At 65.2% G+C, this 57,671-nt stretch carries 44 protein-coding genes (2 of these 44 cut by a window edge); 16 read left to right on the forward strand and 28 right to left on the reverse strand.

Features of this window, described 5'->3' with window-relative positions; translation table 11 throughout:
• From ACE10Z_RS32040 to ACE10Z_RS32060, 5 genes are all read right to left on the reverse strand, one after another.
• A protein-coding gene (locus ACE10Z_RS32040; RefSeq protein ID WP_375784343.1) for an ABC transporter permease crosses the window boundary here: on the reverse strand, positions 1-661 show its 5' end (the start). It extends 1,229 nt beyond the left edge of the window; 661 of the gene's 1,890 nt are visible here — the first part of the coding sequence; the start codon lies at positions 659-661; its stop codon lies off the left edge, out of view.
• A 190-nt stretch (positions 662-851) separates the two neighbouring features.
• Positions 852-2,066, reverse strand: coding sequence for an ABC transporter substrate-binding protein (locus ACE10Z_RS32045; RefSeq protein WP_375784344.1), 1,215 nt, complete (start codon positions 2,064-2,066; stop codon positions 852-854).
• A 28-nt stretch (positions 2,067-2,094) separates the two neighbouring features.
• A complete protein-coding gene (locus ACE10Z_RS32050) occupies positions 2,095-2,679 on the reverse strand; it encodes an amino acid synthesis family protein (RefSeq protein WP_375784345.1) in 585 nt (194 codons plus the stop codon).
• Positions 2,680-2,695: 16 nt separating this feature from the next.
• Positions 2,696-3,604 (reverse strand): UPF0280 family protein, encoded by a 909-nt coding sequence (locus ACE10Z_RS32055; protein ID WP_375784346.1) that lies wholly within the window; start codon positions 3,602-3,604, stop codon positions 2,696-2,698.
• Positions 3,601-5,049 (reverse strand): 6-hydroxynicotinate reductase, encoded by a 1,449-nt coding sequence (locus ACE10Z_RS32060; RefSeq protein ID WP_375784347.1) that lies wholly within the window; start codon positions 5,047-5,049, stop codon positions 3,601-3,603. The genes ACE10Z_RS32055 and ACE10Z_RS32060 overlap by 4 nt, the downstream gene beginning before the upstream one ends.
• A 277-nt stretch (positions 5,050-5,326) precedes the next feature.
• Here ACE10Z_RS32060 and ACE10Z_RS32065 point away from each other — a divergent pair, with 277 nt between their 5' ends.
• The 6 genes from ACE10Z_RS32065 (at position 5,327) to ACE10Z_RS32090 (ending at position 13,855) form a co-directional block, all read left to right on the forward strand.
• Positions 5,327-5,794 carry a (2Fe-2S)-binding protein gene (locus ACE10Z_RS32065; protein WP_375784348.1) on the forward strand — a complete coding sequence of 156 codons (468 nt, stop codon included), beginning with the start codon at positions 5,327-5,329 and terminating at the stop codon, positions 5,792-5,794.
• Entirely contained in the window at positions 5,794-9,336 is a 3,543-nt protein-coding gene (locus tag ACE10Z_RS32070; RefSeq protein WP_375784349.1) for a molybdopterin cofactor-binding domain-containing protein, read from the forward strand. Before ACE10Z_RS32065 ends, ACE10Z_RS32070 begins: the two co-directional genes overlap by 1 nt.
• A gap of 61 nt (positions 9,337-9,397) precedes the next feature.
• The gene (gene pncB, locus ACE10Z_RS32075; RefSeq protein ID WP_375784350.1) at positions 9,398-10,702 is read left to right on the forward strand and encodes a nicotinate phosphoribosyltransferase; all 1,305 of its coding nucleotides are present in this window, start codon (positions 9,398-9,400) and stop codon (positions 10,700-10,702) included.
• Between the two features lie 45 nt (positions 10,703-10,747).
• Positions 10,748-12,043, forward strand: coding sequence for an O-acetylhomoserine aminocarboxypropyltransferase (locus ACE10Z_RS32080; RefSeq protein WP_375784351.1), 1,296 nt, complete (start codon positions 10,748-10,750; stop codon positions 12,041-12,043).
• Positions 12,044-12,047: 4 nt separating this feature from the next.
• Positions 12,048-12,827, forward strand: coding sequence for an alpha/beta fold hydrolase (locus tag ACE10Z_RS32085; protein ID WP_375784352.1), 780 nt, complete (start codon positions 12,048-12,050; stop codon positions 12,825-12,827).
• A gap of 296 nt (positions 12,828-13,123) precedes the next feature.
• Positions 13,124-13,855, forward strand: a complete 732-nt coding sequence (locus ACE10Z_RS32090) for an RloB family protein (RefSeq protein WP_375789970.1) — start codon at positions 13,124-13,126, stop codon at positions 13,853-13,855.
• Between the two features lie 1,149 nt (positions 13,856-15,004).
• Here the strand turns inward: ACE10Z_RS32090 and ACE10Z_RS32095 are convergent.
• The 4 genes from ACE10Z_RS32095 to ACE10Z_RS32110 form a co-directional block, all read right to left on the reverse strand.
• Complete coding sequence (locus ACE10Z_RS32095; protein ID WP_375784353.1) at positions 15,005-16,039, reverse strand: S1C family serine protease; 1,035 nt, start codon at positions 16,037-16,039, stop codon at positions 15,005-15,007.
• Between the two features lie 294 nt (positions 16,040-16,333).
• Positions 16,334-16,783: a hypothetical protein gene (locus tag ACE10Z_RS32100; RefSeq protein ID WP_375784354.1), complete on the reverse strand. Its 450-nt coding sequence runs from the start codon at positions 16,781-16,783 to the stop codon at positions 16,334-16,336.
• A 17-nt stretch (positions 16,784-16,800) separates the two neighbouring features.
• Positions 16,801-18,402, reverse strand: a complete 1,602-nt coding sequence (locus tag ACE10Z_RS32105) for a GMC family oxidoreductase (protein ID WP_375784355.1) — start codon at positions 18,400-18,402, stop codon at positions 16,801-16,803.
• A gap of 117 nt (positions 18,403-18,519) precedes the next feature.
• Positions 18,520-19,743, reverse strand: a complete 1,224-nt coding sequence (locus tag ACE10Z_RS32110; RefSeq protein WP_375784356.1) for a cytochrome P450 — start codon at positions 19,741-19,743, stop codon at positions 18,520-18,522.
• A gap of 233 nt (positions 19,744-19,976) precedes the next feature.
• Between ACE10Z_RS32110 and ACE10Z_RS32115 the strand changes: the two genes are divergently transcribed.
• On the forward strand, positions 19,977-21,611 hold the full coding sequence (locus ACE10Z_RS32115; RefSeq protein WP_375784357.1) for a flavin-containing monooxygenase: 1,635 nt from the start codon (positions 19,977-19,979) through the stop codon (positions 21,609-21,611).
• A gap of 334 nt (positions 21,612-21,945) precedes the next feature.
• On the opposite strand, the gene ACE10Z_RS32120 is transcribed toward ACE10Z_RS32115, so the two are convergent.
• From ACE10Z_RS32120 to ACE10Z_RS32150, 7 genes are read right to left on the reverse strand one after another with little or no spacing between them, the layout of a single operon-like run.
• The gene (locus ACE10Z_RS32120) at positions 21,946-25,248 is read right to left on the reverse strand and encodes a carboxyl transferase domain-containing protein (RefSeq protein ID WP_375784358.1); all 3,303 of its coding nucleotides are present in this window, start codon (positions 25,246-25,248) and stop codon (positions 21,946-21,948) included.
• A gap of 17 nt (positions 25,249-25,265) precedes the next feature.
• Positions 25,266-26,150, reverse strand: coding sequence for an ABC transporter permease (locus ACE10Z_RS32125; RefSeq protein ID WP_375784359.1), 885 nt, complete (start codon positions 26,148-26,150; stop codon positions 25,266-25,268).
• Entirely contained in the window at positions 26,147-27,103 is a 957-nt protein-coding gene (locus ACE10Z_RS32130) for an ABC transporter permease (RefSeq protein WP_375784360.1), read from the reverse strand. The genes ACE10Z_RS32125 and ACE10Z_RS32130 overlap by 4 nt, the downstream gene beginning before the upstream one ends.
• Before the next feature lie 3 nt (positions 27,104-27,106).
• Positions 27,107-28,654, reverse strand: coding sequence for an ABC transporter substrate-binding protein (locus ACE10Z_RS32135; RefSeq protein WP_375784361.1), 1,548 nt, complete (start codon positions 28,652-28,654; stop codon positions 27,107-27,109).
• Positions 28,651-29,673 carry an ABC transporter ATP-binding protein gene (locus tag ACE10Z_RS32140; RefSeq protein WP_375784362.1) on the reverse strand — a complete coding sequence of 341 codons (1,023 nt, stop codon included), beginning with the start codon at positions 29,671-29,673 and terminating at the stop codon, positions 28,651-28,653. The genes ACE10Z_RS32135 and ACE10Z_RS32140 overlap by 4 nt, the downstream gene beginning before the upstream one ends.
• Positions 29,670-30,746 carry an ABC transporter ATP-binding protein gene (locus ACE10Z_RS32145; RefSeq protein WP_375784363.1) on the reverse strand — a complete coding sequence of 359 codons (1,077 nt, stop codon included), beginning with the start codon at positions 30,744-30,746 and terminating at the stop codon, positions 29,670-29,672. Before ACE10Z_RS32145 ends, ACE10Z_RS32140 begins: the two co-directional genes overlap by 4 nt.
• A complete protein-coding gene (locus ACE10Z_RS32150) occupies positions 30,746-33,178 on the reverse strand; it encodes a CaiB/BaiF CoA transferase family protein (protein WP_375784364.1) in 2,433 nt (810 codons plus the stop codon). The genes ACE10Z_RS32145 and ACE10Z_RS32150 overlap by 1 nt, the downstream gene beginning before the upstream one ends.
• Before the next feature lie 244 nt (positions 33,179-33,422).
• Between ACE10Z_RS32150 and ACE10Z_RS32155 the strand changes: the two genes are divergently transcribed.
• A complete protein-coding gene (locus ACE10Z_RS32155) occupies positions 33,423-34,637 on the forward strand; it encodes a mandelate racemase/muconate lactonizing enzyme family protein (protein ID WP_375784365.1) in 1,215 nt (404 codons plus the stop codon).
• Positions 34,638-34,808: 171 nt separating this feature from the next.
• Here the strand turns inward: ACE10Z_RS32155 and ACE10Z_RS32160 are convergent, their stop codons facing one another.
• The 3 genes from ACE10Z_RS32160 to ACE10Z_RS32170 form a co-directional block, all read right to left on the reverse strand.
• Positions 34,809-36,044, reverse strand: a complete 1,236-nt coding sequence (locus ACE10Z_RS32160; RefSeq protein ID WP_375784366.1) for an ABC transporter substrate-binding protein — start codon at positions 36,042-36,044, stop codon at positions 34,809-34,811.
• 107 nt (positions 36,045-36,151) lie between these two features.
• On the reverse strand, positions 36,152-38,191 hold the full coding sequence (locus tag ACE10Z_RS32165; RefSeq protein ID WP_375784367.1) for a hydantoinase/oxoprolinase family protein: 2,040 nt from the start codon (positions 38,189-38,191) through the stop codon (positions 36,152-36,154).
• 7 nt (positions 38,192-38,198) lie between these two features.
• The gene (locus tag ACE10Z_RS32170) at positions 38,199-39,851 is read right to left on the reverse strand and encodes a hydantoinase B/oxoprolinase family protein (protein WP_375784368.1); all 1,653 of its coding nucleotides are present in this window, start codon (positions 39,849-39,851) and stop codon (positions 38,199-38,201) included.
• A 260-nt stretch (positions 39,852-40,111) separates the two neighbouring features.
• On the opposite strand from ACE10Z_RS32170, the gene ACE10Z_RS32175 reads away from it, so the two are divergent.
• Genes ACE10Z_RS32175 through ACE10Z_RS32190 form a run of 4 tightly spaced genes read left to right on the forward strand, consistent with a single transcriptional unit; the run spans position 40,112 to position 43,354 of the window.
• On the forward strand, positions 40,112-40,612 hold the full coding sequence (locus ACE10Z_RS32175) for a DUF305 domain-containing protein (RefSeq protein ID WP_375784369.1): 501 nt from the start codon (positions 40,112-40,114) through the stop codon (positions 40,610-40,612).
• On the forward strand, positions 40,612-42,069 hold the full coding sequence (locus ACE10Z_RS32180; protein ID WP_375784370.1) for a YncE family protein: 1,458 nt from the start codon (positions 40,612-40,614) through the stop codon (positions 42,067-42,069). The genes ACE10Z_RS32175 and ACE10Z_RS32180 overlap by 1 nt, the downstream gene beginning before the upstream one ends.
• Complete coding sequence (locus ACE10Z_RS32185) at positions 42,066-42,593, forward strand: RNA polymerase sigma factor (RefSeq protein WP_375784371.1); 528 nt, start codon at positions 42,066-42,068, stop codon at positions 42,591-42,593. Before ACE10Z_RS32180 ends, ACE10Z_RS32185 begins: the two co-directional genes overlap by 4 nt.
• Complete coding sequence (locus tag ACE10Z_RS32190; RefSeq protein WP_375784372.1) at positions 42,590-43,354, forward strand: anti-sigma factor family protein; 765 nt, start codon at positions 42,590-42,592, stop codon at positions 43,352-43,354. Before ACE10Z_RS32185 ends, ACE10Z_RS32190 begins: the two co-directional genes overlap by 4 nt.
• 261 nt (positions 43,355-43,615) lie before the next feature.
• Here the strand turns inward: ACE10Z_RS32190 and ACE10Z_RS32195 are convergent, their stop codons facing one another.
• From ACE10Z_RS32195 to ACE10Z_RS32230, 8 genes are all read right to left on the reverse strand, one after another.
• The gene (locus ACE10Z_RS32195; RefSeq protein WP_375784373.1) at positions 43,616-44,869 is read right to left on the reverse strand and encodes an MFS transporter; all 1,254 of its coding nucleotides are present in this window, start codon (positions 44,867-44,869) and stop codon (positions 43,616-43,618) included.
• A gap of 211 nt (positions 44,870-45,080) precedes the next feature.
• Positions 45,081-45,926 carry a CmcJ/NvfI family oxidoreductase gene (locus ACE10Z_RS32200; RefSeq protein ID WP_375784374.1) on the reverse strand — a complete coding sequence of 282 codons (846 nt, stop codon included), beginning with the start codon at positions 45,924-45,926 and terminating at the stop codon, positions 45,081-45,083.
• A 369-nt stretch (positions 45,927-46,295) separates the two neighbouring features.
• Entirely contained in the window at positions 46,296-47,237 is a 942-nt protein-coding gene (locus ACE10Z_RS32205) for an ABC transporter substrate-binding protein (RefSeq protein WP_375784375.1), read from the reverse strand.
• Positions 47,234-48,328 carry an LLM class flavin-dependent oxidoreductase gene (locus ACE10Z_RS32210; protein ID WP_375784376.1) on the reverse strand — a complete coding sequence of 365 codons (1,095 nt, stop codon included), beginning with the start codon at positions 48,326-48,328 and terminating at the stop codon, positions 47,234-47,236. The genes ACE10Z_RS32205 and ACE10Z_RS32210 overlap by 4 nt, the downstream gene beginning before the upstream one ends.
• Before the next feature lie 33 nt (positions 48,329-48,361).
• On the reverse strand, positions 48,362-49,534 hold the full coding sequence (locus ACE10Z_RS32215; RefSeq protein ID WP_375784377.1) for an acyl-CoA dehydrogenase family protein: 1,173 nt from the start codon (positions 49,532-49,534) through the stop codon (positions 48,362-48,364).
• Positions 49,528-50,325 (reverse strand): ABC transporter ATP-binding protein, encoded by a 798-nt coding sequence (locus ACE10Z_RS32220; RefSeq protein ID WP_375784378.1) that lies wholly within the window; start codon positions 50,323-50,325, stop codon positions 49,528-49,530. The genes ACE10Z_RS32215 and ACE10Z_RS32220 overlap by 7 nt, the downstream gene beginning before the upstream one ends.
• Positions 50,319-51,335, reverse strand: coding sequence for an ABC transporter permease (locus ACE10Z_RS32225; protein ID WP_375784379.1), 1,017 nt, complete (start codon positions 51,333-51,335; stop codon positions 50,319-50,321). Before ACE10Z_RS32225 ends, ACE10Z_RS32220 begins: the two co-directional genes overlap by 7 nt.
• Positions 51,313-52,407, reverse strand: a complete 1,095-nt coding sequence (locus tag ACE10Z_RS32230) for an ABC transporter substrate-binding protein (protein WP_375784380.1) — start codon at positions 52,405-52,407, stop codon at positions 51,313-51,315. Before ACE10Z_RS32230 ends, ACE10Z_RS32225 begins: the two co-directional genes overlap by 23 nt.
• Before the next feature lie 474 nt (positions 52,408-52,881).
• Between ACE10Z_RS32230 and ACE10Z_RS32235 the strand changes: the two genes are divergently transcribed.
• Together ACE10Z_RS32235 and ACE10Z_RS32240 are read left to right on the forward strand one after the other, a co-directional pair.
• Positions 52,882-53,868 (forward strand): ABC transporter substrate-binding protein, encoded by a 987-nt coding sequence (locus tag ACE10Z_RS32235; RefSeq protein ID WP_375784381.1) that lies wholly within the window; start codon positions 52,882-52,884, stop codon positions 53,866-53,868.
• Between the two features lie 306 nt (positions 53,869-54,174).
• Positions 54,175-54,954, forward strand: coding sequence for an SDR family oxidoreductase (locus ACE10Z_RS32240; RefSeq protein ID WP_375784382.1), 780 nt, complete (start codon positions 54,175-54,177; stop codon positions 54,952-54,954).
• Positions 54,955-55,121: 167 nt separating this feature from the next.
• Here the strand turns inward: ACE10Z_RS32240 and ACE10Z_RS32245 are convergent, their stop codons facing one another.
• Positions 55,122-55,421, reverse strand: a complete 300-nt coding sequence (locus ACE10Z_RS32245; RefSeq protein WP_021077434.1) for an HU family DNA-binding protein — start codon at positions 55,419-55,421, stop codon at positions 55,122-55,124.
• A 424-nt stretch (positions 55,422-55,845) separates the two neighbouring features.
• Between ACE10Z_RS32245 and ACE10Z_RS32250 the strand changes: the two genes are divergently transcribed.
• Both ACE10Z_RS32250 and ACE10Z_RS32255 read left to right on the forward strand, forming a co-directional pair.
• Positions 55,846-57,459, forward strand: coding sequence for an ABC transporter substrate-binding protein (locus tag ACE10Z_RS32250; protein WP_375784383.1), 1,614 nt, complete (start codon positions 55,846-55,848; stop codon positions 57,457-57,459).
• Positions 57,460-57,662: 203 nt separating this feature from the next.
• Positions 57,663-57,671, forward strand: partial view of an ABC transporter permease gene (locus ACE10Z_RS32255; RefSeq protein WP_375784384.1) — the start only. The gene runs 969 nt beyond the window's last position; the window shows 9 of its 978 coding nt (coding positions 1-9); it begins with the start codon at positions 57,663-57,665; the stop codon falls past the right edge of the window.

The raw sequence follows: 57,671 nt of genomic DNA on the forward strand, positions 1-57,671 counted from the left end.
CCATCGCGTGGTTGACCGCATCGCGCGGAATCTGCAGCGCGCCGCCGAGCGCGGCGAGGAAGACGCCGAGCGCGAACACGCTGGTGAATAGCCATTTCTGATTGACACCGAGCGCTGCGACCATGTCGCGGTCCTGCGTCGCCGCGCGCACCAGGACGCCCCAGCGGGTGCGCTGGAACAACAGCCAGAGCACACCGAGCACGACCGGCCCGAGCACGATCAGGAACAGATCGTAGCTCGGAATGTTCTGGCCGAAGAAATCAATCGCGCCCTTGAAGCCCGGTGCGCGGCGGCCGACCAGATCGTCCGGCCCCCAGATCAGCACCACGAGATCCTCGACCATCAGCGTGAGGCCGAAGGTGGCGAGCAACTGGAACAACTCCGGCGAATGATAGATCCGGCGCAGCAGCACCATCTCGACCAGCACACCGATCGCGGCAACCGCCAGCGCCGCAACGACGATGCCGCCCCAGAAGCCGAATGCGCCCGAGAAGCGCTCGGTCAGCGTGAAGGCGACGTAGGCGCCGAGCATGTAGAACGCGCCATGCGCGAAATTCACGATCCGCGTCACGCCGAAGATGATCGACAGACCCGAAGCGACCAGGAACAGCGACGCCGCGCTGGCAAGACCTGTCAGGAACTGGACGACATAGAAGGCCATGGGCGGTCCGCGTTGGAGTAAGCGCGTCGATCGAGGTCGCCGCGTCGGTCTTGTTCACCTCGCCCCGCTCTTGCGGGGAGAGGTCGAAATTCAAGCGCAGCTTGAATTTCGGGTGAGGGGGACTCTTCACGAATACGATTCGCGGAGAAAGCCCCTCTCCCCGCAAGAGCGGGGCGAGGGAGAAGAGAAATCAATCCTTCGGTCGCAGCTTCTCGATCTCGGCATCGCTGGGCAGATAGTCCGAGCCCTTGCGATAGGCCGTGTCCACCATGATGCCCTTGCCGTCCTTCAGCGCGGTCTTGCCGGTGAAGGCCCCGAGCGTCGACTGGTGATCGATCTTGCGGAAGGTGATTTCGCCGAACGGCGACGGCATCGAGATGTCTTCGGCGGCCGTAATCAGCTTCTCCGGATCGGTCGAGCCGGCTTTCGCGAGGATCGCCGCCGCCGCCTTGATGGTCTGGTAGCCGACGATCGAGCCAAGCCGCGGATAGTCGTTGTACTTGGCCTGGTAGGCCTTCAGGAATGCGTCGTGCTCGGGCGTCTTGATCGAATACCAGGGATAGCCGGTGACGATCCAGCCCTCGGGCGTCTCGTCCTTCAGCGGATCGAGATATTCGGGCTCGCCGGTCAGGAAGCTCACCACCGTACGGCCCTTGAACAGGCCGCGGGTGTTGCCCTCGCGCACGAGCTTGACGAGGTCCGCACCGAACGTGACGTTGAGGATCGCTTCCGGATTCGCCGCGGCAACCGCCTGTATCACCGGGCCGGCGTCGATCTTGCCCTGCGGCGGCCACTGCTCGTCGACCCACTGGATATCGGGCCGCTTCTCCGACATCAGCTTCTTGAACACCGCGACCGCCGACTGGCCGTATTCATAGTTCGGCGCGATCGTCGCCCAGCGTTTTGCGGGAAGCTTCGCCGCCTCCTCCACCAGCATCGCCGCCTGCATGTAGTTCGACGGCCGCAGGCGGAACGTATAGCGGTTGCCCTTCGACCAGGTGATGGCGTCGGTCAAAGGCTCTGCGGCGAGAAAGAATACCTTCTTCTGGTTGGCAAAGTCGCTGACGGCGAGGCCGATATTGGAGAGGAAGGTGCCCGTCAGCATCGCGACGTTCTCGCTCGACACCAGCTCGTTGGCCGCGGTCTGCGCATCGGCGGGCTTGCCGCCGTCATCCTTGGAAATGACGACGAGCTTCTTGCCGTTGATGCCGCCGGCCGCATTGATCTCTTCCACCGCAAGCTGCCAGCCCTTGCGATAGGGCTCGGTGAACGCCGGCAACAGGGAATAAGAGTTGATCTCGCCGACCTTGATTTCGCTCTGCGCCAACGCGTGTGTCGTCATGGCGCTCGTTGCCATGGTCGCGACCGCGATCGCCAATCCCGCCCCTACGAAATAACCACGCATCCCATCCTCCAGTTTTTCTTCAAAGAGATTATCGCAATCCGTCTTCGCCTTTGACCTCGTCAACCGTCAGCCCGCCGACGCGCGGCAGCGGCCGTCCGCTGTCGGTCACCGCGACCGCGACCATGATCTCATTGGCCCGCGGCGCGTCATTGATCTGCACTTCCATGCCGTCGAAATGGCTGCGCACGAAGGCTGCGTCCTTGTGCCCGAGCGGAATGTCCAGCGTGGTGCCGGGACCCGAGCGCTTCTTCGACGACGGGATCAACGCCGCGCCCTTGGAGAGCACCTTGCGCACCGGCGCGCCCATCTTCGGATGCAGGATCGCGGCCGCGTGCTCGAGCTCGCCATTTTCGCCGACCGCGGCGGCCTTGCCGTAGCTGTGCGCCTTGGCGCCGTCGATGCCGAGCGCGGCGACGGCTCGCCTGGAAAGCAAATCGCCAAGCTCCTCGCCGATCGCGATCAGCGGCGATAGATCCTCCACATAGCGTCCGGCAAAGGGATTTTCGATCACCGCGATCGCGGCGGCGCGCCGGGTCGGCGGTGCGATGGTCTTGCCCATCTCCAGATGGGTCTCCTCGACAACGGTGACGATCTTGCGAATGACGGCGCTCATCTTGCCTCGCTCCCGGTCATGCCTGCAGCATGTTGTCTGTCGCTTGTCCCTGATACGCATGCGCGGCCGGCGTCCCGTTCCCAGTTGCGCCGACAATTCGCGTTTCGCCCAGTAGACGCAATGCCGCGCCCTCGATCAATCCCGACGTCAGGAGCATGCGCGCCCGCGCCGCCCCCGCCTCGAGTGCCTGCTCGATCTCATGTTCCGCCAGATGTCCGACATCGCGGGTCACCAGCCGTGCGCCGAGATCGCTGTCCGGCTGCAGTTCGCTCGCGGGAACGCGGAGGATCGCGGGATGGTTGGGCAGATCGACCGCATTGGCGATCACGGTGGCCGCGGCATCGGCCTGCGACGCCGTCCGCGCCAGCACGGTCACGGCGTCGGCAATGCCGAGTGAGAAGCTGCGGCCGTGGCGGCCGCTGGTTGCAATGCCGCGGACCGGCATGTCGCTATCTATCGTCATGGTGCGCATCACGCCGTGGCGATCCGGTCGGTCCATCAGGCCGACGGTGAACTGTTCGCCATTGCCAAGATGCAAGGCAATGTCGCCGCCATTGTTGACATAGACACGGTCGAGCGCTGCCGCCCGCAGCATCGCGCCGAGGATTTCCTCGGCGACAGATCCTGCGACCGCCGCCATCGGCGTGATGAAGCAATCGGCGGCAAACGGCGCGACCGCCGCATGCATGCGCCGCGCGACCACGCCCTTCAGCACGCAGCGCTGCGGATCGGCCGCGCTGCGCAGCTCGGCGAGTTCCGCGCAGAGCTCGTCGAGCAAACCGGTGAAGCGCTGTGCGGCAGCCTGAAAGGCGGCACTGATGTCCACGTCCCTGCCCTTGGCCTCGACGATGAGATCAATGGGGCCGTCCTGCAAATGCAGCCGCTTGCCGTCAGGAAGAAGCGCAATTTGCGGGAGCCTCGTCATGCGCGCCGCCCGGGAAGATGAGGCATCGGCCGGACTTCGGCGCTGTCCCGCAGCGACGACAGCGGCCGGACAAAATCCATATGGCCGCCGAGCGCCGCATAATCCGACAGCTTCATCGTGAACTCGATCGGCGCCACCAGCGCCGGGGTCGGCACATAGCCGAAGGCACCGGCCGGCATTTGCGTGACATCGACCATGAAGGTGATGCCGCCGCCCGGCCAGACATAGACCGGCGCGCCGCCGCTGGTCACCCGCGTCAGCGCGTCCTTTACCGAGCGGGTCAGTCGCACTGGGTTATCAGTAACGCCGGCGCGCAGCGAACCGCCCGCGCCGCCCATGAACAGCACGGTACACAGCGCCGGCTCGCAATTCTCCTGGATGCGCTCGACCGAGAATTTCAGGTCCGCCGGCATCTCGGTCTCGATCGGCCTCAGCGCCTCGTCGAGCACATAGTAGGACGCATGCTCCCCGGTGGTCGAGACCATCAGCATGGTGAGCCCGGGCCGCGCTTCCTTCGCATTGAAGGGACCCAGGATCGAGAGCGGATCGGAGATGTTGGTGCCGCCCCATCCCGTGCCGGGATCGGCGACCTGGAAGTAACGGCCGGGCGTCGAACGGCGCCCCTTCATCTTGATGCCGGTATCGGCGATGTCGAGCAGCTTGCCGGCCTGGTGCTCGCTGAGCACCCCGGTGATGTGATCGTCGACCACCACCACTTCATCGACCTTGCCGTGCCACTGCTTGGCGAACATGCCGATGGTCGCCGAGCCGCAGCCGACCCGCATCCGCTCTTCCGCCATGCCATTGACGATCGGCGGCTTGCCCGCCTGCACCACGACGGTGGCGCCGCCATCGATGGTCAGTTCCACCGCCTTGCAGTTGGAGAGATCCATCAGCGTGTCGCAGGTGACCCGGCCCTCCTTCTTGGAGCCGCCGGTCAGATGATGCACGCCGCCCAGCGAGAGCATCTGCGAGCCATATTCGCTGGTCGTGACATGGCCGACCGCCTCGCCGTCCGCACGGATGATCGCGGTCTCGGGGCCGAGATAGCGGTCGGTGTCGATCTTCAGCTTGACGCCGCAATAGGAGAAAATGCCTTCGGTCACCACGGTGACCATGTCGACGCCATCGACTTCCGACGACACGATGAAGGGCGCCGGCTTGTAGTCCGGATAGGTGGTTCCGGCGCCGATCGCGGTGACGAAGATGTCTGGCTGACGGACGATCTTGCCGTCCCAGTCGCCGCTCGCCTGGAACGGCACCAGCTTGCCGCCATGCGAGACCGTGCGCTCCAGCACGACATGCGGGTCGACGCGCACCAGCGTGCCATCGTGATTGGCATAACGGTCGCACGCACCGGCCGCGCCCGGCTTGATGTAGCACATCACCGGACAGGCATCGCAGCGGATCTTGTCGCCGGCGGCGACGGTCATTGTGTCAGCCATCGTGACCAAGCCTGGACTTGTGGTGGCGGTCGATCATACTGCGCTTCCGCCTCCCCGCCTATATCGTTCGTATACGAATGATCCTGCGCGCGAGCCCGGGACCTGTCAAGCGGCCTTTGCAATCAAACGCTGCCATTCGCTTGCGCACCCTGTTCATAAAGCGTGCACTCGCTGCAGCGCGGCATGCCGCCGCTTGCACGTTTGTATACAAACGTTATCCTCATCGACGGATTTGACGCTGACGCTGCAGCGCAAACATCAGGGGAGAACCAGGGCAATGCGCCTGACCGTGAACGGCAGGAATCATGATGTCGACGCCGCTCCCGACACCGCATTGCTTTACGTGCTGCGCAACGATCTCGAATTGAACGGGCCGAAATATGGCTGCGGGCTCGGCGAGTGCGGCGCCTGCGCGGTGCTGATCGACGGCGTCGCCGCGCGCGCCTGCGTGATTCCGATCGAAGGCTGCGCGGGCCGCGACATCGTCACGCTCGAAGGTCTCGGCAGTCGCGAGCATCCCGATCCCGTGCAAGAAGCCTTCATTCGCGAACAGGCCGCGCAGTGCGGCTATTGCCTCAACGGCATGATCATCACCACCAAGGCGCTGCTGACGCGCAATCCCCATCCGTCCGAGCATGAGGTGCTGGAAGCGCTGCGCTACAATCTCTGCCGCTGCGGCGCGCATATCGAAATCATCCGCGCGGCGATGCGCGCCGCCGGCCACGTGCTCGAGGCGCGCGATTGATGGTGGACGCACAGCCTCCAGAGCATCGCATGCGCGGCTCGCTGTCGGTCGTTCGCCCCGCGGTGCTGGGCGCGGAAGGCGCGTTCGAGACCTTCGTCACCATCGCATCAGACGGTTCGGTCAATGCCTATAACGGCCATGTCGATCTCGGCACCGGCATCCGCACCGCGCTCGGGCAGATCGTCGCCGAAGAGCTCGACGTCTCCTTTGCCCGCGTGGTCGTGATCCTCGGCGACACCGCCGTGGTGCCGAACCAGGGCGCGACGATCGCGAGCGAGACCATCCAGATCACCGCCGTTCCCCTGCGCAAGGCCGCAGCCCAAGCGCGGCATTTTTTGCTCGCGCGCGCCGCCGAGCGGCTCGAACTGCCGGCCAGTGATCTCACGATCGAGGACGGCCTGATCCGCGGCCACGACAATCGCAGCGTCAGCTATGGCGAGCTGATCGCGGATGAGACCATCCGGCTCGAGCTCGCCGATGACGTTCCGGTCAAGGAAGTGGGCGCCTATTCCGTCGTCGGCAAGTCGGTGCCACGGGTCGACCTACCGGCGAAGGCCACCGGCGAGTTCGTCTACGTCCACGATGTGCGCGTGCCCGGCATGCTGCATGGCCGCGTCGTCCGCCCGCCCTACGCTGGCGTCGATGCCGGTCCATTCGTCGGCACCAGCTTGATCGCGGTCGATGAAGCCTCGGTGCGCGATATCCCCGGCATCGTTGCGGTGGTGCGGATCGGCGACTTCGTCGGCGTCGTCGCCGAGCGCGAGGAGAACGCGATCAAGGCCGCCGCACAGCTCAAGGTGAGCTGGAAGCCGGGACCAGGGCTGACCGATCTCTCCGACATCGAGCAGGCGCTGCGCGCCAATCCCTCGACGCCGCGCCAGCTGATCGACAAAGGCGATGTCGATGCCGCGATCAAGGCGGCGGCCAAGCCGATGCCGCGGACATACGTGTGGCCCTACCAGATGCACGGCTCGATCGGCCCGTCCTGCGCAGTCGCCGACTACAGCGAGAGCGCGATCCGGGTGTGGTCCGGCACGCAGAACCCGCACATCCTGCGCGGCGATCTGGCGCTGTTGATCCAGCGGCCGGAATCCGAGATCGACATCGTCAGGATGGAGGCCGCCGGCTGCTACGGCCGCAACTGCGCCGATGACGTTTCCGCCGATGCGCTATTGCTGTCGCGCGCGGTCGGCCGCCCGGTGCGCGTGCAGCTCACCCGCGAGCAGGAGCACGCCTGGGAGCCGAAGGGCACCGCGCAGCTGATGGACGTCAATGGCGGGCTCAATACCGACGGCAGCGTCGCCGGCTACGACTTCGTCACGCGCTATCCGTCGAACGGCGCGCCGACCTTGGCGCTGCTGCTCACCGGGCGGATCGCACCCGAAGCGGCCGTGTTCGAGATGGGCGACCGCACCGCGATCCCGCCCTACGACTACGAGAACATGCGCGTGGTCGCCAACGACATGCCGCCGATCGTGCGGGCCTCATGGCTTCGCGGCGTCTCGGCGCTGCCCAATACGTTCGCGCATGAATCCTATATCGACGAGCTTGCCGCCGAGGCCGAGGTCGACCCGATCGAATATCGGCTGCGCTACCTGAAGGACAAGCGCGCGATCGATCTCGTCAACGCGGTCGCCGAGCGCGCCGGCTGGATGCCGCGCCCGGTGCGACAAGAGCCCGAGGCCGAGGGCGATATCGTCCGCGGCCGCGGCTTTGCCTATGCGCTCTACGTGCACAGCAAGTTTCCGGGCTACGGCGCCGCGTGGTCGGCCTGGATCGCCGACGTCGCCGTCAACAAGGCGACCGGCGATGTCAGCGTGACCCGCGTCGTCGCCGGCCAGGATTCCGGATTGATGATCAATCCGGAGGGCGTGCGGCACCAGATCGAAGGCAACGTGATCCAGTCGACCAGCCGCGCGCTGATGGAGGAAGTCTCGTTCGAGCGTGGCGCAGTGACGGCGCGGGAATGGGGCGCCTACCCGATCATCAAATTCCCCGATCTGCCTGAGATCGATGTGCTGATGCTGCCGCGGCAGGACCAGCCGCCGCTCGGCGTCGGCGAGTCCGCTTCGGTGCCGAGCGCGGCCGCGATCGCCAATGCGATCTATGATGCCACCGGCGTACGTTTTCGCGAGCCGCCGTTCACGCCAGAACGTATTTTGAAGGGCTTGCGAGGCGAGCAACCCGCCGCGCCCGCGGCACTCCCCTCACCAGCGCCGCCGGCCGACTTCAGCAGATGGCAGAATCCGTTTGCCAAGCGCGGCGGGGTGCTCGCCGGCATTGCCGCGCTCTGCGCCGCGGCGATCGGAATCGGCGCGGCGGTGCTGCCCTGGCGCGCGATCGCGCCGATCGCCCGGCCCGATGCGGCGGTCTATTCCGCAGCGACGATCGCCCGTGGCAGGGAGCTCGCGGCGCTCGGCGCGTGCGCGGTCTGCCATACGTCGGAGCACGGCATCGCGAACGCCGGCGGACGGCCGCTCGAGACGCCGTTCGGCACGATCTACACCACCAACATCACGCCCGACGTCAACACCGGGATCGGCGCCTGGTCCTATCCCGCGTTCGAGCGCGCGATGCGCGAAGGCATTCATCGCGACGGGCGGCATCTCTATCCGGCGTTTCCGTACACGCATTTTGCGAAGACCAGTGATGCCGACCTGCAAGCGCTCTACGCCTATCTGATGGCGCAGGCGCCGGTGCGCGCCGAGACACCGGCGAACGCGCTGGCCTTTCCGTTCAACCTGCGACCGCTGCTTGCCGGCTGGAATGCGCTGTTCCACCAGCCGAACGCGTTCCAGCCCGATCCATCGAAGTCCGACATATGGAATCGCGGCGCCTACCTGATCGAGGGTCTCGGCCACTGCGGCGCGTGCCACTCGCCGCGCAATGCGCTCGGCGCCGAACGGCAAGCGGCCTATCTCGCCGGCGGCTTCGCCGAGGGCTGGGAAGCGCCGGCGCTGACGTCGCTGTCGAAGGCGCCGATCCCCTGGAGCGAGGACGAGCTGTACGCCTATTTGCGCACCGGCGAGTCCCGCCTGCACGGCGTCGCCGCCGGGCCGATGGCGCCCGTCGTGCAGGAGCTCGCCGCGCTGCCCGACCAGGACATCCGCGCAATGGCGGTCTACCTCGCCTCGTTCAACGCGATCACCGACCGGCCGGCGCACGATGCCCTTGCCGCAAAGCTCGAAGCCGGCACCGTTGTGACCACGGCTGCCTCGACAGGTGCCCGGATCTACCAGGGCGCCTGCGCGGTCTGCCATGAGGTCGGCGGCCCGCCGCTGTTCGGCAGCCGGCCGTCGCTGGCGCTGAACAGCAATCTGCACAGCGACGTGCCAGACAATCTGATCCAGGTGATCCTGCACGGCATCGCCAAGCCGGCGGTGACCGATCTGGGCTACATGCCGGCCTTCAAGGACAGCATGAGCGACGGCCAGGTCGCCGAGCTCGCCTCCTTCCTGCGGCAGCAATTCGCCCCCGGAAAGCCGGCCTGGACCGATGTCGCCGCCACGGTCGGCCGTATACGGCAGACCATAGCGCGCTGACCTGCCATGTTCCGCCCGATACCCACTGGGCGGGCGGCGCGGGGCAGGCTAAGGTTCCCGCATGACCGTGACAGATATCGCGACCCGGACCTACAACCACGGCTGGCGGCTCGACCCGATCGTGCGCAGCCTGCTGGACACCGATTTCTACAAGCTGTTGATGCAGCAGATGATCCGGGAAAGCTATCCGGACACGCGCACGACCTTTTCGGTGATCAACCGGTCGACCCATATCCGGCTTGCCGAGGTCATCGACGAGGGCGAGCTGCGCGCCCAGCTCGACCATGCCCGCACCATCCGCTTCACCAAGAAGGAACTGATCTGGCTCGCCGGCAACACGTTCTACGGCAAGACCCAGATGTTCTCGCCCGACTTCATCAACTGGCTCTCGACCTTCCGCCTGCCCGAATACGAGCTGCACAAGGTCGACGGCCAGTATGAGCTGCATTTCCACGGGCCGTGGACCCATACCACGATGTGGGAGATTCCGGCGCTCGCGATCCTCAACGAGCTGCGCTCGCGCGCCGCGACCAAGACCTACGGCCGCTTCGCGCTCGACGTGCTTTACGCCCGCGCCAAGGCCAAGCTGTGGGCCAAGGTCGAGCGGCTGCGCAAGCTGGACGGCTTGCGGCTGTCCGATTTCGGCACCCGCCGCCGCCACGGCTTCCTGTGGCAGCGCTGGTGCGTCGAGGCGGTGAAGGAAGGCCTCGGCCCGTCCTTCACCGGAACGTCGAACGTGCTGCTCGCGATGGACAACGACCTCGAGGCGATCGGCACCAACGCACATGAGCTGCCGATGGTGGCTGCCGCGCTCGCCAACGACGACCAGGAGCTGCGCTGGGCGCCCTATCGCATCCTCGACCAATGGCGCCACGCCTATGGCGGCAACCTCCTGATCGCCCTGCCCGATGCGTTCGGCACCAAGCCGTTCCTGCGCGACGCGCCGGACTGGGTCGCCGACTGGACCGGCTTTCGTCCCGACAGCGCGCCGCCGATCACCGCCGGCGAAGAGATCATCAAGTGGTGGAAGCAGAAGGGCCGCGATCCCAAGGAGAAGCTGCTGGTATTCTCCGACGCGATGGATGTCGGCTCGATCGAGGAGACGTTCCATCACTTCAAGGGCCGCGTGCGCGTCAGCTTCGGCTGGGGCACCAACCTCACCAATGATTTCGTCGGCTGCGCGCCCGACGGCACCGCCGAGCTCGATCCGATCTCGATCGTCTGCAAGGTGACGTCGGTCGACGGGCGCCCGGCCGTCAAACTCTCCGACAATCCGGAGAAGGCGACCGGCATCCCGTCCGAAGTCGAGCGCTATCTGCGCGTGTTCGGCAATGTCGGCCGCGTTCGCACCGCAGTTCACGTCTAAACCAACGCAACGATCACTCCCATCGACTGACCTGACGAGCTCCGCATGCCCGCACCCAAGCCGCCTGCCTTCGAAACCTTGAGCCTGCACGCCGGCCAGCGCCCCGATCCCGCAACCGGCGCGCGCGCGGTGCCGATCTATCAGACCACGTCCTACGTCTTCCAGGACGCCGATCATGCCGCGGCGCTGTTCAACCTGGAGCGTGCCGGCCACATCTATACGCGCATCTCCAATCCGACGACTGCGGTCCTGGAGGAACGGATCGCCGCGCTCGAATGCGGTGTCGGCGCGATCTGCACCGCGAGCGGCATGGCCGCGATGCATCTCGCCATCGCGACGCTGCTCAATGCCGGCGACCACATCGTCGCCTCCGCCTCGCTCTATGGCGGCACCATCAACCTGCTGGCGCACACGCTGCCGCGCTTCGGCATCACCACGACCTTCGTGAAGCCCCGCGCGCTGGACGAATTCCGTGCCGCGATCAAGCCGAACACGCGGCTCGTGATCGGCGAGACCATTGGCAATCCCGGCCTCGAAGTGCTCGATATCCCCGCGGTGGCTGGAATCGCGCATGATGCGAAGATTCCGCTGCTGATCGACAACACCTTCGCGACGCCCTATCTGAGCCAGCCGATCGAGCTCGGCGCCGACATCACGATGAACTCGGCGACCAAGTGGATGGGCGGCCACGGCATCGCGATCGGCGGCGTCATCGTCGACGGCGGCCGGTTCGACTGGCGCGCCTCCGGCAAATTCCCGCAGCTCACCGAGCCCTATGCCGGCTATCACGGCATCGTCTTCGACGAGCAGTTCGGCAAGGCCGCCTTCATCATGCGCGCCCGCACCGAGGGCCTGCGCGATTTCGGCGCCTGCCTGTCGCCGACCAATGCCTTCCAGCTGCTGCAGGGCATCGAGACGCTCGGCGTCCGCATGGACCGCCACGTCGGCAACACCCATGCGGTGCTGGATTTCCTCACCGCGAACAAGGCGGTCGACTGGGCGCTGCATCCGTCGCTGGAGACGCATCCGGACTACGCGCTGGCGAAGAAGCTGTTGCCGCGCGGCGCCGGCTCGATCGTCAGCTTCGGCATCAAGGGCGGCCGCGCCGCCGGCAAGAAGTTCATCGAGCAGCTGAAGCTGATCAGTCATCTCGCCAATGTCGGCGACGCCAAGACGCTGGTGATCCATCCGGCCAGCACCACCCACCAGCAGATGGACGCCGAGCAGCTCAAGGCCGCCGGCATCGGCGAGGAGCTGGTGCGGTTGTCGGTCGGCATCGAGACTGCGCAGGACATCATCGACGATCTCGGCCAGGCGCTGCGCGCCTCGCAAAGGACTTAGGGCCATGCAGCTTTCCGTCAACGGGTCAGACACCTTCATCGCGACCGGCGGCGAGCCGTTCGATGCATCGCTGCCGGCGGTGGTGATGATCCACGGCGCCGGCTTCGATTCTTCGACCTGGGCGCTGCACAGCCGCTGGTTCGCCCATCACGGCTATTCCGTGCTCGCGCCGGATCTGCCGGGCCACGGCCGCTCCGCCGGCAAGCCGCTGCCGACCATTGCCGAGATGGCCGACTGGATCGCCGCGCTGATTACTGCTGCAGGCGCAGCGAAGGCCCGGCTGATCGGCCATTCGATGGGCTCGCTGATCGCGATCGAAACCTCGGCACGGCATCCCGACAAGGTCTCGGGCCTCGCGCTGATCGGCACCGCCGCGACCATGACGGTCGGTCCCGATCTGTTGAAGGCCGCCGAGGCCAATGACGTCGCCGCGATCGATATGGTTTCGATCTGGGGCCTCGGCTTCAAGGCCGAGCTCGGCGGCAGCCTCGCGCCCGGCCTCTGGATGCACCAGGGCGCACAGCGGGTGCTGCAGGAGGCGAAGCCCGGTGTGCTGTACAACGACCTCAACGCCTGCAACGCCTACCAGAACGCGCTGACCGCGGCGGCCGCGGTCAAGGTGCCCGCAACCTTCGTGCTCGGCGAGCGCGACATGATGACCCCCGCCAAGGCCGGCAAGGCGCTTGCCGCCGCAACGCCGAACGCTCGCACCGTGGTGCTACCGGGTGCCGGCCACATGATGATGGTCGAGCAGCCCGACGAACTGCTGGCGGCGTTGCAGTAGCCCCCAAAATATCGAAAACAACCCCATGCAAAGTAGCAGGGCGTCCGCCGGCGCTCGGACAAGCAACTTGACGCGTCGGGCAACTCAACAGTATATTCTATTATTCCGAACTTTGGCGGACGCGCCTGCGCAACGTCAACTTGACCGCACTAGACACATGCGGCGTGCCCGCGCGTGTCGTACGGCCCGCCTCAGCGAGGGCAGCAGAGGTTTCCCGCAGGAGCCGCTTGCCACGCTTCGGCCTCGCGCGCCCAAGCCTGCGGGCCATTTCCACGTCTTAGGCTTCTTGCTTGGCCATGGAGTTGCGACCTTCCACCTTCATGCGGGTGCGCCGCTTGCGGTCCCGAGCGCAATTGAGCTTTGCCACCAGCATAGCCTTCTCAAACTCAGAAGATGGCATCGAGAACCTGCTTGATGATACGAGACGACGACGTGCCGTTCGCGATCCAAAGCGGCGCTTCCTTGTCGTCTGCGAGGGCAAGAATTCAGAGCCAGCGTACTTGCGGGCACTCGCACGCTGGGCGGACATCATCATTGATGTAATTGCGGCCGCTGGTACGCCGGAAGTCATTGCCAAAAAAGCCATCGAAGAGGCGACGTCTCGCGGCGTGATCGGACGCCGAAGAGCAAAGTTGCTTTGGTATGAGCGCACCGATGAGGTGTGGGCTGTATTCGATCGTGACGAGCATAAATATTACGAAGAAGCCTTACGGCTCTGTGAGCAAAATGGCATAGGCATTGGGCGATCAAACCCGTGCTTTGAAGTATGGATAGTCCTCCATTTCGAAGATTTTCATAGGCCGGATGACCGCGACAAAGTATTTGATCATCTATGCAACCTCTGTCCTGGGTATGAGGAGGGCAAGGGCAAGAAAGTTGATTTTGACGAACTCCTCAAAAATCTGAATGCTGCAGAGGAGCGCGCTGAGGCGCAATTAGCTGCTCGCAGCAACGAGGGAAGCGAACACAACCCACCGTCAACCACCTTTTTCATGCTGACGCGCAGCGTACGGAGAAAGACCAAGTAGGCGTTTGAACGTTGGGGCAAGCTAGAACCGCCCGGTACAGCGCTCTTCTAAACAGGGAGAGCCCCGGAGGGGGGTGTCTGCCAGCTGTTGGTTTGTCGTTCGTAGCGCTAACATCCCAACAGCTTGCCGGTGGCGCTAAACAGGGAAGGCCCGAGGAACTGCTGGCGGAACTGCAGTAGCAACGTCTGATGTCCTCTTCCCTTCTCCCCTTGTGGGAGAAGGTGGCGCGAAGCGCCGGATGAGGGGTCTCTATCCGCGGAGACAGACCCCTCAGCCAGCTCCGATGCTTTCGCATTCCAAGTGCCCTTTGCAGCCACTACTGCTGGCGACGTTGGAGAACCCAAAATATCGAAAACAACCCCATGCAAAGTAGCAGGGCGGTCGCCGGCACACGGACAAGCAACTTGACGTGTCGGGCAAATCAGCGATATCTTCTATTATTCCGAAGTCACGCGAGCACCTACGCAACAGCGTAGTCAAGAGCGAATTAGCTTGCCTTGCTTTGAGTCCTTTTGCACTCTCAGGTTAGGAGGCCGATGCATGAAGATGAAGATTATAACCATCGTGTGCGCTTTCGGAGTGGCCCTGGTGCTGTGTAACCTCGGGACGTCCGCTGCTGAAGCCCGGACGCGAAAGGCACAAGTCGTTCATGAACGAACGAGGGTCGTTATCCCGACGCCGGTGATAAGGCCGACTCCGTGGGATTATTATCTTGTTCCACGTTATCGCTATCGCCCTGAAGACGACCGGGTCGATCCATACGGGCCGCCGGTAGTGTCGTCTTGGTACCTCTATGAGGGGTGGCGGTGGCCGTACTGGTGGTGAACAGCGATCAGGCCGAACAGAGAACAAGACGACGAACTGCTGACGGCGCTGCGGTAGGGTGTGTGGCTCACGAGCGGCACCAAATACTCAGTGTCGTCCCGGCGAAAGCCGGGATCCATAACCACTGAAAGCCATTGTTACGCAACGCTGGGGCCACAGCCTTTCTCAACAATCCAACCCTGTGGTTATGGGTCCCGGCTCCCGTGCGCAATTGCGCACTAGGCCGGGACGACATCGGGTATGTTGCACCGCTTTCAGCCCATCATCCTAAAGGAGCGCGGAACGCGCGCCTCACCATGAGGGGCTGATATCAGCGTGCGCCCCTCACTGCTTCGCGGGCTTCCTCCCGATCGGGTGGATGTCGATCGCACGCAGCCGGCCGAGGCGGAGCACGTCCATCGACAGGGTCCGGTCGATCCGGCTGTGATCGAGCGCGCGGATCAAATCGTCGACACCGTGGATCTCGACGCCGTCGAGCTTGATCACCACATCGCCCGGCAGCAGTGCCGCGCGCGCGGCCGGACTGTCCGGCTCGATCTGCATCAAGAGCGCACCCATCTTGTTCTCGACGCCGGCCAGCACCGCATGCCGCCGCGGCACCGGCGCGGTTTGTCCGGCGACGCCGATATAGGCGCGGCGGACATAACCGTGGCGGATGATCTCCGACAGCACGAACTGCGCGGTATTGCTGGCGACCGCAAAGCAGATGCCCTGCGCGCCGTTGATGATCGCCGTATTGATGCCGATCACCTCGCCCTTCGACGACACCAGCGGCCCGCCGGAATTGCCGGGATTGAGCGCGGCGTCGGTCTGGATCACGTCCTCGATGGTCCGCCCGCTGACCGAGCGGATCGAGCGGCCGAGCGCCGACACCACGCCGGCGGTGACCGTCGATTCAAAGCCGAGCGGATTGCCGATCGCAACCACGAGCTGGCCGCGCCGCAAGGTCTTGGAGTTGCCGAGCGAAGCGTAGGCCAGATCGCGCGCGCCGTCGGCCCGCAGCAGCGCGAGATCGGTGTCGGGGTCGACGCCGAGCACATGGGCGTCGGTGACGAAACCTTCGGTGTCGCGCAGGCGGATCTCCTTCGACGATCCGACCACGTGGCTGTTGGTCAGCACGAACCCGTCGGGCGAGATCACGATGCCCGAGCCAAGCCCGCCGCGCTCGCGCGCATTGCGCACCTTCGGCCCGGTTTCGACGCGGACAACGGCGGGGCCGACGCGGTCGGTGACGTCGATCACGGCATTGGAATAGGCGTCGAGCAAGGCCCGGTCATCGACCTGGGCATCGACTTGAGCAGCGTCAGCCGCCCGCGATGACGACGTGTCAGCGGCGGCATCTGAGGTAAAATCCAACATGGCGAGAGTCCTTTGGTCCCCTCAGATGGTGACCTGCTCCCGTCGCCGCAAGTGGTTACGCCGACCGCCTGCCCGACCGGCTAAAGCGGGATGAGTTTTGGTTGAATCGGCTTGGCGCGGTCTCGGTTCACCTCTCCCCGTCGGGGAGAGGTCGGATTGCGAAGCAATCCGGGTGAGGGCTCTTGCTCCTCGATAGACCGTAACCCCTCACCCGATTTGCTGCGCAAATCGACCTCTCCCAAGGGAGAGGTGAACCCTCGACGCCGTTCCAGCTCAACCTAATCTCATCAGGCTTTAGGTCGCCCGCCGCAGCGTGCCGCCGCGTACCTTGACCGGATCGAGCAACGACCAGTCGCCGTCCGGCAGCACGTGGCCCTTGGGGAACGGCGCGCGCAGCTCGAGCCCGAGCGAGCGCAGCACGCGGTCGTCGCGGTAGTAGCATTGCAGCACGACGCGGACGAGCGTGGCCGCGGCGGCGCCGCCATGGCTACGAAACTCCAGCGCCACCGCATCGCGCCTGGCCTCGTCGAGCTCGGCGAGCGGCTTGCCGGCGAGATCAGCCAGATGATCGAGCGCCTGCGCGACCAGCGCGGTGTCGTGGCCGAGCGTAGCCAGCATGTCGGCCTGGATCGCGGGATCATCCGCTCCCGGCACCTTGTACTCGGCGCTTTCGGGGACGATCATCGCAGCGACAGTGCGGAGATCGGCGCGCTGGGCTGCGGTCAGTTGGTTGCTATCGGACATCTCGGTCTCTGGCGGTCTCAGTCGAACAGGTTGGCGAGGCGCTGCTTCATCTGGTCGGCGATGTAGAGCGCGAGGGCCTGGATGGTGGAGGTCGGGTTCACGCCACCCGAGGTGACGAAGATGCTGCCGTCGACGATGAACAGGTTCTTCACGTCGTGCGAGCGGCCCCATTCGTTGACCACGGAGCGCGCCGGATCGGTCCCGATCCGCGCGGTGCCGAGCAGATGCCAACCACCCCACGGGATCGGATCGTTGATGCAAATGTCGGTGGCGCCCGCGGCCTCGAGAATCTCCCGGCCGCGCGCCAGGCCGTGGTCCATCATCTTCCGGCTGTTGGCGCTGATCGTGTAGTCGATCTTCGGCGCCGGGATGCCGTGGCCATCCTTCAGGACCGGATCGAGCGTGACGCGGTTATGCTCCTCGGGCAGATCCTCGCAGATCGCCGACACCGCGAGGCGATGGCCGTTGAGCTTGCGGAACACGCGGTGATGATCCTTGCCCCAGGGCAGGATGCCCTTCTGCTCGCTCGCGACCGCCTCGAATACCGGCCCGGCGCCGCGGCCGAACTGGATGCCGTAGCCGCGGACGAAGCCGCGCGACAGATCCGTGTCGTAGAACTCCTTGCTCCACAGGCAGGTCGGCGGCGCGCGGTTGCTGTCCGTCGGCTCCTTCACGAAGCCGTAGACCTGCGCGTAGGGGTGGAACATCAAATTCCTGCCGACCAGGCCCGACGAATTGGCAAGGCCGTTCGGGAATTTTCCCGACACCGAGTTGAGCAGCAGCCGCGGGGTGCCGACGCCGTTGCAGGCGATGATGACGACCTCGGCCGGCTGGAATTGCTCGACGCCGTCCTTGTCGTAGTAGACGACGCCGGAGGCCATGCCGTGCTCGTTGGTCAGGATCTCGCGCACCCGGCAATGGGTCTTGAGCTCGACCCCGGCGCGGATCGCGTGCGGCCAGTAGGTGATGTCGGTCGACGCCTTGGCGCCCTGGGCACAGGCCGGCGTGCAGTGGCCGAGATTGATGCAGCGCGCCCTGCCCTCGTAATCCATCGTCGCGACTGTCGTGTCCGACGGCCACCAGTGCCAGCCGAGCTTGTTCATCGCCTTGCCGATCAACGGGCCGGACAGCCCGAGCGGCTGCTGCGGCATCGGCGGATGGCTGAGCGGCGACAGCGGATCGCCCGACAGGCCCGAGACGCCCATCATGCGATCGTTCTCCTCGAAGAACGGGGTCAGCACGTCGTAGTCGATCGGCCAGTCGTCGGCGACGCCGTCGAGCGTCTTCACCTTGAAGTCGGAGGGATGCAGCCGCGGCCAATGCGCGGTGTACATCACGGTCGAGCCGCCGACGGCATTGAAGTTGACGACCTTGATCGGTGAATTGTCGTCGTTGATCGGGTAGTCCTCGGGCCGCTTGCGGACATTCGGGCTGGACGACCACTCGCCGTAGAATTTCGCCTCCCAATCGCGCCCGGTGCTCGGATATTCGGCAGGATTCATCCAGCCGCCCTGATCGAGGCAGAGGATATGCATCTTGGTGTCGGCGAGGCTCCAGGCCACCGCGGCGCCGGAGGCGCCGGCGCCGATGATCAGGACGTCAACGGGATCGTTCTTCATTCTTATTTCCTGGCGATTCTCCCGTCATTGCGAGCGAAGCGAAGCAATCCATCCTTCCCGCGTTGCGAGGTGGATTGCTTCGTCGCTTCGCTCCTCGCAATGACGGCGTGGGCTGGCTCAATTGACGATTCTCACCGGCAAGCTTCGTATACCGCGGATGAAATTGGAATAGAGCCTTTGCGGCGGGCCCATCAGCTCAAAACGCAGATCGCGCGCCAACACCTCCTCCCAGAGGATGCGCAATTGCTGCTCGGCGAGGCGGTCGCCGACGCAGCGGTGGATGCCGGCGCCGAAAGCGAGATGCTGGCGCGGCTTGGCGCGGTCGATGATGAATTCATCGGCACGCTCGATCTTGTCCTCGTCGCGATTGCCGGAGATGTACCACATCACCACCTTGTCGCCCTTCTTGATCCGGCGGCCGGCGAGCTCGACATCGTTGCGCGCGGTGCGGCGCATGTGCAGCACCGGCGTGTGGTAGCGGATTGTCTCAGAGACCAGGTTCGGGATCAGCTCGCGCCGGGCGCGAACCAGCTCGAACTGCTCCGGATTCTCGCACAGCGCCATCAGCCCGGCCGACATCGAATTTCGCGTGGTGTCGTTGCCGCCGACGATCAAAAGCCCGATCGTGCCGATGAACTCGCGCGGCTCCAGATTCCGCGTCGCTTCCGAATGCGCCAGCATCGAGATCAGATCGAAAGTCGGGGGCGCATCGATCCGCGCATCCCACAGCTTGCGGAAATATTCTCCCATCTTGACCAGTTCGGCGGTGCGTTCAGCCTCCGAATGCACGACGGCGTCGGGGGACTCGATGTTGGCGATCGCGACATCCGACCACCAGGTCAGCTTGGCGCGGTCCTCAGCGGGAAAATCGAACAGCGTCGCCAGCATCATGTTGGTGAGATCGACCGAGACCCGCTCGGCCCAGTCGAAGGTCTCGTTGCGCGGCAGCGCGTCGAGCACGGCCGAGGTGCGTTTACGGATCAGCGCATCGAAATTGGCGAGGTTCGACGGCGCCACGATCGGCGCGACCGTGCGGCGCTGCGCGGTGTGGCCGGGCGGGTCCATGCGGATGAAACTTGGCCGCTCCTGCCCCTTCGGCTGGTCAGCGACCTGGATACCGCCGAGCTCGGAGGCCGACGAATAGTTCTGGTGATCCAGCTCGACCGCAAAGATGTCGTCGTAGCGCGTCACCGACCAGTACGGACCGTAGGCCGAGGCCTCGCAATAATGTACCGGATCGTCGCGGCGAAGCTGCGCGAACAGCGGCCGCCAGGTGTCATCCTGATAAAGCCGGGGGTTGCTGACGTCTGTTGACGTCGGCCTGCGCAGCGCCTCTCCCATCGCTTCACTCCCGCTGGTTCCGTCGCCGCTTGGCGGGCGATCGTCCTTGTCGGGCCGACGATAGAGGAAATCCCGCGGCTGAGTAAAGCCGCGGAACGGACCGTCCGCCGCGCGGAATGCGCGCAGGCTGGCGCACCCCGGCAAATCGCGATGGCTGCCCCGCTGTTCGATGTTTGTCGGCAGCGGTCAGACCGGTTAGCCTTGCCGGCAATCAACCGATCAGGGAGCGACGAGTGGCCGCAACGCGCCAGGACAACAGCCACGAGAAGGCTGCGCTGGACTACGACGTCATCATCATCGGCGCCGGCCTGTCCGGCATGTATCAGCTCTACCGGCTGCGCGAGCTCGGCCTCTCGGCGCGCGTGTTCGAGGCCGGCACCGGCGTCGGCGGCACCTGGTACTGGAATCGCTATCCCGGCGCGCGCTTCGATTCCGAAAGCTACTCCTACGGCTACTCGTTCTCGAAGGAGCTGCTCGAGGAATGGGAATGGTCCGAGCATTTCGCCGGCCAGCCCGAGACCCTGCGCTACTGCAACTACGTCGCCGACAAGTTCGATCTGCGCCGCGACATCCAGTTCGAGAGCCGCGTCACATCCGCGATCTACCAGGACGATACGCGGAGCTGGCAGATCACGCTGGAGAACGGCACCCGACACAGCTGCCGCTTCCTGATCACCGCGATCGGCCCGCTGTCGACACCGACCCTGCCGCGCATCGAGGGGCGTGACGATTTCAAGGGGCAATCGTTCCACACCGCGCGCTGGCCGAAGCAGAAGGTGGATTTCACCGGCAAGCGCGTTGCCGTGATCGGCACCGGCGCGACCGGCATCCAGACCATCCAGACCATCGCCGGAGAGGTCGGCCACCTCACCGTGTTCCAACGCACCGCCAATTGGGCGGCGCCGCTGCACAACGGCAAGATCGACGCCGGGACGCAAGCCAGGATCAAGGCCGGCTATCCGGAGATTTTTGCGCGCTGCAAGGAGACCTTCGCCTGCTTCGTGCATACGCCCGATCCGCGCGGCGCGTTCGAAGTCAGCGACGCCGAGCGCGAGGCGTTCTACGAAAAACTCTATGGCGAGCGCGGCTTCGGCATCTGGCAGGGCAACTTCAAGGACATCCTGATCGACCGCAAGGCGAATGCGACGATCAGCGATTTCGTCGCGCGCAAGATCCGCGAGCGCGTGAAGAACCAGGCGGTCGCCGAGAAGCTGATCCCGAAGAATCACGGCTTCGGCACACGGCGGCTGCCGCTCGAGACCTTCTATTACGAGGTCTACAACCGCGACAATGTCGAGCTTGTCGACCTGAAGCAGACGCCGATCGAGCGGGTCACGGCGGAGGGCATTCGTACCACCGACAAGGACTACGCCTTCGATATCATCATCTACGCCACCGGCTTCGATGCCATCACCGGCAGCTTCGACAAGATCGATTTTCGCGGCGCGCACGGCGCGCGGCTAAAGCAGAAATGGACGCACGGCCCGGAAACCTATCTCGGGCTGATGGTCGACGGCTTCCCCAACATGATGATGCTGATGGGCCCGCACACCGCGCTCGGCAACATCCCGCGCAGCATCGAATACAGCGTCGACTGGGTCACCAGCCTGATCCGCTTTGCGAAGGCCAACGGTCTGACCTTCCTCGACGCCACGCCCGAAGGCGCCGCCGGCTGGACCGACCATGTCAAGGCGCTCGGGGTCGGCCTGCTCTCCAACGAGGTCGATTCCTGGATGACCGGCATCAACCGCAACGTCGAAGGCAAGCAGACCCGCATCGTCGCCCGCTACAGCGGCAGCGCGCCGGCCTATCGGGCGCGGTGCGACGAGGTGGCGGCGCAGGGGTATGCGGAGTTGAGGTTGGAGTAGCGCGCGTATTGAGGTGAAGCGCAAGCCACACCCACCGCCGTCGTCCCGGCGAAAGCCGGGATCCATAACCACCGCATCCAGTGATGAACGGGATCGTGGCCCCAGCACCGTGCAACAAATCAATATTTGGGGTAATGGGTCCTGGCTTTCGCCAGGACGACATCGGTGGATGGTTCCCGATTCAAGATGTCAAAGATGCGGTGTCATCACCCGCGAAAGCGGGTGATCCAGTATTCCAGAGACAGGGGTTATCGAGCCGATGGGCCGCGGCGTACTGGATCGCCCGGTCAAGCCGGGCGATGACAGTTGGGGTAAGAACGCAGCCCCGCCTTCACTACCACGCATCGATGCACGGCCGCTTGCGGTGCGTCCGCGGCTCTGCCTTCGGTACCGAGCGCAGGCCGGCCATGATCCAATGCCGGGTGTCGGCGGGGTCGATCACCTCGTCGATCTCGAGCACCGAGGCGATCGAGACTGCCTTGCCGTTGGCGTAGAGCTCGGCGACCTTGGTCTGGAAATACTTCTCGCGCTCGAGGGGGTCCTCGATCGCCTCCATCTCCTTGCGGAAGCCGAGGCGGACATAGCCCTCGAGCCCCATGCCGCCGAATTCGCCGGTCGGCCACGCCACCGTGAAGAACGAGGCGTGGAAGCCGCCGCCGATCATCGATTGGGCGCCGAGACCGTAGCCCTTGCGCAGCACGATTCCGAACAGCGGCACCGTGATGCTCGCGCCGGTGACGAACATCCGCGCGACATGGCGCACGATCGCGGTCTTCTCGGCCTCGGGGCCGACCATGAAGCCCGGCGTGTCGCACAGCGAGACGATCGGGATGTCGAAGGCATCGCACAGCTGCATGAAGCGCGCGGCCTTGTCGCCGGCCGCAGCGTCGATCGCGCCGCCGAGATGCTTCGGATTGTTGGCGATCAGGCCGAACGGCTTGCCCTCGATGCGGATGAAGGCCGTGATCATGCCGACGCCGAAATCGCGCCGGATCTCCAGCACCGACCCCTCGTCGGCCATCAAGTCGATCACGTTGCGGATGTCATACACCCGCAGGCGATTTTCCGGGATCGCCCGGCGCAGCAGCCGCTGGTCCGGCGCCTTCCAGTCCTGCACCGCGCCCTGGAAATAAGACAGGTATTTCTGCGCGACCGTCGTCGCCTCTTCCTCGTCCTCGACCAGGATGTCGATCACGCCGTTCGGCGATTGGAACGAGACCGGACCGACCTCGGCCGGATGGTAGACGCCGAGCCCGCCGCCCTCGATCATGGCGGGACCGCCCATGCCGATCGAGGCGTTTTTGGTCGCGATGATGACGTCGCAGACGCCGAGCATCGCGGCGTTGCCGGCGAAGCAATAGCCCGAAACCACACCGACCACGGGCACGAGCCCCGACAGCTTGGCAAACTGCACGAACGACGGCCCGTCGAGGCCGGTCATGCCGAGCCGGTCGGTATCGCCGGGGCGGCCACCGCCGCCCTCGGCATAGAACACCAGCGGCATGCGCCACTGCTCGGCAAGGCCGAGCATGCGGTCGATCTTCTTGTGGTTCATATGGCCCTGGGTGCCGGCGAGCACGGTGTAGTCGTAGGAGATCACCATGCAGCGCGCGCCATCGGCGCCGAAATCCTTCGCGTTGACGGTGGCAACGCCTGCGATCAGGCCGTCGGCCGGCGTGTTCTTGATGAGGTCCTCGACCTTGCGGCGGCGGCGCTGTGCCGCGATCGCGAGCGAGCCATATTCGACGAACGAGCCCTCATCGACCAGCTGCGCGATGTTCTCGCGCGCGGTGCGCTGGTTGGTCTTGCGGCGGCGCTCGACCGAGGCCGGACGGTTCTCGTCCAGCGTGATCGCCTTGCGCACGATCAGCTCGCCGAGGTCAGGACGGATGTGATCGAGATCGATCGTCGCCGCTTCTTCCGCGGCGTGACCGTCGACCTCGGCGGGTTCGAGGAACAGGATCGGCTCGCCATGCATCAGGGTGACGCCGGGACCGCCCGCGATCTTCGTCACCCGGCCGCCATGCGGCGCCGTGACGAGATGCTCCATCTTCATCGATTCCAGCACCGCAATCTGCTGGCCGGGACGGACCAGATCGCCTTCCGCGACCTCGATCGCCACGATGGTGCCCTGCAACGGCGCAGGCACCGGCAGCGATCCTTCGGGCGCCGCCTCGGTGGCGGCGACCTTGGTCGTCGCCGCTTCGCCCACCTCGAGCAGCGGTGCGGCATGCTCCTTCGCGGCCCCGACCAGCGCCGCCACGTGGGTATCGATGAAGTTGGTACTGATCTTGTTCCGAGCAAAGCTCTGGTGCGCCAGGATCGCGCCGAGGAACGGGATGTTGGTGGCGACGCCGCCGATGCGGAATTCACGCAAGGTGCGCGATGCCTTGTGCACCACGTCGGTCCATTTCGGGCTCGGCGAATGCACGATGACCTTGGCCAACAGCGAGTCGAACGCCGCGCTGGTCCGGTAGCCGGAATAGCCGAACGTATCGACGCGGACGCCGGGGCCGGACGGCAGGTCGAACACACTGAGCGTGCCGCCGGTCGGCTTTGTGATGCCCTTCTCGTCCATCACCTCCATGTTGACGCGGAGCTGCATGGCATAGCCGCGCGGCAGCGGCACGGCTGATTGCGCCAGCCCGAGCGAAGCCAGCGTGGCACCGGCGGCGACCGCGAGCTGCGACCGCACGAGGTCGATGCCAAGCACCGCCTCGGTGACGGTGTGTTCGACCTGCAGCCGCGGATTGGCCTCGATGAAGGCGAAAGCGCCCTCGCCTTCTCCCGCTTCGTCATCCACCAGGAATTCGAAGGTGCCGAGGCTGTCGTAGCGCGCGGCGGAGGCGAGCTGCTTTGCCGCCTCGATGATGCGCGCGCGCAAGCCGTCGCTCAGCGACGGGCTCGGCGCCACCTCGATCAGTTTCTGGTTGCGGCGCTGGATGGTGCATTCGCGCTCCCAGAGATGACTGATCGCACCATGGCGATCGCCGATGATCTGCACCTCGATATGGCGCGCCTTGCGGATCAGCCGCTCGACATAGACGGCATCGTTGCCGAACGCCGCCTTGGCCTCCGACTGGCAGCGCGCATAGGCTTCATCCAGCTTCGCCAAGTCCTCGACCACCCGCATGCCGCGGCCGCCGCCGCCGGCGATCGCCTTGACCATCACGGCGGCGTTGGCGCCGAGCGAGGTGAAGAAGGCCTTTGCCTCGTCGAGTGAGGTCGCGCCCGACGTCCCGGTGATAACAGGCACACCGCATTTCTTCGCCAGCGCCTTTGCCTTGGCCTTGTCGCCGAACAGATCGAGCGCCTCGGGGGACGGGCCGACGAAGGTGATCTTCTCCTCGGCACAGCGCCGCGCCAGCTGCGTGTTCTCGCTGAGGAAGCCATAGCCCGGATGCAACGCATCGCAGCCCGTGGCCTTGGCCGCCGCGATCACAGCCTCGATATCGAGATACGCCCGCGCGCCGCGGCCGGGGATCTCGTGGCTCGCATCGGCGGATCGGACGTGCAGCGAGGCGGCATCGTCGGCGGGATAGATCGCCACCGTGGCGATACCGCTCTCGGCCGCGGCGCGGGCAATGCGGATCGCGATCTCACCGCGGTTGGCAATCAGCAGTTTCTTGAAGGACATGACATCTTCACCAAAGGTCAACGATCCTTCATGGTCGGATCGAGCACGACACGCAAGGATTCCCCGAGCGCATTGAACGCCAGGGAGACGACGAGAATGGCAAGGCCCGGCGCATACATCTGCTCCGGGGCGATTTCCATGTATTGATAGGCGCGCGCCAGCATGGCGCCCCAGCTCGGGTCCGGCGGCTGGATGCCGAGGCCGAGGAACGACAGGCTGGCCTCCGCCAAGAGCGCCGCGGCGAGCAGCAGCGTCACCTGCACGATGACCGGTTGCAGCGTGTTCGGCAGCACGTGGCGCCACAGCACATGCCAGGTCGGCGCGCCAAAGCCCCTCGACGCGTCGACATAGAGCTCCTGCCGCACGATCAGCGTGCGGGCGCGGACGATGCGCGCCAGCGCCGGGAACATCGTGATGCCGATCGCGATCATCCCGTTGGTCAGCCCGATGCCGAGCGCGCCGGTGACTGCGATTGCCAGCACGATGGCGGGGAACGACAGGAACGTGTCGATGATGCGGCTGATGATGTCGTCGATCCAGCCGCCGAAGTAGCCAGCGATCAGGCCGACCGGCAGCCCGATCAGGACCGCGACACCGACCGCAAGCAGGCTGGCATAGACGGTGGCCGGTGCGCCGTAGATCAGGCGGGAGAAGATGTCGCGGCCGAGGTCGTCGGTGCCGAGCAGATGCAAGGGCCCCGGCGGTGCCAGCATGTTGTTGACGTCCTGCGCGGTCGGCGCGTAGGGCGCGATCCAGGGCGCGCCGATTGCGACGACAACCAGCACCGACAGCACCAGGATCGACAGCGCGGCGCGCAGATCGCCGGCGAGCCAGCGCACGAGCCGGCGGAGCCGGGTCGGCTTGGCCTGCACGTTGAGCGGAGCAAGTGCCGTGTCGGTCATTGCTCGATCCTCGGATCGACCGCGGCACACAGCAGATCGGTGATCAGGTTCACCGCGATGACGACGACCACCATGGTGAACACCACACCCTGCACGATCGGGAAATCGCGCTGGATCGCACCGCGCACGATCAGGCTGCCGAGGCCGGGAATCGCAAACACCGCCTCGATCACGACGGTTGCCGCCAGCATGCGGTTGATGAGGAGGCTGATGATCGTGAGCAGATTGACGCCGACATTCTTCAGGCCGTGCTGCCAGAGGATGCGGGACATCGACAGCCCCTTGGCATGCAGCGTGCGGACATATTGCGAGGACAGCACCTCCAGCAACGCGCCGCGCAGCTGGCGCGCGACCTCGGCCATGCCATAGGCCGCGATCGCGATGGCCGGCAGCAGCGCGTGCCGGATCGCATCGATCGGCGAGACGCTGAAGGATTTGGCGCCGGTTGCCGGCAACCAGTTCAGCTTCAGCGAGAACTCGGCCACCAGGATCATCGCAAGCCAGAAGCCCGGCACTGCGACGCCGAGCGAGGCAATCATGCTGATCAGCTTGTCGACCCAACCATTCGGCTTGATCGCGGCCATCACGCCCATCGGGATGCCCGTGATGAGTGCCAGCACCAGCGCGATCACGACGATCAAGAGCGTATTCGGGAAAGCACGGCCGATCGAGACCGCGACCTTCTCGCCGGTCAAGAGCGATTGCGACAGATCGCCCTGCGCGACATGACCGAGCCAGGCGCCGTATTGCACCAGGAACGGCCGGTCGAGGCCGTAGATCTTTCTGATCTCGGTGATCCGCGCATCGGTCGCGTTGTCGCCCGCCAAGGTCACGGCAATGTCGCCGGGCACCAGCTTGAGCAGCGCGAACACCATGAAGGTCGCGAGCAGGATCACGGGCAGCGCCTGCACGAGGCGGCTGCCGATGACCTTGACTGGTGACCGTCGTGCCATGGTTCAGCCTTCGAGCCAGACGTCGTCGTATTTCGGCTTGCCGAGCAGATTGGGCCGATAGCCCTGCACCTTCTTGTTCATGGCGACCAGCTCGAACTGGAACGCCAGCGGCGCGACAAAGGCGTTTTCCATCACCAGCCGCTGCACGGTGGCGAAGGCCTTGCGCCTGACCTCGATATCTTCCGATGCGCGCGATTCCTTGATCGCGGCCTCGAGCTCCGGAGGCACCGGCGCGCGGCCGCCATTGTAATAGGCGTCCTTGGTGAACATCAGCGAATAGGTCAGGCTGGGGTCGGGCCGGCCGGTCCAGGCCGAGAGCAGCCCGGCGCCCTTCTTCTCCGGACCGAAGAACGCGGCAGAGGCCTCCGCGATCGGGGCATTGACGAACCGCACGTTCATGCCGGCCTTGCGCAATTGCTCGATCAGGATCTCCTGACGCTGCACCGAATCCTGGTCCGGATAGCCGCCGAGCTCGATCGGGGTGCCCTCCTTGAAGCCGGCCTCGGCGAGCAGCTTGCGTGCCTTGTCGGGATCGTAGGGATAGAGTTTGGCGACCTCGGCATCATAGGCCCAATGCGCCTTCGGCAGGTTCATGTAGGCCGGCTCGGCAAGGCCGGCGAGCGCGGCCTTGACGAAGGACTCGCGATCGATCGCGAAGTTGAGCGCCTGGCGAACCTTGACGTTGTCGAACGGCGGCTTGGCCCAGTTGAGGAAAATCTGGAGCACATAGAGCGTCGGGCCGTGCACCACCTTGACGCTCGAGGCGCGCTCGATGATTGCCTTCTGCCGCGGCGGCAATTGATAGATCAGATCGTTCTGCCCGGCGGTGACCGAGCGGGCGCCGGTGGTGAGCTCGGGAATGATCGAAAACTCGATGCCGTCAGGATAGGGCCGGTCCGGCTTCCAGTATTTCTCGTTGCGCTTGACCACGATCTTCTCGCCGTCGGCCCAGTTCACGAAAGCATAGGCGCCGGCGCCGACCGGCTTGCGCGTCACGACGCCGCCCTCGGCCGCCTTCAGCGCCGTCGGCGACACCATCATGCCGGCGCGATCGGAGAGAATGCCGGGCAGCGCGGTGTCCGGCGTCTTCAGCTTCAAGGTCACCTGCTGCGGGCCGGTGACCTCGACCGAGGCGACCGAGAGCAGATCGGCCTTGATGTTCGACTTCGCATCGCCCCGGTTGCGATCGAGATTGAACTTCACCGCCTCCGCGTCGAGCGGCGTGCCGTCATGAAAGGTGACGCCCGCGCGGATGTTGAGCACCAACGTGTTGGGATCGGTGAACTTCCAGCTTTCGGCAAGCCCCGGCTTCGGTTTCAGCGTGTCGAACTCCCATTCCACCAGCGTGTCGTACATCGTGAACAGGAAGGCGTGATCGGAGCCGGCGCCGCCGGTTGCCGGATCGAGGCTCGACGGATTGGCCGGCGCCGAGATCCGCAAGGTGCCGCCCTTCTTCGGCGCGCCTTGCGCAAATGCGCGGCCGCCGAGCGTGGTGCTCGCAAGTGCGCCCGAGATCAGCGCCATGGCTTCGCGTCGTGTCGTCATTGTCATGGCGTTGTCTCCGGTATGTTGTTCGAAAAATTCGGGCGGTCGGCGAAATGGCAGGCCACCCAGTGATCGGGCTTCAACTCGCGCCACTCCGGCACACGCTCGGTGCAGAGCGGCTGCGCATGCGGGCATCGGGTGCGGAAGCGACAGCCCGAGGGCGGATCGATCGGGCTCGGTACCTCGCCCTGCAGCACGATGCGCTGCGCCTCGCGCATCGACGACGGCAGCGGCCGCGGCTCGGCCGAAAGCAATGCGATCGTGTAGGGGTGCAGCGGCCGCTCGGCGACCTCTTCGGTCGGCCCGAGCTCGACGAACTGGCCGAGATACATCACCGCGACGCGCTCGCTGATATGCGAGACCACGGCGAGGTCGTGGGTGATGAAGACATAGGTCAGGCCGAGATCGCGCTGCAGATCGGCAAACAGATTGAGCACGTCGCCGCGGATCGACATGTCGAGCGCGGCCACCACCTCGTCGCAGACGATCAGTTTGGGCTTGAGCGTCAGTGCACGCGCGATCACGACGCGCTGCTTCTGCCCGCCGGACAGCTGGTGCGGATAGCGTTCGCCGAACTCCTGCGGCAGGCCGACGCGCTCCAGCGCCTCCCGCGCCTGTCGCTCGCGATCAGTGCGGCTGCCGACACCAGCGAGCTCCAGCGGCTCCAGCACGGAGGCCAGGATCGTCATGCGCGGGTTTAGCGCCGCGTTCGGATCCTGGAAGATGATCTGGTAGTCGCGGCGATGGCTCTGGAATTCCCCGCGTGGCAACGCCAGCGGATCGATGCCGTCATGCAGGATGGCGCCGGCGCTGGGTTTCAGCAGGAACACCAGCGCGCGGCCGATCGTGGTCTTGCCCGAGCCAGACTCGCCGATGATGCCGAACGTCTCGCCGCGGCGGACGTCGAAATTGACGCCATCGACCGCCTTCACGGTGGCGCGGCGATCCGAGGTCTGGAAGCGGACCTGGAGATCGCGCACCGAGACGATGGGCTCGCCGCGTTGTTCAGTGGATGCTGCGGTCATTGCGTCGCGACCTTCGAAGCCACCGGCGTATCGGGCGGATGCAGCGCGCCCGGCAGATTGAGCTCGGCAAAGCGCCAGCAACGCACCTTGCGGCCGCCGCCGGCGTCCTGCAGCTTCTGCTCCGCTTCGCAGCCTTTGGCCGCATGCGCGCAGCGGGCGCGGAAGCGGCAGCCGGCCGGCATCTCCGCGATCGACGGCACCCGGCCCGGGATCGACGGCAACCGGCCATGGCGCGGGCTCAGATGCGGCAGCGAACGCAAAAGACCGGACGTATAGGGATGCAGCGGCCGCACCAATGCCTCGTCGACGGTGGCGTCCTCGATCACCTCACCGGCATACATCGTGATCATCCGCGTGCAGGTCTCGGCGACGACGCCGAGATCGTGGGTGATCAGCATCAGCGCGGTCTTCGAGGTCTCGCTGATGTCGCGCAGCAGCTCGAGGATCTGCGCCTGCACGGTGACGTCGAGCGCGGTGGTCGGCTCGTCCGCGATCAGCAGTTGCGGGCCGCAAATCAGGCTCGCGGCGATCATCACCCGCTGGCGCATGCCGCCGGAGAGCTGGTGCGGATAGTCGTCGATCCGCCGCTCCGGCGAGGCGATGCCGACGCGACGCAGCATCTCCAGCGTTTTGGCGCGTGCTTCCTCGTAGCAGACATCGGTATGGACGCGCAGCGTCTCCGCGATCTGGTGGCCCACGGTGAACACCGGATCGAGCGCGCTCATCGGCTCCTGGAAGATCATCGCGATCCGCTTGCCCCTGATCGCACGCATCTGCCGCGCGCTGCAGGAGGCGAGATCGACGCCGTCGAACAGGATCTTGCCGTCGAGCCCGGCAAAGTTGCCGGGCAGCAGCCGCAGGATCGACAGGCCGGTGATGGTCTTGCCGCAGCCGCTCTCGCCGACGATGCCGACCCGCTCGCCAGGCGCGATGTCGAAGTCGATCCGGCGCGTCGCCTGCCAGATGCCCTGCGACGTCTTGAAGCGGATGCCGAGCCCGCGCACGGACAGCAGCGGCCGCGCACCGTCGCGCGCACCCTCCGCTCTGCGCTGTACCGGCTGGCCTGCCTCCATCAACCTGCCGCCCGCTTCTTCTCTTTCACCAGCTGCTCCTCCATCAGCATCTCGGTGCCGATGATGCCCTCGCGGGTGAGTTCTTCAAGCTCGGCGTCGGAGAGGCCGAGCATGCCGGAAAGGATCTCGCGATTATGCTCGCCGAGCGTCGGCGGCACCGAGCGGATCGCAAACGGTGCATCGCTCTCGCGGAACGGCATCGACGGCTGCGGATGTTTGCCGATGAAGGCGCGGTCGACCTGCTGGATGAAATCGCGGGCGTGGAGCTGCGGGTCCTGCAGGAGATCGATCGGCAGCCGCGCGACGCCGGACGCGACGCCAGCGGACTGCAGCGCAGCCATCGCCGCATCGGCATCGCGTGCAGAGGTCCAGGCCTCGATCGCAGCTTCGATCTCGGCCTCGATGGCGCGGCGGCCCGCGGCCGTCCTGAGCGTCTCGTCCTCGGCCCAGTCCTCGCGGCCGAGCAGCCGCGCAAGTCTTGGCCACATTGCGTCGTCGGATACCGCGACCACGATCCAGTTGTCCTCGCCGTCGCAACGAAAGCAGCCATGCGGCGCGAAATCCGGATGGCGGTTGCCGTATTTCGCAGGCTGCTTGCCGTCGATCGAATGGGCGACGATCCAGGGTGCGGCGAACGGCATCATGCACTCGATCTGCGCGAGATCGATGAACTGGCCCTGCCCCGTCAGCTTTGCGTGAATCAGCGCGGTCAGCACCGCGGCAGCGCCATTGAGCCCGCCGACGGCGTCGCCGAACGCGGTGTGGCTCATCACAGGCGGGCCGCCGGGATCGCCGACCACACTCGGCAGGCCGGAACCCTGCTCCAGGGTCGAGCCGTAAGCGCGGCAGTCGCGATGCACGCTGCCGGCGCCGAATGCCGACATCGACATCATCACGAGCTTCGGATTGATCTTGCTCAGCACGTCGTAGCCGAGACCGAGCTTGGGCAGCACCTCGACCGAATAATTGTCGACCACGAGGTCGGCATCGGTAAGCAGGCGCTTCGCGAGCGCAAGCCCCTTCGGCCGGGTCAGATCGAGCGTAATGCCGCGCTTGTTGCGGTTCATGATGCAGTAGCGCACCGATTTCTCGTACATCTGCTCCAGCACATAGGCCGGACGGCGGTCGACGCCGCGCCACCAATCCGGATACTGAGTCGCCTCGATCTTGATCACGTCGGCGCCGAGATCGGCGAGCGTGCGGGTGCAGATCGGCCCGGCCCAGCCCATCGAGAAATCGACCACGCGGATGCCCTCGAGCGGCAGGCGATGGGTCGCAGCCGGCTTCGGTGCAGGCACACGCGGCGCGGCCTCGGGCCTCGCCTGCTGCTCGCCGATCTCAGGCACGCGGCCACCGCGCAGCGGCGGCGTTCCCGTCAATCGTTGCATCGTGCCGGCGGAAAAGCCGGTCTCGTCGCCGACCGCGATCGGGACGATCGCGCCGCGCGCAAGCTTTTCTTCATCGGCGACGAGATCCGCGATCTCCGGCACCGGCACGATCGGGATCTTGCGCCTGAGACCCTCGGCGAACCATTCCTGCGCGGTGCGCTGCTTCAGCTTCGGCAGAATCTTGCCTTCGATCTCGGCGACGCGTTGCAGCCGGTCGACGCCCATGACCAATGTCGGATCGTCGCGCAGATCGGTGAGCCCGAGCATCTCGCAGAACGCGCGCCACTGCGCCGGGGTCACCGTGGTGACGCCGAGCCAGCCCTGCTTGGTCTCGTAGATGCCGACCGGAAAGGTCGGCCAGAACCGGTTGACGCCGATCCGCCGCATGATGTCGCCGCGCTGGAACGCCTCGAACATGATGTATTCGGTGACGGCGATAGAGGCCTCGAACAGGCTGAGATGGCTGCTGCGCCCGCGCCCATCCTGCATGCGGCCGAGCACCGACGACGCCGCGGCAATGAAGCCCCACAGCCCGCCAAGAATCCCGGTCTGGAAATCCGGCGCATGCATCGGCGGCCCCTGCTCGGGCCCGACCAGCTTCACGAGGCCGGTGAGTGCGCGGATCGTGGAATCGGTCGCCGCGAAATCGGCATAGGGACCGCGATCGCCGAACCAGGCGAGGTCGAGATGGATCAGGCCCGGATTGTTCCGCTTGATCGCATCGAGATCGAGGCCGGGACAATTCGCCGCATCGATCCCGCGTCCATCGAGCAGGATATCGCAGCCGGAAATCAGCTTATGCAGGCGCGATATGGCGCTCGCGTCGTTCCGGTCGAGCACGACACTCGATTTGTTGAAGTTGAGAAACGCGAACCATGCACTGTGCCCCTGCGGCGTCAGCGGCGCAGTGCGGCGAAGCGGATCGCCCGCTGGCGGCTCGACTTTCTGCACATCGGCGCCGAAATCAGCGAACAGCCGCGCGCAATAGCTCGTCGCCGCCGCGCTTCCGATCTCGACTATCCGCAGATGCGACAACGCGCCCATCACGCTTCCTCGCGACAAAATGACCAGCCGAGGCCATCGGCTGATTCAGTTTCTTGTTGCCTGAACTTGAAGCCGCGCCGACTGTGTGATGCAAGTGGAATTTTCTTCCGCTTGACGGAATTCAAGCGATTGCCGCTGCACTTTGCAACAAGCGTGCGCTGACGGTCTGCCGCCGTGCGGTTGACGCATTGCTCGATCCGCTATTGTGCTCACTTCAACATCAACAAACGCCGGGCAGGAAACCATGAGCAAATCCACCACAATCAAAAGCGTCGAGACGCTCGCCTGCGATGCCGGCTGGCGGAATTATCATTTCGTCAAGGTGACGACCACGGACGGGCTGGTCGGCTGGAGCGAATACGACGAAGGTTTCGGTGCACCCGGCGTGACCGCGGCGATCGAGCGGCTGTCGGCGCGGGTGGTCGGCAAGAACGCGTTCGAGCACGAGCGGATCTATGTCGAGCTGTTCGCCGCGACGCGCCCCGCCGCCGGCGGCGTGGTGGCGCTGGCGCTCGGGGCGATCGAGAACGCGCTGCTCGACGTCAAGGCCAAGGCGCTCGGCGTGCCCTGCTACGATCTGCTCGGCGGCAAGATCCGCGACCGCGTGCGGGTCTATTGGTCGCATTGCGCGACCTGGCGCATCAATCATCCGGATTGGTACAAGCCCGCAATCACCGATCTCGACGGCGTCAAGGCGATCGGGGCCGAGGTGCGCGAGAAGAAATTCTCGGCGATGAAGACCAATATCTTCGTCTACACGGATGGCAAGCCGCAAGGCTGGCGCCCCGGCTTCGGCTCGCCGTTCCAGCCCGAGATCAATGTCGACCGCAATGTGCTGCGCAATCTCTGCATGCATCTGGAGGCGATTCGCGACGGCGCCGGGCCGGATGTCGATCTCCTGCTCGACCTCAACTTCAACGCCAAGACCGAAGGCTATCTCAAGATCCTGCGCGCCATCGAGAAGATGGACATGTTCTGGGTCGAGATCGACACCTTCAACCCGCAGGCGCTCGGCTACATCCGCCGGCAGAGCCCGCACCCGATCTCGTCCTGCGAGACGCTGCTCGGCCTGCGCGAATTCCTGCCCTATTTCACCGAGCAGGCGATGGATGTCGCGATCATCGACACGCCTTGGAACGGCGTCTGGCAGTCGATGAAGATCGCCGCCGCCGCCGAGCATTTCGAGGTCAACGTCGCGCCGCATAATTTCTACGGCCACCTCTGCACCATGATGAACGCGCATTTCTGCGCCGCGGTGCCGAACCTGCGCATCATGGAGACCGATATCGATCGGCTGGCCTGGGACCACGAGCTGTTCACCCACGTGCCGGAATTCGTCGACGGCCATCTCGTGATCCCGGATCGCCCGGGCTGGGGCACCGAGCCGAACGAGGAAGGCCTGCGCGCCCATCCGCCGCAAAACAAGGGCGGGCTGCTGAATTACGGGCTGAAGAAGTAGGCGGTTACGCTATCAGACCCGTCATCCTGAGGTGCGAGCGGAGCGAGCCTCGAAGGATGCACGGCCACAGTGGGGCCGTCGACCCTTCGAGGGCCGCTTAAGAAGCGGCCACCTCAGGGTGACGGTGATAGAGCGGCGAGCTTCGCATACAGCTAAGCAATTGGCGCCCTCTCAATTATCCTCCCGCACCGGCGTGAACGCGCTCTCGATCACGTCGCCGATCGGCTGCCAGGCATTACCGTCGAACTGCACCAGCCGCATCTGCTTGATCGGGCGGAAATCCTTCGGCCCGGTGTTGATCACGATCCCGGGCAGCGCGATCGGGCTCTGATAGTCCTTCAGCGAGGCGGCCTGCCGCATGATGTTCTCGCGCGACAGGTCGTCGCCGCACTGACGCAGCACCTGCATCAGCGTGTCGGCGGCGGCATAGCCGAACACGGCGTAGATGTCGTCCTTGTCGCCGTCGGGGTAGTACTTGTCCATGAAGGCGTCCCACGCCTTGATCTGCGGATCGTTCTTCCAGGAGGCATCGCCGGCGTCCTTCAGGAACGAGGTCGAGATCACGCCCAGCGAATTCTGCAGGCCAGCCGGCTGCAGAGCGCTGGCGATCGAGGCCGAGGCATTGTCGAGGATGAACACCGGATGCCAATCCATCCCGGCCACGATGCGGATCGCGCGCGCCGCGATCGCCGGCGCGCCGTCGAACACCAGGATGTCGGCGCCGGAGTCCCTCAATATCCCGAGTTGGTTCTCGATCCTGGTCTCCGATGCGTCGAAGGCGAGATCGGCGACGATCATGCCCGCGGTGTCGCCGAGCCCTTCCTGCAAGCCCTTGAACAGATCGCGGCCGAACTGGTCGTTCTGCCAGAGCACCGCGATCTTGCGCGACGGATAGGCGGCCTGGATGTAGTTGGCGTAGATCCGCCCCTCGGCACGGAAGGTCGGCTGCCAGCCCATGGTCCAGGGAAAGGCTTTCGGATGCGCCCACTCCTCGTCGCCGGAGGCGACGAACAGCTGCGGGATATTCTTCTCATTGAGGTACTTTCGGACGGCGAGGTTGCTCGGCGTGCCGAACGAGCCGAACATCAACAGCACGTCCTGCTTCTCGACGAGATCGCGGGTTTGCTCGATTGCGGTCTTCGGATTGGAGCTGTCATCGACCGAGACGAACCTGACCTTGCGGCCGTTGATGCCGCCCTGCTCGTTGACCATGTCGAAATAGGCCGCTTCCGCCCGCCCGATGGTCGCGAACGCGGCGAGCGGCCCCGTGTAGGGCATGACGTTGCCGACACGGATCTCGCTATCCGTCTTCGCTTCCGGCCCCTGCTGCGCACGCAATGGCGACGCCGCGAGAACAGCTGCGAGGACAAGGCATATCGAAAGCACGGTTTGTCGTTTTGTTTGCATCAACATCGCCACAAACGCCGGCAGCAGCCGGCGCTCCCTCCCGAGGACGCGACCTTATCGCCCAAGCCAATGCGGGGAAAATGAAATGTTGATGGCGGAGGCGAACCTCAGCGCAATGTTATGTCGAGCCAGCCCAGCGGGTTGACCGCGACGCGGTCGCCGCTGTCGACCAGAACCGTGGTGGTTTCGGCTTCAATGATCGCGGGACCGGCCAGCGCATGGCCCGGCTTGAGATCGTCGAGCGCGTAGACCGGCACCTCGCGCCAGCCACCGAGCCAGGCCTGCCGCTTGCCGCGCGGCGCGCAGGTTGCGGCCGACGCGGCCTCGCCGACATCGCCGCCGCCGCGCGCCACCTTGCCGACCGCTGCGACACGGGCGTTGACGAACACCACCTCCTGCCCGCGCGAGGCATAGGTGTAGAGTTCCTCGTGGCGGCGATGGAAGCGCTCCTCGATCTGCGCCACGAGGTCCGCGGCGCCGAGATCGAGATCGCCAAGCGGCACGTCGATCTCGAACACCTGCTCGCCATAGCGCATCTCGGCCGAGCGCTCGATCGCAATGTCGCCCTTGAACCAGTCGCGCAGCCGCCCCGCGGCCTGCTCCTCCAGCGCCGCGAACAGCGCCCTCACCTCATCGGCCGAGATCCGGCCCGTGCCATAGTGGGTGCGGCTGACCTCGTAGCGCAGATCGCTGGTCAGCATGCCCCAGGCCGACAGCACCGAAGCGACCGTCGGCACGATGATCCGCTTGATCTCGAGTTCGCGCGCGACTTCGGCGGCATGCATGCCGGCGGCGCCGCCAAAGCTGAGCAGCGCGAATTTGCGGGGATCGACGCCGCGGCGCAGCGTCATCAGGCGGATGCCGTCGGCCATCTTCAGATTGATCATCTTGTAGATGCCGGCGGCAGCCTCGATCCGCGACAGTTCGAGCGCCTCCGCGATCCGGTCGACCGCAGCTTCCGACGCCGCGCGATCGAGCGGCCGCGCACCGCCCATGAAGGCGCTCGCATCGAGATAGCCGAGCACGACATTGGCGTCGGTAACGGTGGCAGCTAGGCCGCCATTGCCGTAGCACGCCGGGCCCGGCACCGAGCCCGCGCTTTCCGGCCCGACCCGCAGCGTGCGGCCGCCGTCGACACCGGCGATCGAGCCGCCGCCCGCCGCGATGCTGGCGATGTCGAGGCTGCGCAGCGCGATGCGCTGGCCCGCCAGCATGCCGTCGGCGGACAGCGAGGCCTCGCCGTCAGCAATCAGCGAGATGTCGGTCGAGGTGCCGCCCATGTCGAACGGCACGAGATCGGGAATCCCGAGCATCTCGGCGCAGCGGCGGCTGCCGGAAATGCCGCCGGCCGGCCCCGACAGCACGGTGCCCGCGGCAAGCCGCGAGGCTTCCTCCACCGGCGCCATGCCGCCATGCGACAGCACGACGAACAGCGAACCTTTGAAGCCGGCCTCATGCAGGCTGCGCTCGAGATTGGTGAGATAGCGCCGCACCGTCGGCTCGACATAGGCGTTCACGATCGTGGTCGAGACGCGCTCATATTCCTTGATCTGCGGCAGCACGTCGCTCGAGCGCGACACGTTGACATCGGGCAATTCCTTCGCCAGCCGCTCGACCGCGGCGAGCTCATGCGCCGGGTTGAGATAGGCATGCAGGAAGCAGACCGCGACCGAATTCGCGCCGGACCGTTTCACCTCGGCGATGACATCGCCGAGCGCTGCGGCATCGAGCGCGATCGCCGCGCTGCCGTCGGCCTTGAGCCGCTCGCGCACGCCAAAGCGGCGCTCGCGCGGCACCAGCGGCTCGGGCGGCGGCGTGCGCAGATCGTAGCGATCCGGCTTCAGCCCCTCGCGCATCTCGACGACGTCGCGATGGCCCTCGGTGGTCAGCAGCGCGACCCTGGCGCCCTTGCGCTCCAGCAGCGCATTGGTCGCAACCGTCGTGCCGTGTACCAGGCGATCGGTCGCCGCGAGCATCGCCGCGCGCGTGACGCCGAGGCGACGGGCAAGTTCCTCAAGTCCCGCCATGACGCCGATCGACTGATCGGCCGGCGTGGACGGTGATTTCGCGAACACAGTTCGCCCGGCTTGATCCGTCGCAACCAGGTCGGTGTAGGTGCCGCCGACGTCAACCCCAATCGTGTACATCGCTGCCCTATACCGCCTTCGAAACCAAACCCTGGGCTGCGTCGCGCGCCCGCGCCTCCGCCGATCGCTTCTCGGGTAGACCCCAGCCGCCCCCGCCGGACGAGCGGATCTCCAGGCAATCGCCGGGACGCAGCTCGATGCCGACCTCCTTGGTCTTCAGCACGCGCGGCGCGCGGCCTTCCGACAGGAGGCGATAGTGATGCGGCTCGCCATCCTTGCCGCCGAGCATGCCGCAGGGGCCGTGCCGCGCGCCGTCACCGGCGGTGTTGCCCTTGGCGGGCTTTGCCGTCTCCAGCACCATGTCGAGCGCGACGCCGAGCCCGCCGCGATGCTGGCCGTCGCCGCCCGAATCCGGCCGGAACTCGTGCTGGCGGAAATGCAGGGGAAAGCGCACCTCGGCGACCTCGATGCTGCCGAACTTGAGTCCGCCGACCGAGTGCCACTCGCCGATCGAGGAATAGCCGTCGCCGCCCTGCGACGCGCCGCCGCCCGGCCGCGCCTGGAACATGTGCCAGATGAAATTGCGCCCGTTGCGCGGATCCTCACCCTGGATCGCGATGCGGAATCTACGGCCCCATCCGCCCATCACGCGATCCGGACAGGACGCCGACATCGCCTTGATGATGGCCTCGACGATCTCGTTGGAGGGATGGCTGGTGCACAGCGTCACGGGGCGGCCGGGATCGGCCCACACGATGGTGCCCTGCTTCGCCACCACCTTGAGCGGCCGCAGCGCGCCGGTGTTCTTCGGGATATCGGCGTCGATCAGATAGGCAAAGGCCATCGCGACCGCGGCCTGCATGTTGGCGTGCGACGAGTTGACGAAGCTCGTCGACTGCGGATCGGAGTCGGTGAGATCGACCTCGATGTCGCTGCCCTTCTTGGTCACCTTGGCCGCGATCTTGATGTCGGTGCGGCCATGGCCGTCATCGTCGAGCAGCGCTTCGCCGTAGAACACGCCGTCCTTCCAGGTCGACACCACGGCGCGGGTCTGCTGCTCGGTCGCGTCAAGAATGGCCTCGATGGCGGCTTCGACCGTCTCCGCGCCGAACTCGCTGAACAGCTTTGCGACGCGACGCTCGCCGAGATGCGCCGCGCCCAGCATCGCCGCGAGGTCGCCGCGGAATTCCCTGGGGTTGCGGATGTTGAGCGCCAGCAGGTCGAGCAGGTCCTCACGCGGCTTGCCGGCCTCGTAGAGCTTGATCGGCGGAATCCGAATGCCTTCCTGATAGATCTCGGTCGCGGCCGGATTGTAGGCGCCGTGGGTGGCGCCGCCGATGTCGCTCTGATGCGCGCGCACGATGGTCCAGAGCAATCGCTTGCCGCCGTCGAACACCGGGACGAAGGCGGTCAGATCAGGCAGATGGCTGCCGCCCTGATAGGGATCGTTGAGCAGGATGACGTCGCCGGGTGCGACGTCCTTGAAGCGGTCCTCGACCGCGAGCGTCGCCCAGGGCAACGCGCCGACATGCACCGGAATGTGGTCGGCCTGCGCGATCAGCCGCCCGCGTGTGTCGCAGATCGCCAGCGAAAAATCGCGGCTGGAATTGAGGATCTGCGAATAGGAGGTGCGAAGCATGGCTTCGCCCATCTCCTTCACGATCGACGACAGGCGGTGCTGGACGACGGAGCGGGTGATCGGATCGATCTTGGCGGACATTTTTGCCCTTATGGGCGCATCGGACTGCGCAGGGAGGATCGCGGAACCGGTCGATCAGGACCGGAATTCCTTCTTATAGCCAGAGACTTGCCGATCGCAAATCGGCGGGTTCGGCAACAACGGGTGATTCCGTCGATCAGCAAGTCGTGATCGAGAAGAGACCACCCTGCGACGGAATAGAACTCACACTGCTGCGTCCCACCCATGCAAGCCAACTGGATCGCGGGGGCCCTCCGCGACAACCTTCAGGGTGAAACATGATGATCCTGCGATTCCTCAGACCCGGCTTCAGTGCCGCGGTGTTCGGCATGCGTGTCCTGTTCACCGTCGCCGTTTCCCCGGTGGTCCTCGCCCAGGAAGCGCATCACCCGGCCGAGACTGCGCAGACGGCCGAGGAGAGCGCCTTCCTCGCGGAAAACGATGCCGCGATGACCAAGATGATGAATGACATGGCGGCCAAGCCGAGCGGCGACATCGACCGCGACTTCGTCGCGATGATGACGCCGCATCATCAGGGTGCCATCGACATGGCCGTGATCGAACTCCGTTACGGCAAGAACGAGCGGCTGCGCCGGATCGCGCAGGAGATCATCGTCGAGCAACGCCAGGAGATCGACGCCATGAAGCTCGCACTCGGCGAGCAGGTCACCGACACGACCCCCGCCCCGACACAACAACCCGGCGCGAAACCCGCCCCGGCGGCGACCAGTCACGATCACATGAACATGCACCACGACATGATGAAGCAGGAGACCAAGTGATGACGAGCCAGTTCATGAAGGGCCTGTTGGCCACCAGCATGATCGCGCTGTCGACATCGGCGTTTGCGGGGCAGGCGCCGGGCGCCGTGTCCTCACCCGACATCCCGATCAGCCATCATGACCGTGTCTACGCCGCAGAGCAGTTCTCCAACACGGTGTCGGTCACCGACCCCGTCGACAACAAGCTGTTCGGCGTGATCCGGCTCGGCGACCCGCAACCGGGCAATTTCAGCCCGCTCTACAAGGGACAGGTATTGGTCCACGGCATGGGCTATTCGCCCGACCACCACACCCTCGCCATCGTCTCGATCGGCTCGAATTCGGTGACCTTCATCGACACGGCAACCAACGCGGTCAAGCACGTCACCTATGTCGGGCGTTCGCCGCACGAGGCCTTCTTCACGCCCGATGGCAAGGAGGTGTGGGTCACCGTGCGCGGCGAGAACTACATCTCCGTGATCGATGCGCAGAGCTTCAAGGAAACGGTGCGGATCGAGGTGCCGGCGGGACCGGGCATGCAGATCTTCTCACCCGACGGCAAGTACGGCTACATCTGCTCGTCGTTCAATCCGGAGACCGACGTGGTCTCGGTCGCCGACCATCAGATCGTCGCCAAGGTGAAGCAGGAAAGCCCGTTCTGCCCGAACATCGCGGCGACACCGGACGGCGAGCAGGTGTGGTTCACACTGAAGGATGTCGGCAGGACGCAGGTCTTCAACGCCAGGCCGCCGTTCAACCTGATCAAGACGATCAACACAGGCCCGATCACCAACCACGTCAATTTCGCGAAGACGGCCAACGGCACCTTCGCCTATGTGACCATCGGCGGCACCAACGAGGTCAAGGTGTTCCGCACCGACGACTTCTCGGAGGTCGCGACCATTCCGGTCGGCAACCTGCCGCATGGCATCTGGCCGTCCGGCGACGGCACGCGGGTCTATGTCGGCCTCGAAAATGCCGATGCGCTGGCCGCGATCGACACCGCCACCAACAAGGTGATTGCCAATATCCCGATCGGCCAGGCGCCCCAAGCCATCGCCTACGTGCCCAACGCCGCGTCGAATCCCGATGATCGCCAGAACCTGCAGGCGCTTGGTGCTGCCGGCCAGGTCGCCCACCTCGCGCTCGCGCCGAAGAAGCAGGCCAAGGGCGACAAGCCGCCGACCAGCGTCTCGCTGTTCGATCAGGGACTGATCCAGGTGCTGCAGGCATCGGTCACCGGGCTCGAACCCAAGCAGCACTATGTGCTAGGATTGGCCGAACGTGCCGACGGGACAGGCTCCGTGGAGCCTTTGGCAGCCTTCATGACCAATCCCGCCGGCTCCGCCATCGTCAACACCACCGGGCCGATCCGGCAGATCGTGCAGAGCGCGGCCAAGGCCGAACGACACTATCTCGTCATCACGTCAGGCGAGCCGGCCAAACCCGGTGCGGTCATTCAGGTGCAAACGCCATGAACGACATGCTGCGCCTCGTCGAGCCGCTGATACCCGCCCTGCGGCGGTATGCGCGGGCCCTGGTCCGCGACCACGCAGCGGCCGACGATTTGGTGCAGGACTGCCTCGAACGCGCCGTGATTCATTGGGAGCAGCGGCGGTCGGACAATCCGCGGCCGTGGCTGTTCGCCATCCTTCATAATCTCGCTATCAACCAGTTTCGCCGCGCAACGACGCGCGGCGTCCATGTCGCGATCGACGAAACCAACGAGGATGCATTCGGCCAGGACGCCGAACAGGAGCACAAGGTGACGTACCGCGATGTCATGGCGAAACTCGCAAGGCTTCCGCATGATCAGCGTGCGGTCCTGCTGCTCGTCGGTGTCGAGGACTTGTCCTACGCCGACGCCGCGAAGGTGCTCGGTGTGCCCATTGGCACGGTGATGTCGCGCCTGGCGCGCGCCCGCGAGCGGCTCCATCAAGAGTTGGAGGGCACTGCCGGCCAACTGGATCATAATGTCGTGCAATTGCGGAACAAGACATGAGCAATCGACCCATTACCGAAGACGATCTGCATGCCTATGTGGATCGCGCGCTGGAGCCGGAGCGCGAGGTGGAGATCATTGCCTATCTGGAAAAGCATCCGGACGTGGCCAAACGCATCGCCGCCTACTCCGATGAGCGTAACCTTCTGCGATCGGCATTGCTGCCGATTACCGAGGAACCGCTGCCGCCGCAGCTCAACCTCGCCAGGATGATCGAGCGCCCGCGCCGCCGTCCCTCGTCATTCCGTTGGGCGATCGCAGCGATGCTGATGCTCTCGATCGGCGGCCTCGGCGGATGGGTGATCCGTGGCGCGGCACTGGCGCCTGCCGGCGGGCTTGCGGCGCTGGCCGAGGAAGCAAGCGATTCATACAAGGTGTACGCCTCCGATCACACCCGGCCGGTCGAGCTGCGCGACAGCGCCGAGCTTGTGCAATGGGTCTCGAACCGGCTGCGTCAGCCGGTCAAGCTGCCGGATCTGACCAAGTCGGGATATCGCTTGATGGGCGGACGGGTGGTGCCGACGGCGCACGGTCCGGCGGCCATGTTCATGTACGACGATGATCACGGCGAGCGGCTTGTGGTCCTCACCCGTCCGATGACGTCGGATCAGAACGCTCCGATGGCCGCGCATTCGGGTGGCGACATCGCAGGTTTCTCGTGGGCCGACGGTGGCACGGGCTATAGCCTCGTCGGGCCGCGCGGGGTCGAATCCTTGCGACCGCTTGCCAACGAAATCCGCAAGCAAGCGCAGACGATCTAAACTAGAGCATGATGAGATTAGGTTGAGCTGGAAGGCGTCGAAAGTTCACCTCTCCCTTGGGAGAGGTCGATTTGCGCAGCAAATCGGGTGAGGGGTTACGGTCTATCGAGAGAGCAAGAGCCCTCACCCGGATTGCACCGGACGATGCTTCGCATCGCCGAGAGCAATCCGACCTAAGAGCGAGCTTCGCTCGTCTCGACCCCAACGGGGAGAGGTGAACCGAGACCGCGCCAAGCCGATTCAACCAAAGCTCATCTCGCTTTAGGCGGCGGAAGGCTTGGTATAGATCAGGAACAGCACAACGCCGATCACCAGCGCACCCGCGATGAACAGCAGCACCGCGGGCAGGCCGAACAGCGCCGCGACGCCCGCGGTGCTCGATTGCAGCAGCGCCGCACCGAGGAAGAACGCGAGATTGACCGACGACAGCGCCTTGCCGGTGTTCTGGGCGTCGACGAGTTGCCGCGTCATGCCGTAGATCAGCGGCTGCGCCGACGTCGCAAGCCCGATCAGGATCAGCAGCACCAGGTCATATCGCGTCGGCATCACGGCAACGCCGAGCAGATTCGAGACCGGGAAATGCGGCGCGCCGGCCGCCATCAGCACCAGCAGCAGCGCGGCGACGGCATGGGTCGACGCCACCATGGTGCGCCGATGCCCGAACTTGCGATCGATGGCGCCGATACAGGCCGGGCCGATGATCATCGCCAGCGTGAACAGGCCGAGCACATTGCCGGCTTCGATGCGGCTGAGCCCCTTCATATCCATCAGCCACGGCCCGCCCCACAGGCCGCGCAACACCAGCGAGGCGCCGAGCGACACCAGCGACAGCGCAATCAATCCGCGCAGGCCGCGCGACAGGCCGAGCCGCAGCACCTCGGCCATCTGCTGCAAGGGCGAGGAATCATCCGCATGCGCCGCCGGCTGCCGCGGCACCAGCGCGAACACCGCGATCAGCACCGCAACGCCGAAGCCCGCCGAGATCCAGAAGCCGGCGCGCCAGCCGAACTGGTCGACCACGAAGGCCAGCGGGCTGGCCGACAGCAGCATGCCGATATTGCCGATCGAGAGGATCAGGCCGGACCACAGGCCGAACTTTGCCGCCGACATCTGCTTGGCAGCCAGCGTCATCGGGCACATCAGCATGCCCGAGGTGGCGATGCCGAGCATCAGTTGTCCGAGCACGAAGCTCGCGGGCCCCGTGGCGAGCGCCGAGACCACCGTACCGACCACGGTACCGGCGAGCAGGCTCAGCGACACCGGCCGCACGCCAAAACGGTCCATCGCGGCGCCGACCGGGATTTGCGAGGCGGCAAAGGAGAAATGATAGATCGAGGTGAGGCTCGCCAGCGCCTGCGGCGAGGTGCCGAAATCTCGCGCCATCAGATCGAGGCTGATCGCGGGGATCGTGCGCAGCAGCGTCGACAGCATGTGGCCGCAGGCCAATGCCAGAAGCGCAAGGACCAGAGCGCGAAACCCGATCCCAGCTGCTTCCTTCGTCACCACGCCGTCCATGAGTAGCCCTTTCCCCGAGCAGTTTGGGGGACGGGCGTAACATCATTGGGCTGACGGTGCCAAGTTTGGGGACAGAGCCCTGTCGCGGGCCAAATGTCGTCATCGTCGGGCTTGTCCCGGCGATCCACGTCTTTCTTCTAGGGGCCCCAAAGACGTGGATGCCCGGGACAAGCCCGGGCATGACGAATTCGTGGAAGAGTCGTCGTGACTGCTACTGCTTGTGGAACACCAGCGTGCGCAGCTCGATGCTCTCTCGCGGCGCGGCGTCCGCAGGCGTAGTCGGATCGACAAACGCCGTATGCGGTCCAAACCGGGTCCTGCCGTCGGTCGCCGAGTCGTAGCATTTCAGCAGGATCGCCTCGTCCGGCGTCATCTCGGGAATGTAGAACCAGCGATGGTTCGGATTGTACTTCACCGAATAGGTCTCGCCGCTGCGGTTCGGGTAGATCAGGTCGGAGGCGATCAGATCCTCCGGCGCAACCGTGGTGCCGTCGGCCATCGCGAGCGGTGAATCGCGCAACGGGCCGCGGATCGGACGCCACAGATTGATCACCTGGACACGGCCCTTGACGAGTTGCTCGGCCTCGTCAGGCAAGTGCTCGAAGACACGGTTGTGGCCGGACACGGCGGTCTGGTCGACATGGACGCGGGTCGCGGGCTGGCGCGGGCCGCCGCCGCGGATATCAGCCGCACCCTCGACACGCTTGCGCACGGTATGATCGAAGATAAAGACGCGATCCGCCTTCAGCGTCGCCTTGAGGAAGGCCTCGACGGCCGGGTAGTAGACATTGCGCACTTCGTTGTCGTCGTAATAGTCCTTCACGATGGTCGGATGCTTGACCAGCGCAAAGCCCTCGCGGTCGAGCGAGAAGCCGTCGGCGATCAGACGCCCGTCAAAGATCGGGACATTGTGCGCTTCGGGCAGTGCGGTGGATTTGGGTTCGCCGGGCGGCGGATCGAAAGCGTAAGTCCGGGGCTTGCCCGGCGTCGGCGCGAGATAGTTCAGTTCTGCGGTCACAAACGGCAGCGACTCGATACGAGTTTGTTGAAGGCCCACGGTGATCTCCCGGACTCGATTGTTCGTATGTTTGATCTTGGCGGTGCTGGAGAGCGCGGCAAGGGTGCGGCGAAAATAGCAACGTTGCAGTTTTGGAAGGCGCCGAACGGGGAAAATCCTTGCCGTGCGGCAGCCTGCGGACGAACGGATGTTTTCGAGATCACGGGTTCGTTAGCGGTGCAATCGTGCGAAGTTCAATCGCTTCCACCGATGCCCTCGTCGTCCTGGCGAAAGCCAGGACCCATTACCGCCGAATTTGATGGTGAGCGGGATCGCGGCCCCAGCGTCGTACAACAACTGCCATCCGGGGTAATGGGTCCTGGCTTTCGCCAGGACGACGCTGAATGTTTGGCATCGCTTGCAAATTGCCTACAGCCCGGCGCCCTTCTCGACGGCCGCGCCAAACGACCGGTCGACGATATCGGCGGCGTTGATCTTCTGCCGGATCAGGCCCCAGCGGTCGTAGAGGTCGATGGTCTTCTGCTCGTCGGCCACCACGCTGTCGTCGATCGGCGCGATGCGGATCCTGGCCCGCGTCAGCCAGTTCAGCGGCACCGCGGGCGGGATGTTCATCAGCCTGCCCCAGGTCGCAGCATAACCTTCGACATTGTTCTGCGACCATGCGCGCGCGGCCGCGAGGCGACGCACGAAATCCTCGAGCTCGGCACGCTTGTCCTTGATCGCGTCCGGTGTCGCAACCTGGAAGCCGAGGCCGGGCGTGATGCCGTCGGCCGTGATGACGCGGTGCGACTTGAACAGCACCTCTTCCTGGCTGACATAAGGCTCCCAGGTCGACCACGCGTCGACAGCGCCTTGCGTGTAGGCGACCTTGGCATCCGACGGCGCCAGGAACACGATCTGGACGTCGCTCGCCTGCCAGCCCTTGGATTCCAGCGCGGCCAGGATCAGCTGATGGCCGATCGAGCCGCGGCCGGTTGCGATCTTCTTGCCGCGCAGATCGTCGAAACTCTTGATCGGCGAATTCTCCGGCACCACGATCGCGAGCCCGTCGCGCGACTGCCGCACGGCCGCGATCGCCTTGACCGGGATCCTGGCGGCGGCCGCGAACGTGAACGGCGCGTCGCCGACCAGACCGGTGTCGATCGCGCCCGCCCCCAAGGCTTCCAGCAAGGGCGCTGCCGCGGCGAACTCCTTCCACTCGATCTTGTAGGGAACGTCCTTGAGCACGCCGGCCGCTTCCATCACGGCCTGCGAATTGCCCTTCTGGTCGCCGACGCGCAGCGTGGTCTGCGCGACGGCCGCGTCGATGGCGGCGAGCGCGAGCGCCGCCGCAACAATGAGACGGATCATTCGGCGGCAATCCCCCGCTGCTGGTCGCGGGCCGCGATCAACTTGCGGGTCAGCGGGATCAACTCGCGGCCGTAGTCGATGGCATCGACCAGCGGATCGAAGCCGCGGATCAGGAAGTGGCTGACGCCGAGATCGTAATAATCGGCGAACACCTCGGCGACCTGCTCGGGCGTGCCGACCAGCGCGGTGGTGTTGCTGTTGGCGCCGGTGAGCTTTGCGATCTCGGTCCACAGCCGCTTGTCGATCCGCGTACCCTGATCGGCCAGTGCCAGCAGCCGCTTGGCGCCGTCGGTCGCATGGTTGGGGCGGCGGTAACCGGTCTGGTCCTGCAACGCAGTGGCACGCGCGAGGATATGCTCAGCCTTCGCCCACGCCTTCTCCTCAGTGTCGGCCAGGATCGGCCGCACCGACAGGCTGAAGCGCGGCGTCGGCCGGCCGTGCTTGGCAGCCGCTGCGCGCACCCGCGCAGTGACGTCGCGCACCTGGGCGTAGGATTCACCCCACAGCGCGAACGTATCGGCGTGCTTGCCTGCGACCTCGACCGCGGCATCCGAGCCGCCGCCGACAAAGGTGTAGATGCCGCCCTTCTGCAACGGCTTCACCTGGGAGAAGCCGTTCTCGACGTTGTAATACTTGCCGCTGTAGTTGAACGGCTTCTCGCTGGTCCATTCCAGCCGTACCACGTCGAGGAATTCGCTGGTGCGGGCGTAGCGCTCGTCCTTGTCGTCGAGCGTGTTGCCGTCCTGGCGCAGCTCGATGGCGTTGCCGCCGGTGATGACGTGCAGCGAGACCCGGCCGCCATAGAACTGATCCAGCGTCGCAAGCTGCCGCGCCAGCAGCGTCGGTGCCGTGAAGCCCGGGCGCTGCGCGATCATCACCTTGAGCTGCTTGGTGATGGTCAGGACATGCTGCGCGACCTGCAGCGCGTCCGGTGTAGTCGAGTGGAAGGCCAGCAGCGCGCGATCGAAGCCGGCGAGCTCATGGGCCTTGGCGACGGTCTCGATATAGGGCGGATCGAGCACCGGGCCTGAGCGGACGATGGTCTCGGAGGCATTGTTGTTGGTGATGAAGCCGATGAACTCGACCGGCATGACTGACAACTCCGTTGTTGTTGGCTGTTGTTTTCAGACGCCCAGCGCGGAGCGTCCGGCGGAGACACGGGTGGCATCGTCTTGCGGGGTATGGACGCGGCCGCACAGCACGTCACGGTAATGCCGCTCCAGCGGATTGGTTCGCGACAGGCCGTGATTGCTGGTCAGCGCCAAGGCATCCTCCACCACTGCTGCGGCGTTATTGGTTACCGTCAGCTTGATGATGTTAGACTCGATCGCGGACAGCGGGAAGCCGTTATCGAAATCGGCGGCGAAGCTGTCGATCAGGCGGGCATTGACCGCGAGCCGCGCTTCGATCCCGCCAACGACCTCCTGCATGCGCGGCAGCGTCGCCAGCGGCGCGCCGAGATTGGCGGGTACCCGCTCCTTCAGGAATTGGACCAGCCAGTCGCGGGCGGCGCGGGCAACGCCGTCATAGATCGCGGCGACGAAGATCGCATGCACGGTCGCCTGGGTGACATCAGGAACCTTCCAGTCGTCGGGCCTGCGGACGTCGATCTCGTAGTCCAGCGGGAATACCACGTCGTCGAAGATCACGGTGTGGCTGCCACTGGCGCGCAGGCCGAGATGATCCCAGGTCTCCTCGATCCGCGTTCCCGGCAACCCGGCCGGAACCAGAAACAACCCGACACGGGTCTCCGGCTCATCGGTTTTCGCCCAGACCGAATACCATTTCAGGATCGGCGCGCCGGTCGAATAGATCTTGCGGCCGGTCAGCCGCCAGCCGGTTTCGGTGCGGCGCGCCGTGGTCGCCGGCAGGCCGCCGCGCGCGGGCGAGCCAAGCTCGGGCTCGACGCGCAATGCGTTGATCAGCGCCACGCCCTCGACCGTCTCCTTCGCGAGCTTGCGCGAAAGACGTGCAGGCCACCGCGTGCTGCGCGCCATCACCAGATGCTGGATGTAATGCATCGACAGCACCAGCGCGGTCGACGGATCGGCCTTGCCGATGATGCCGAGCACGCGTGTGGCGTCGCGGGCGCCCGCCCCGCTACCGCCCAGCGCCACCGGCACGGTCAGCGCCAGTAGCCCTTCGCGCGACAGGTCTGCGAAATTCTCGAACGGAAAGCTGGCGTCGCGATCATGCGCGGGCGCACGCGCGGCAAACACCTCGGCGAGCCGCGACGCGCGCGCAATGTGCTCGGGCTGGTTCGCCGGCGGCAGCTCCCGCGCCGCTGTCGTCACCATGTCGCCTCCAGTCCGAGCAGGCCGAGGATCTGCTTGCGCAGATCGGCCAGATAAGGATCGCCGCGATGCCGCGGGTATGGCCGGGCCACCGCAATATCGGCCTTGATCCGCGCCGGTCGGTCGGAGAGCACGACGACGCGGTTGGCGAGCACCAGCGCCTCCTCGACGTCATGGGTGACGAGCAGCGTGGTGAAGCCCTTGCGCTGCCACAGCGCCACGAGCTCGGCCTGCATCGCGATCCGCGTCAGGGAATCGAGCTTACCGAGCGGCTCGTCGAGCACCAGGATCTTCGGATCGTTGACCAGCGCGCGCGCCAGCGCCACGCGCTGCGCCATGCCGCCGGAGAGCTGATGCGGATAGGCATTGCGGAACGAGGACAGGCCGACCAGCTCGATCACCGCGTCGACCCGATGCCGCTGCGCCTTCAGGATGCCCTGCGCTTCCAGCCCGAGCGCGACATTGTCCCACACCGAGCGCCAGGGAAACAGCGTCGGATCCTGGAACACGACGACACGCGACGGATGCGGGCCACTGATGCGGACCTCATCCTCGCGCAGCGAGCCGCTGCGCGGCTTCTCCAGTCCGGCTACCAGCCGCAGCAAGGTCGACTTGCCGCAACCGGAGGGGCCGAGCAGCGCGACGAACTCGCCCGGTGCGATCGACAGATTGACATTGTCGAGCACCGGCAGGACAGCGCCGTCGATGTCGAAGGCGTGGCTGACGCCCTCGATGTCGAGCTCGGCGCCAACGGCAGGATAGGTGATCGCCTCGGCTGTGGATTGCGCTACCATTTGACGACACCCTTCTGCCAGACCAGCAGGCGGTCACGGGTGCGGAACAGCAGCGTGATCGCGCCGGAGCAGAGCAGCGACATCACGATCAGCGCCGCATACATGTTGGCGTAAGCCGCCCAGCCCTGCGCCCATTGCAGGTACCAGCCGAGCCCGGCCTTGACGCCGATCATCTCGGCGACCACGAGCACCGCAAAGGACGAACCAAGGCCCATGAACAGGCCGACGAACACGTGCGGCAGCGCGGCGGGGATCGCGACCTTGAGCACCAGGAACGACGGCTTGGCGCCGAGCGTGCGCGCGACGTCGTAATAGGCGGTGCTGACGCTCGCCACGCCCGACCAGGTCAAGACCGTCACCGGAAAGCCGGTGGCAAGCGCGATCAGGAAGGTCGAGGCACTCCAGCTCGAGGGGAAGGTGAAGAACGCGATCGGCAGCCAGGCGGTGGCCGGCAGTGGGCCGATGAAGCGCAGCACCGGATGCACCCAGTAGCCGATCTTCTGCGACCAGCCGATCGAGACGCCGGTGATAAAGCCGATCGTCGCGCCGATGATGTAGCCGCCGAGTTGCAGCTTGATCGAGGCGAACACGCTGTCGAGCAGTTTCGGCAGGTCGTCGGTGTAGACCTCGAGGATCGACTGCGGCGGCGGGAAGAACGGCAGCGGCAGCCAGGCGAATTTCGCGGTGGCGACCTCCCACAGCGTCACGAAGGCGCCGAAGGCCACCAGCCAAGGCGCGCGCTTGCGCAACGCCTGCCCCGCGCTGCCGAGATAATCCGCGCTGAATGTGCCGAACAGGATGAAGACCGCGATGACGATCGCGCCGATGCCGAGCGATTGGGTCCGCGACCAGTCGCCGACATCGGGCCAATAGAGGCATGACAGCCCGAACGCGAGCCAGGCGAGGGTTGCCGCGAGGCCCACGCCATAGCTGCCGGAGAGGTTCGCGAACGTGACCGCGGCGCGCGGCGCGGCAGCCGCCGTCGTGTCAGACACTGAATACGTCGACATAGATCCGCTCCGCGAATTTGGCCGTGTCGGTGCTCTGCTTGAACACCTGCACCGATTTCAAATCGTCGGCGTAGCCCTTGAGCTCGCGCTTGAGGACTTCGCCGGTGGGATGATGGTGATGGGTGTGGTAGCGCGCCATCGCCTCGAGATCGGCGAGGCTCGCCGCCTTCGGCGCATAGGGCTGGAACGACTTCGCCGCCTTGTCCGGATTCTGCGAGGTGAACATCGCGGCGTCGAGCAATGCCTGGGTGATGGCACGCGCGACGTGAGGCTCGTCCCGTACCAAGCTGCCGCGCAGGCCGACGATGCAGCAGCTCTTGTCGCGGTATTCGCCATCGAGATTGGAGGCGACCTCCTTGTACTGCGTATCCTTCAGCCAGAGATAGGCCAGCGGATCCGACGACAGGAAGGCTTGCACCTCGCCCTTCTCGACCGCGACATTGAGGAGATTGCCGGGATAGGCGCGCCAGTCGACGTCCCTAACCGGGTCGATGCCGAGCTTGGAGAGCTGGATCGAGAAGAAATTCTTGTCGGGACCTGCAAGATCGCCGACCGCGACGATCTTGCCCTTGAGATCGGCGAGCTTGTCGACGCCGGAACTGGTGCGGGTCAAGACGCGCATGCAGCCGCCATGGGTGCCGGCGGCGATCTTGACGTCAAAGCCCTGTTCGAGCGGCTTCAACCAACGCAGCGCCATGCCGAGCCCGGCATCGCTCTTGCCGGTGGCGATCGCTTCCAGCAGCTGGTCGGTCGAGCCGGAATAGTTGACGAGCTCGACGTCGAGATTCTGCTTCTGGAAGAAGCCGTGGTCGATGGCGACCGGCAGCGGCGCAAGGCAGACCGCGCCGGCGTTCCAGGACAGTTTCAGCTTGCGCGGGCTGCCTGCCAGCGGCGGCGCATCGGAGGCGGTCTTGCAGATCGGGAATTCGGAGAAGTCGATCGCCGGCGTGATCGCTCGCGGCGCGAAGGCCTGCGCGCTATAGGCGCCGATCGGCGCGGCAAGGGCCGCGGCGGCGCCCGCGCGCAGCAATGTGCGGCGATCCATCACCGTCTTCTTGTTGTCGACAGACATTTTCACTCCTGCATTTCGGCAAGGCTCCGCCCCACGCGCAAACGCCTCCGTCTGCGCGCCTCGTCGTTCGAAGCTCATGGTTTAGAGAAAGCGGATTTCTCCGGCGCTATTGCCCTCAAAGCAACGCGCAAATGATGCGGCGCGACAAGTTCATCGTCAATGAAATGGAATTTCGAATGTGGTCGGCGCGGCAGCTGATCTCTCCACGATCACAGCGCGCGACGATGAAAGGATTTTCGCCGCTGTCGCGGCGGAGACGTGCAACAGAACGGCATCGATTGCACCGAATTTGAGCGAACGACGGCCGCTTGCGCGAAGTCTTCTACGCATGACGGCTCGGCGAGATCATCCTTGCTGCGCCCGGGCTGATTTCAGTTTTCCGTTTCGTTGACGGCGAACGGCTTGCTCATAGACTTGATCAAACGCTGCCGCGCTTTTCCGACGAGCAGCGAATGAATCAGAAAGAAAATGCATATGCGCAAACTGACCCGCCCGGGTTCTCCCTATACTTTCACGCGCCGCACCGCGGCCGCACTGATCACGGCAGTGATCACGCTCTCGACATCGGCCGCAGCCTTCGCGGCTGATGCGATCGTGCTGCGCGTCGGCGACCAAAAGGGCGGCAACCGCTCGCTGCTGGATATCTCGGGCCTCGCCAAGGATCTGCCCTACAAGATCGAGTGGTCGGAATTTCCGGCCGCGGCCCCGATCCTGGAGGCGATCAATGCCGGCGCGCTCGACGTCGGCTACACCGGCGACCTGTCCTTCCTCACGGTCTATGCCTCGGGCGCGCCGATCAAGGCGATCGGCGGCACGCGCTCCGATGCGCGGACCCAGGCGATCCTGGTCCGTGGGGATTCGCCGATCAGGACGGCGGCCGATCTGAAGGGCAAGCGCCTCGCCGGCACGCGGGGCGGCTGGGGCCAATTCCTGATCAATGCGACATTGGAGAAGGCCGGCAGCAGGATCGAGGACGCGACCTTCGCCCCGCTCGGCCCGGTCGACGCCAAGATCGCGCTGCTCGCCGGCTCGATCGACGCCTGGGCGGTGTGGGAGCCCTACATTTCCTATGCCAGGCTGAAGGACAATGCGCGGGTCGTCGCCGACGGCGAGGGTCTGACGCCGACCATCACCTTCATCGTCGCCTCCGACAACGCAATCGCGACCAAGCGCGCCGCGGTGCAGGATCTGGTGCAGCGGCTCAACAAGGCGCGGCTGTGGTCGCTCGACCATCTCGCGGAGTATGCCAAGAACACGGCCGAGCTCACAAAACTGCCGGAGGACGTGCTGCTCGCCGCCTACACCGCGCAGAAGACCAGCCCGATCGCGATCGACGAGGCCGTGGTGAAGGAAGTGCAGGCCGCCTCCGACCGCGCCACGCGCTACGGCATCCTCGGCAAGACGCTGGACGTCGGCAAGGCCGTCGACCGCAGTTTTACCGCGAGCGCAAGCTTGAACTAGCGATCCTCACCTCCCCTTGAAATGGGGAGGTCGGTTTGCGCAGCAAACCGGGTGGGGATCCTGCCTCCGCGAGCGCCGGCGTTCGTCGAGAGCAACCCTCACCCCGCCCTCCCCCTTTCAAGGGGAGGGAGACGAGCGGCGCAGTTCGCCTCACGGAGTGCGTGCCGCCCCTCCAATGGAGATATCCGATGTCCGGCCCACTCCATCTCGCGATAATCGTCACAGCACACCTGCTCTGCATGACCTTGTTGGTCGCACTGTCGGTTTGATAGCGTTCTCCCAGGGCCAGCCCCAGGGAGAACAACAATGAACCTATCAATGAAGGACCGTGTCGCGGTGGTGACCGGCGGCAGCAAGGGCATCGGGATCGCGGTGGCGCGGCGGTTTGCGGAATCCGGCGCCAAGGTCGCGATCCTCGCCCGCGGCGCAGCCGACCTCGCAGCGGCGCGCGAGGCACTCGCCAGGGACGGCCTCGTGGTGCGCGACTACGTCTGCGACGTCGCCAAGGCCGCCGACATCGCCAAGGCGCACGACCAGATCGTCGCGGATCTCGGCAAGATCGACGTGCTGGTCAACAACGCGGGCACCGCGCGCACGCTGGCCTTCGAGAGCATCAGCGACGAGGCCTGGCAGGAGGACCTCGACCTGAAACTGTTCGCCGCGATCCGCTTCAGCCGGCTGGTGTGGCCGGGCATGAAGCAGCGCAAATGGGGCCGCATCATCAACGTGCTCAACACCTTCGCCAAGGCGCCGGCCGGCAATTCGGCGCCGACCTCGGTGTCGCGCGCGGCCGGCATGGCGCTGACCAAGGTGATGGCCAATGAAGGCGGCGAGCACAACATCCTGGTGAATGCGCTCTTGGTCGGCCTGATCATGAGCGATCAATGGGTCAAGCGGCATGCTGCCCAGGCGCCGGACACGGATTTCGGGGAATTCGCCAAGGGCCTTGCCAAGGGCACGCCGCTCGGCCGGATCGGCACGGCGGAGGAGTTCGCCAACCTCGCCTGCTTCCTGGCCTCGGAGCAAGGCTCCTACATCACCGGCACCGCCATCAATGTCGATGGTGGCCGGTCGCCGGTGGTCTAGAGCCCCGGCCCTGGTTCAACCAGAAACCGGAGCTCCAGACTTTGCTTTGGCGCGTTTTCTTCACGCGAACCGGTGTCCACTGCGCTCGAAAACGCTCAAGCGGGCAACCAACGGCAGGAAGCGACGGCTCAAAAGCAAAAGGCCTCCGTCACCGGAGGCCTTTCATTTTAAACCGCGTCCTTGGCGGCCTTGACCGGCCGTGCGCGGACGATCTTCCGGGCCGGCTTGGCCTTGAACATCATCTCTTCGCCGGTGAAGGGGTTGGTGCCCTTGCGCGCCTTGGTCGCCGGCTTCTTGACCACAACGAACTTGGCGAAGCCGGGGACGAGGAACACCCCGGCCTTCTTCAGCTCCTTGTGGCCGACATCGACGAGCGAGTCCAAAACGTTCTTGACGTCGCGCTTGGAGAGTTCGGTGGTGGTCGCGATCTTCTCGATCACTTGCGACTTCGACAGTTGGGTAGCCATGGTTGCTCCATTGATTCTGGAGTGGGCACGATATGGCGGAAAACGCCGAGAAAAACAGTGTTTTCTGCACTCACCACAGCAATATCGCTGTGGACAGCCCCCGAATCAGGGTTTTTTCCAGTGTTTTTTCCAGTCAAGTCGCTTCCGACCCCTAAAATTACAGCGTTTGCGCGGCTTCGGGGCTCCCGAAACACCCCCTTCGAGAGAATCACTCGACGCGTCGCGTGCGACAGTATGGCGCGCAATTCGGGTTGCGAACCGCAGCCGCGCGCCACTTCAGGTTTCGGGAACGATCCTCCAAAAGGCCGAGGCATTAGAAAATGACTCGGGTTCCCATTCCATCGTAACATCGCAAAGGGGCGCCACGGCCGATCGGCCGGCCACCCCGATGCAAGCCTTTATGTATGTTCCGGAGACCCCGCGTATGGATTTGTCCCGCCTTGAGATCAACCGCCGCACGGCCCTTCTGACCTCGGCCGCGATTGCGGCCAATGTCATCAATCCGATGCGGGCATTCGCGCAGGAGACCCCGCGCAAGGGCGGCGTATTCAACGTCCATTACGGCGCCGAGCAGCGTCAGCTCAACCCGAGCATCCAGGCCTCGACCGGCGTTTACATCATCGGCGGCAAGATCCAGGAGAATCTGGTCGACCTCGACGCCAACGGCCAGCCGGTCGGCGTGCTCGCCGAGAGCTGGGAGGCGACGCCGGACGGCAAGACCGTCACCTTCAAGCTGCGCAAGGGCGTCACCTGGCACGACGGCAAGCCGTTCACGTCGGAGGACGTCGCCTTCACCGCGATGAACATGTGGAAGAAGATCCTCAACTACGGATCGACGCTGCAGCTGTTCCTGACATCGGTCGATACGCCCGATCCGCAGACCGCGATCTTCCGCTACGAGCGGCCGATGCCGCTGAACCTGTTGCTCCGGGCCCTGCCCGACCTCGGCTACGTCTCCGCCAAGCATCTCTACGAGAGCGGCGACATCAGGCAGAACCCGACCAACCTGGCGCCGGTCGGCACCGGCCCGTTCAAATTCGTCAAATACGAGCGCGGCCAATACATCATCGCCGACCGCAATCCAGATTACTGGCGGCCGAACGCCCCCTATCTCGACCGCATCGTCTGGAAGGTGATCACCGACCGCGCCGCCGCAGCTGCCCAGATGGAGGCGGGCGAATTGCACTACAGCCCGTTCTCGGGGCTGACGATCTCGGACATGGCACGGCTCGGCAAGGACAAGCGCTTCATCGTCCAGACCAAGGGCAATGAGGGCAACGCCCGCACCAACACCATCGAGTTCAACTTCCGCCGCAAGGAATTGTCCGACATCCGCGTCCGCCGCGCCATCGCGCATGCGATCAACGTGCCGTTCTTCATCGAGAACTTTTTGGGCGATTTCGCCAAGCTCGGCACCGGCCCGATCCCCTCGACCTCGACCGACTTCTATCCCGGACCGAACACACCGCAATATCCATATGACAAGGCCAAGGCGATCGCGCTGCTCGACGAGGCCGGCTTCAAGGCCTCCGGCGGCAACCGCTTCTCGCTCAAGCTGCTGCCGGCGCCGTGGGGTGAGGACATCTCGCTGTGGTCGACCTTCATCCAGCAGTCGCTGGGAGAGGTCGGCATCCAGGTCGATATCGTGCGGAATGATGGCGGCGGCTTCCTCAAGCAGGTCTATGACGACCACGCCTTCGATCTCGCGACCGGCTGGCATCAGTACCGCAACGACCCCGCGGTCTCGACCACGGTGTGGTACCGCTCCGGCCAGCCCAAGGGCGCGCCGTGGACCAACCAGTGGGGCTGGGAGGACAAGACCGTCGACAAGACCATCGACGATGCCGCCACCGAGGTCGATCCGGTCAAGCGCAAGGCGCTCTATGCCGACTTCGTCAAGGAGGTGAACACCGAGCTGCCGGTCTGGATGCCGATCGAGCAGATCTTCGTCACCGTGATCACGGCCAAGGCGCGCAACCACTCCAACACGCCGCGCTGGGGCTCGGCGAGCTGGCACGATCTTTGGCTTACGGCCTGAGGCCTCTTCTCCCTCGCCCCGCTCTTGCGGGGAGAGGGCTGGGGTGAGGGGCTCCCTCCACAAGTGATGCGGATGGATAGTGCGGTACCCCCTCACCCGGATCGCATTTCGCTTTGCTACATGCGATCCGACCTCTCCCCGCAAGCGGGGCGAGGTAAGAAGAGGCCGGTGTCCACTTCGTTCGAAAACGCTATAGATAACCGATGCGTATC

This window comes from Bradyrhizobium sp. Pha-3 (genome assembly GCF_042258615.1).
Classification (GTDB): Bacteria; Pseudomonadota; Alphaproteobacteria; order Rhizobiales; family Xanthobacteraceae; genus Bradyrhizobium.

Excerpts from the sequence above, each read along its gene's own strand:
- ACE10Z_RS32235 (WP_375784381.1), top strand. The coding sequence starts at position 52,882 with ATGCGCAAACTGACCCGCCCGGGTTCTCCCTATACTTTCACGCGCCGC.
- ACE10Z_RS32210 (WP_375784376.1), bottom strand. The coding sequence starts at position 48,328 with ATGCCGGTCGAGTTCATCGGCTTCATCACCAACAACAATGCCTCCGAG.
- ACE10Z_RS32060 (WP_375784347.1), bottom strand. The coding sequence starts at position 5,049 with ATGGCTGACACAATGACCGTCGCCGCCGGCGACAAGATCCGCTGCGAT.
- ACE10Z_RS32085 (WP_375784352.1), top strand. The coding sequence starts at position 12,048 with ATGCAGCTTTCCGTCAACGGGTCAGACACCTTCATCGCGACCGGCGGC.
- ACE10Z_RS32250 (WP_375784383.1), top strand. The coding sequence starts at position 55,846 with ATGGATTTGTCCCGCCTTGAGATCAACCGCCGCACGGCCCTTCTGACC.
- ACE10Z_RS32190 (WP_375784372.1), top strand. The coding sequence starts at position 42,590 with ATGAGCAATCGACCCATTACCGAAGACGATCTGCATGCCTATGTGGAT.
- ACE10Z_RS32180 (WP_375784370.1), top strand. The coding sequence starts at position 40,612 with ATGACGAGCCAGTTCATGAAGGGCCTGTTGGCCACCAGCATGATCGCG.
- ACE10Z_RS32055 (WP_375784346.1), bottom strand. The coding sequence starts at position 3,604 with ATGACGAGGCTCCCGCAAATTGCGCTTCTTCCTGACGGCAAGCGGCTG.
- ACE10Z_RS32205 (WP_375784375.1), bottom strand. The coding sequence starts at position 47,237 with ATGATCCGTCTCATTGTTGCGGCGGCGCTCGCGCTCGCCGCCATCGAC.
- pncB (WP_375784350.1), top strand. The coding sequence starts at position 9,398 with ATGACCGTGACAGATATCGCGACCCGGACCTACAACCACGGCTGGCGG.
- ACE10Z_RS32095 (WP_375784353.1), bottom strand. The coding sequence starts at position 16,039 with ATGTTGGATTTTACCTCAGATGCCGCCGCTGACACGTCGTCATCGCGG.
- ACE10Z_RS32140 (WP_375784362.1), bottom strand. The coding sequence starts at position 29,673 with ATGACCGCAGCATCCACTGAACAACGCGGCGAGCCCATCGTCTCGGTG.
- ACE10Z_RS32135 (WP_375784361.1), bottom strand. The coding sequence starts at position 28,654 with ATGACAATGACGACACGACGCGAAGCCATGGCGCTGATCTCGGGCGCA.
- ACE10Z_RS32100 (WP_375784354.1), bottom strand. The coding sequence starts at position 16,783 with ATGTCCGATAGCAACCAACTGACCGCAGCCCAGCGCGCCGATCTCCGC.
- ACE10Z_RS32160 (WP_375784366.1), bottom strand. The coding sequence starts at position 36,044 with ATGCAAACAAAACGACAAACCGTGCTTTCGATATGCCTTGTCCTCGCA.
- ACE10Z_RS32185 (WP_375784371.1), top strand. The coding sequence starts at position 42,066 with ATGAACGACATGCTGCGCCTCGTCGAGCCGCTGATACCCGCCCTGCGG.
- ACE10Z_RS32065 (WP_375784348.1), top strand. The coding sequence starts at position 5,327 with ATGCGCCTGACCGTGAACGGCAGGAATCATGATGTCGACGCCGCTCCC.
- ACE10Z_RS32145 (WP_375784363.1), bottom strand. The coding sequence starts at position 30,746 with ATGGAGGCAGGCCAGCCGGTACAGCGCAGAGCGGAGGGTGCGCGCGAC.
- ACE10Z_RS32080 (WP_375784351.1), top strand. The coding sequence starts at position 10,748 with ATGCCCGCACCCAAGCCGCCTGCCTTCGAAACCTTGAGCCTGCACGCC.
- ACE10Z_RS32245 (WP_021077434.1), bottom strand. The coding sequence starts at position 55,421 with ATGGCTACCCAACTGTCGAAGTCGCAAGTGATCGAGAAGATCGCGACC.
- ACE10Z_RS32220 (WP_375784378.1), bottom strand. The coding sequence starts at position 50,325 with ATGGTAGCGCAATCCACAGCCGAGGCGATCACCTATCCTGCCGTTGGC.
- ACE10Z_RS32050 (WP_375784345.1), bottom strand. The coding sequence starts at position 2,679 with ATGAGCGCCGTCATTCGCAAGATCGTCACCGTTGTCGAGGAGACCCAT.
- ACE10Z_RS32215 (WP_375784377.1), bottom strand. The coding sequence starts at position 49,534 with ATGGTGACGACAGCGGCGCGGGAGCTGCCGCCGGCGAACCAGCCCGAG.
- ACE10Z_RS32110 (WP_375784356.1), bottom strand. The coding sequence starts at position 19,743 with ATGGGAGAGGCGCTGCGCAGGCCGACGTCAACAGACGTCAGCAACCCC.
- ACE10Z_RS32165 (WP_375784367.1), bottom strand. The coding sequence starts at position 38,191 with ATGTACACGATTGGGGTTGACGTCGGCGGCACCTACACCGACCTGGTT.
- ACE10Z_RS32045 (WP_375784344.1), bottom strand. The coding sequence starts at position 2,066 with ATGCGTGGTTATTTCGTAGGGGCGGGATTGGCGATCGCGGTCGCGACC.
- ACE10Z_RS32170 (WP_375784368.1), bottom strand. The coding sequence starts at position 39,851 with ATGTCCGCCAAGATCGATCCGATCACCCGCTCCGTCGTCCAGCACCGC.
- ACE10Z_RS32090 (WP_375789970.1), top strand. The coding sequence starts at position 13,124 with ATGGAGTTGCGACCTTCCACCTTCATGCGGGTGCGCCGCTTGCGGTCC.
- ACE10Z_RS32150 (WP_375784364.1), bottom strand. The coding sequence starts at position 33,178 with ATGGGCGCGTTGTCGCATCTGCGGATAGTCGAGATCGGAAGCGCGGCG.
- ACE10Z_RS32155 (WP_375784365.1), top strand. The coding sequence starts at position 33,423 with ATGAGCAAATCCACCACAATCAAAAGCGTCGAGACGCTCGCCTGCGAT.
- ACE10Z_RS32195 (WP_375784373.1), bottom strand. The coding sequence starts at position 44,869 with ATGGACGGCGTGGTGACGAAGGAAGCAGCTGGGATCGGGTTTCGCGCT.
- ACE10Z_RS32125 (WP_375784359.1), bottom strand. The coding sequence starts at position 26,150 with ATGACCGACACGGCACTTGCTCCGCTCAACGTGCAGGCCAAGCCGACC.
- ACE10Z_RS32175 (WP_375784369.1), top strand. The coding sequence starts at position 40,112 with ATGATCCTGCGATTCCTCAGACCCGGCTTCAGTGCCGCGGTGTTCGGC.
- ACE10Z_RS32240 (WP_375784382.1), top strand. The coding sequence starts at position 54,175 with ATGAACCTATCAATGAAGGACCGTGTCGCGGTGGTGACCGGCGGCAGC.
- ACE10Z_RS32120 (WP_375784358.1), bottom strand. The coding sequence starts at position 25,248 with ATGTCCTTCAAGAAACTGCTGATTGCCAACCGCGGTGAGATCGCGATC.
- ACE10Z_RS32230 (WP_375784380.1), bottom strand. The coding sequence starts at position 52,407 with ATGTCTGTCGACAACAAGAAGACGGTGATGGATCGCCGCACATTGCTG.
- ACE10Z_RS32225 (WP_375784379.1), bottom strand. The coding sequence starts at position 51,335 with ATGTCGACGTATTCAGTGTCTGACACGACGGCGGCTGCCGCGCCGCGC.
- ACE10Z_RS32130 (WP_375784360.1), bottom strand. The coding sequence starts at position 27,103 with ATGGCACGACGGTCACCAGTCAAGGTCATCGGCAGCCGCCTCGTGCAG.
- ACE10Z_RS32105 (WP_375784355.1), bottom strand. The coding sequence starts at position 18,402 with ATGAAGAACGATCCCGTTGACGTCCTGATCATCGGCGCCGGCGCCTCC.
- ACE10Z_RS32070 (WP_375784349.1), top strand. The coding sequence starts at position 5,794 with ATGGTGGACGCACAGCCTCCAGAGCATCGCATGCGCGGCTCGCTGTCG.